The sequence below is a fragment of the Salinicoccus jeotgali genome (genome assembly GCF_039538805.1).
GTDB classification, from domain to species: domain Bacteria; phylum Bacillota; class Bacilli; order Staphylococcales; family Salinicoccaceae; genus Salinicoccus; species Salinicoccus jeotgali.
Genome location: NZ_BAABCK010000014.1, coordinates 1 through 44,879, shown reverse-complemented (window position 1 = coordinate 44,879; position 44,879 = coordinate 1). Strand labels below are relative to the sequence as shown.

Below are 44,879 nucleotides of genomic sequence, written 5' to 3'. Positions count from 1 at the left end.
TTACTTACATTATAAAGGGTGCCTTTTGTTTTGTCTTTCATTTATATACATAGGAATCCCCCGGGTTAAAATTTTCATTTTAACCCGGGGGATTCTGCTTGGATCGGGACTTATGTCCCAGCCCCTTTCTCTTGCTATGACAAATCCACTTGCTTCAGGTTATGGAACCCTTCAATCTGCCTGAGTTCATCCATAGCCTCTTGATTGACACTCTGGTCAAGTGAAAGGGAGAGGAGTGCAGACCCTCCGGCATCAGTCCGGCCAAGTTGCATTGAGGCGATATTTACGCTGTATCTGCCTAAAGTGATCCCCATTTCACCAATGATTCCCGGACGATCCAGATGGTTTATGAATAGGAGATGATTAGTGGGTTTTATATCAACTTGGAAATCATTTATTTTGACGATGCGCTCACCATAACCGTTGAGCACGCTGGCCCCAAGGATGAGCGACTCTTCTCCATTAAGGAGTTCTACTTCAAGGTAATTACTGTACCCATGTGCCTTGCCCCGCTTCTCGACCTTGTAGGTGACGTCTTGTTCTTGAAGGAGGTAGAGTGCATTGATGATGTTGACGGTCTCCCCCAAATGAGGTTTTAACATGTTCGCGACAAATGAACGCGTCAAGAGGCTGGTGTCATCCAATGCCAATTCCCCATGGTACTTCAGCTTCACTTCTGATGGAGGGCGGTTCATCAGTTGAATGGCAACGCCGCCCATATGGGTGGCAATATTGATGTAAGGTTTAAGCTCATCATTGATGGTATCTCCCATCCTCGGTGCGTTCACAGCATGAATGACTGTATTGTTCTCTAGAATATCAATTATTTCCCGGGAAACGCTTATTGCGACTTTTTCTTGGGCTTCTATAGTCGACGCACCCAAATGAGGGGTGACTACGATGCGTGGATGTCCAAGAAGTTTTTTATTAGAGGGTGGTTCTTCTTCGAAGACATCGAGAGCCGCCCCTTCGATTTTACCCTCATCCAAGGCAGCCATCAATGCCGTTTCATCGATGATGCCTCCACGTGCCACGTTTACGATTTTAAGACCTGGTTTTGCACGGGCAAAAAAAGATTCCCCAACTATACCGGTTGTTTGAGGAGTAAGGGGGGTGTGTACAGTCAAAAAGTCGGCGTTTGAAGCGATTTCTTCAACTTCCATTTTCTCTATCTCCGCTTCTTGCGCCTTCTCATCAGAAAGGTAAGGATCGAATGCAATGACCCGCATGCCAAAGCTCTGCGCTCTTTTAGCGACACCGAAACCAATTTTCCCTACGCCGATTATTCCGAGCACTTTACCATACATTTCGGTGCCCTTGTACTTCTTACGGTCCCACTTGCCTTCAGAAAGCGCTTTGTGCGCAGCTGGAATCTGGCGTGTCAGCGCAAGCATCATGGCCATCGTATGCTCTGTCGCAGATATCGTATTGCCATCAGGGGCGTTGATGACGATGACCCCATGTTTTGTGGCGGCATCGACATCAATATTATCAACGCCAGCCCCGGCACGGGCAATCACTTTCAGATTGCGTGCGTATTGAATGATTTTTTCAGTAACCTGCGTCTGGCTGCGGACAATCAGGGCTTGGTAATCGTGGATGATATTCAAAATTTCTTTTTCATCGAGACCAATCTGGATATCGACTTCATAGTTGGGGTGGTCGACGAGTTCTTTGATACCTTCTTCATTTACCGGGTCTAGTACAAGCACTTTAAATTTATTCATGGTAGGCCTCCTGTGCGGCAGTCAATGCTGTGCCGTAGTAGTTCTTATTGTGGTATCGACTCAATATAGATTCAAGGGCTGCAAGGACGGCGAGCATATCTTTAGGGAACATATAACCCATATGGCCGATTCTGAGGATTTTCCCTTTTAATTGCTTCTGGCCACCAGCTATAGTGATGCCAAATTCTTTTTGAAGGGTGTCCTTTATATGGGACAATTCTGCTTCTTCTCCTTTAAATGCTGTAACAGTTGGAGAAGCATATGCTTCTTCGACCAGAAGTTCGAGCCCAAGGGCTGTAAGTCCGGCGCGAATCATGTTCTTCATTTTCATATGACGGTCGAAGATATTATCGATGCCTTCTTCTTTATAGATGGACAGTACCTTGTCCAGCCCCTGTATAAGAGATACAGCCGGCGTGAAGGGGGTGGAGTGCTTTTCCAAGGCAGAGAAGTATTGATTGATATCCAGATAAAATTTTGGCAGCCTGTTTTGTGACGCTCGTACTCTCGCTGCTTCGTTCATGGTGACGAAGGCGATGCCCGGCGGAAGCATCAAAGCTTTCTGGCTGCCGGTCACTAGGCAGTCTATGGATTGTGCCTCGATATCGAAGGGTGTGCCGCCTACAGCGCTCACACCATCCACTATAAAGAGGGTGGATGGATCATAATTTTTAACTGCTCTGCCAATTTCCTTGACCGGATGCAGAACTGCAGTCGAAGTTTCACATGCCTGGCTGAACACGGCTCTTATATCAGACTTATCATTTAGAAAAGCTTCAAATTCTTGAACGTTGACACCCTCCCCCCAAGGCACTTCATAGACATATACGTGGAATGGGTGGGCTTTTGCGATATTTTTGAAGCGATCACCGAATGCACCGCTGGCTATAATAATAATCGATTCATCTTTTCCGACAAGGTTGATCATGGCAGTTTCAAGCGCACTGGTTCCGCTGGAAGTAAGTACTGCGACTGGATATTTGGAACCGAAGACTTCTCCAATATTGGATTGTACATGTTGCATAAGCTCTGTAAAATCCGAAGAGCGGTGTCCGATCATTCCTTGCGACATGGCTTGTGATACTTCAGGTGGAATAGGTGTAGGTCCAGGTGTGAGAAGCAGTTTTGGTTCCATGCATTATCAGCCTCCATGGCATATAGTGAATCTATAGTATCAAATTTTTCAGTATATTACATAAACTATGAAGATATTCTTGGTTCAAATAGGTTTTATCACTAAAAGATAATGTCTTCTCAATTATCTTTACCGTCCTGCAGTAATCCATCTACGAGAGAGTGTGCTTTTTGGTATTTATCCCTGTAGGAATCGCCATCCAAAACATGAGTGATTGAAGAGAGCTCATTTTCGTTGATTTCATCCCACAGCATTGAGTGAATGCGGTTTTTAGTCGTATCGTTTGGATCTTCTGGCGGCAACAACAAGATGAGCGACCAATGTTGGAGATGGATATAATAGTCGAACACGGATTTCAATCGATTGAATTCCTCGCCGTCGGCATGCATCTTCATATTCACTTTAGTGTACATTACATCGGTATCAGCAAAGAACACTTTTCTCGTTCCCGTTGAGTGAATATGCTGTTTATTGTTTTCAAATTGGCCGATGCCGATTGAATGAAAATCTTTAACATCGAGTTCATCTTTCTGAAGGCGTTGCTCCATCAGGTAACTTTTAGCATATTCCGTTGAATGGCTGGTGGAGTATCTGCGCGCCAGATCTTGGACGAGTGAGGTTTTGCCTGTGCCCGGTGCACCAAGTATCAATACATTCTGGACAAAGAACTTTCTGAAAGGCCGTGTCACATAATCCCAATTCAAAATAGGTTCCTCGCGTATACTGGTGCCGCTGATACCTAATATTTTACGGTCTACCATAGTGATATGGATGGCTGAGTTCGGGCGTTCGGCTTCAAAAAATGATTTCAATGGTTCAAGATACTCCTGTTCACCTGCGTAAAAGGTTAAACTATCGACTTTAAATGGAAGGGTGGCCTCTTCCTGAGTGATGATATCGGACAACCGATCGAGCCAAGAGCGCCATCCGTGGGGATATCTTGGTATGTCCGTCTCATCAAGCTTAAGGATGGTTACATTATCATCCGGAGTAAGGAGTTGACGCATTGCTTTAACACGATTGTCGAGCGTCATTTCATGTTCTTGGCCCCGATCCCCTTCATATCCGCTGACGATTACAAACGCATGCCTGTTTTCACGTTTTGCACGTATGACCTGTTCGAAGTGGCCAACGTGACACGGGGCGAAAGTACCAAAATAGATGCCTAAATCTCTCATTGCACAAGCTCCTAACTGTTTCAGTGTTAAAACAGTTATATCAGTATAAAATTTGTTTATCAAATCATCAGCCGGCCGTAATCCCATTTATGTAGAATATTTATGCTACAATCAGTATGTCAAAATGAAAAGGTAGAGGGATAATGAAATGATAAGATGGATGAATATATTTAAAGGTTTCCTGATGGGTACTTGTGAGCTCATACCCGGTGTCAGCAGTGGCACCATGGCCTTGCTCCTCGGCATATATGACCAGTTTCTAGGAGCCATCTCAAGGATAGTATCAAAGGACTATAAAAAAGCAATCTTGTTTCTGGTTCCGCTTGTGATCGGCATGGGTATAGCCATTGTAACGCTGTCTTCGCTAATTGATTACTTATTAAAAGAACATACTGTACCTACCCACTGGTTTTTCATCGGTCTAGTATTGGGTGTGGTGCCGATGCTGCTGAGGATTTCAAACTATAAAGTTGAATTCCGTGCGGTTCATTATCTCATCTTCCTAGCTGCGGTTGCAGTGCTGTTCATAACGGGTATGGCTAGGGGAGAGGGTGCTCATGTTACGGAAATTGTCATCACAGGCCCCTTGCTCCTGAAAATGTTCGCAAGCGGTATACTCGCGTCCACCACTATGTTGCTGCCTGGAATTTCAGGTTCATTAGTGTTATTGATACTCGGATCTTATTCGATCGTCATATTTTCAATCAGTGAACTTCTGGACCTGAACTTCAGCGTACTGCCGGTCGTCATTGCTGTGGGTATCGGCATCGTATTGGGTCTGCTTGCAGCAAGCAGGATCATACAGTATATGCTCAGACATTATACCTATCTGACTTATGCAATGATTTTAGGACTTGTAACGGGTTCTGTATTTGCAATATATCCAGGACTGCCTGACACTATTGGAACATGGATTGTAACGATCATAACAGCATTTATCGGATTCATCATCAGCCTGTACATGGGATCAAAAAATGAAGATGGCGTTTAGGAGGTGAATAGGCGTGGAGAAAGAACATCCTTTGCTGCAGTCCTATCATGAATATATCAAAAGCACTTTAGACTATCGTATTGCGATAATTGGCCAGGTTGATGCTGGAAAAAGCGCACTCGTCAATCGCCTGACAGGAATGGATTCAGCCGTCTCTACACAGACTGATGCCACACGTGAGGTAAGTGCCTACCCCTTTGGGGAAAAAGGTGAGATATTGGACTTTCCTGGTGTCGGTACTAGAGAGTATTCCCCAAAACAGTACAAAAAACTAATTTCGAAAACAGGGATAAAACATGTACTGTATGTCTTCTCCTCCAAGATAAGGGAGGCGGATGAAGCGGTAATCCGGTACTTGGCGAAAAAAGGAGTGCGCATCACCTTCGTCTACAATAAAAGCGACACCTTGATTGATGTAAGCGGCGAGCGGCTTCAAAAAACACTGATGAATGATAAAGATACCGAGCTGCATGTCACTTTCAAGAAGCATCTCGACCAGCCGCTTCATTACCAATTTGTCAGTGTTAAGGACGATGTCGGCATTGGTGAACTGGAACAGACGATTTCCTCCGTGTTCGAAGAGAAGGATGCACTTTTTGATAAGAGGGCTAAAAGTGCAGGGTATCTGGAGAAGTTTCTGACCCGTAAGATGAATACACTGGCGAAGAAACTCCTTTCGCCAAGCTTCAAAGACATCATACTGAACCGGTCATATAAGTCGATTGAAGAGATGACCGAAGATCATTATCAAATCAGCAAGGGTGATGCAGAAGTGATTGGCCACGAAATGCCAAGAGCTGTCGATTACATCAACCGCGCAAAAGCCGAAGACACTGAAAAGAAGAGCCCAGCAGACTACATCACTCACCTTACGTCATTATTCAGCGCAGTATTCAAAATGCGTAAATTAAACGTGGTGACGTTCATTGTATCTTCATTGGGTGAAATGGGGATCAAAAATATCTATCCGGTTCTAAAAGGGACTTTCGGATACGCGGGGGACATGAATGATTTTGCGCGTGAAGTCATAAAATACCACCGCTAGATACACCGGCAAATGCCGGTGTATTTTTTGTTACGACAATCGTTTGCATAGAAACTTGGTTACACCTCCATAAAAACTATCTGTGAACGCATAATTTTAATGCAATCGTTTGCAAAAAGTGTTGACTTATCACATGAAAGCGCTTTAATATTAAATTATGAAAAGATTTACATATTAGGAGGAGGATTATGATGAAGAGCAACAAATGGTTTCTACTGATGATGTTTGCGTTGGTGCTAGTGCTGACTGCCTGTGGGCCGGACAGGCCAGAGAGTGGGGAAAAGTCTAGTGGAGAAGGGTCTACCGGTTCAAGTGAAGAAGGATCTGAACCAGAAAAACCTGAAGTGTTGAATGTTTGGCTTGATGGAGAAAATCAGGTAGAAGTATACGGTGAAATTTTTGAAAAGTATGAAGAAGAAACAGGTATTGCTGTTGAATTCACTGAAGTAGGCATGACTGACCAATTGGAACAATTATCATTAGATGCTCCGGCAGGACAAGGTCCAGATCTCTATCAACAGCCACATGACATGATTGGGAGTGCTTATCTCCAAGGCCTTGGGATGGAACTCGACCAATCTGAATTCGAGTTGGATGCATTTAACGAAAATGCACTTGAAGCATTCACTTATGAAGGGTCGCTGATGGGAGTGCCGTTTGCTGTTGAAGCAGCTGCTCTTTATTATAATAAGGATCTTATTGATGAAGCCCCTCAAACAGTTGAAGAACTCGAATCAATCATGGAGGAGTATACAGATGAAAGTAATAATGAATATGGATTACTGATGGAAGCCACAAACTTCTATTTCTCATATCCATTGTTGTTCTCTGGAGATGAGCAGATATTTGGCCAAGAAGAGGATGGAAGTTACAATTCTGAAGACCTCCGAGTCGCTACAGATGGTGTAATTGATCAAGCAACGCGTATGCAAGAGTGGTTCCAGGCCGGATACCTTAGTGAGAACGTAACAGGCGACGTGCTTGATGGATTGTTTACAGATGGAAAGGCACCAATTGCAATGACAGGTCCATGGAAGCTCTCGGATTATTCAGAGGCACTTGGAGATTCGCTGGGTACAGCAACACTGCCCAAACTTCATGGGGAAACTATGACACCATTCATGGGAGTCAAAGGATGGATGATCTCAGAATACACTGAGAATGAATATTGGTCTAAAGACCTTTTGAAGTTTATGACCAATGCTGAGAGCAGTAAACTGGTTACTGAAGGGCTTATGGAGACTGTGCCACGCTCAGATGTGGAAAACTCGAATGAATTGTTAAGGGTGTTTAATGAGCAGGCTGAGAACGCAAACCCAATGCCTAATATTCCTGAAATGGCACAGGTTTGGGAGCCTATGGGAGATGCGCTGATTTTCATATCGAATGGGGATGATCCTCGCGAAGTATTGGAAGAAGCAAAATCCCAAATACAAACTGACATAGACTCAGCTTCAGGAGGGCAAGATTCTGAAGAGTAGTATCGAAGATTAGGAGGAAAAGACTATGAAGCAAAATCCGAAATTAGCCGCAGCCTTGTCTATCCTTCCTGGGCTGGGCCAATTATACAATAAGAGGTACGCCAAAGCAGGTGGCCTCTTTATCCTTTTTATATCATTCTTTGCGGTTTTCTATAATTTCTTGAATATTGGATTCTGGGGACTCTTTACTCTTGGTGAGATACCTCGTGTGGATGATTCGCGAATTTTACTGGCACAAGGAATTATATCTCTTCTTGTAGTAGTAATAGCAATTACTTTCTATATTGCAAATATAATAGATGCCTACAAGGATGCTAAACTAATCAATAACGGCGACTTTAGAACAATGCTACAGCAATTCAGGGATGCATGGGATAAGAGCTTCCCTTATGCAATTGTTGCCCCTGGGCTTTTTTTACTCATTTTTCTAGTCGTATTTCCATTGCTATATATGTTCTTCCTGGCATTCACCAACTATAATCTCTACAATGCACCTCCTAGGAACGTTCTAGACTATGTTGGTTTTGAGAACTTCAAAGCTTTGATTGAAGTGGACATCTGGAGAAACACTTTCTTTAGTGTCTTTACATGGACTATTGTATGGACACTAGTAGCAACAACATTACAGATTGCCCTAGCGCTCCTTCTTGCAATCATTGTTAACCATCCTTTGATAAAGTTCAAAAGGTTAATCCGTACCATGCTTATCTTGCCATGGGCAGTGCCAGCATTTGTTACGATTCTTATTTTTTCTGCATTATTCAATAATCAGTTTGGAGCGATTAACAATGATATTCTGCAGCCATTGTTCGGTCTTTCGATTCCATGGCTCTCAGATCCATTCTGGGCAAAAGTGGCTCTGATAATGATTCAGACATGGTCAGGGTTCCCATTTGTCTTTGCTTTGTTTACGGGTGTCTTACAAAGTATATCCGATGACTGGTATGAAGCAGCTGATATGGATGGTGCATCAGGATGGCAAAAGTTCACAGAAATAACATTCCCGCATATCATGTTTGCCACGGCACCGTTACTTATAATGCAATATGCAGGGAATTTTAACAACTTCAATATCATCTACCTATTCAACGCTGGTGGGCCTGCTATAAGGGGACAAAATGCTGGTGGCACAGACATTCTGATTTCATGGGTCTACAAACTAACTTTTGAGACCCAGAATTATAACATGGCCGCTGCAATTTCCATCATTATTGGTCTTATTGTAGCATCGGTTGCCGCATTCCAGTTCAGTCGTACTAGAGCAGTTCAAGAGGAGGGTGAGATATAATGACTAAAAAAAGAAAAAATCTTTTGAAACAGATTGTCATGTATACAATATTGTTTATTATGACGATAGTAATATTCTACCCTCTTCTTTGGACCTTTGGCATTTCATTAAATCCGGGGAACAACTTATATGGAGCCAATATGATTCCTGAAAATTGGTCATTTACCCATTATAAATGGCTGTTTACAGATTCTCAGAGTATGTATCTGACATGGTACAAGAACACATTGATTGTAGCGGCACTTTCTTCTTTCTTTTCAGTGGTTTTCGTGACTTTAACTGCATATGCGTTCTCAAGGTATCGGTTTATTGGACGAAAATACGGCTTATATGCTTTTCTTATCCTACAAATGTTTCCAGTATTAATGGCTATGGTCGCCATTTATATCTTGCTTAATACAATAGGATTGCTGGATTCTCTCTGGGGGCTTGTTCTAGTATATGTAGGTGGATCGATTCCGATGAACGCGTTCTTGGTAAAAGGTTATTTTGATACTATCCCAAGAGAATTGGATGAGTCTGCAAAAATGGACGGTGCCGGACATTTCCGTATATTCTTTACAATAATGATTCCATTGGCTAAACCGATTATTGCAGTAGTTGCATTATTCAATTTTATGGCGCCATTTATGGATTTTATATTGCCGCGTATTGTTTTGAGAAGTCCAGAAAACTTCACTTTAGCACTGGGGCTTTACAATATGGTCAACGATCAATTTGCGAATACTTTCACAAGATTTGCCGCGGGATCCATTTTGATTGCAGTACCTATAGCAATCGTGTTTCTTTTCCTACAAAGGTATTTGATTTCCGGCTTGATGTCCGGGTCAACTAAAGGCTAGATGAGGTGGTCTAATGGTTACAATTAAAGATGTGGCAAAAGCTGCTGGAGTATCTCCTTCGACAGTTTCAAGGGTTGTAAAAAATCATCCAGGAATTAGTTCAGATACCAAGAGGAAGATACGCAAAATAATGGAGCAGATGGGGTATACACCTCATGTTGCAGCAAGGAATCTTGTTACAAAAAGATCATATACTATTGGACTTGTAGTAAAAAGTGCAGTGCATGAAGCTGTATTAAATCCATTTTTTACAGAAGTTAATTTCGGAGTGTCAGAAGCGTGCAGAACTAAAGGCTTTTCGACTATTATGACTGCAGCAGAGGATGATGACAGCCTTTTTCTTGAAGTTAAAAATCTTATAAATTCAAAAAGAGTGGATGGTTTTATATTACTTTACTCAAAAGAAAATGACCCAGTGACAAAATATTTGACCAGTATGGCTTTCCCGTTCGTAGTCATCGGAAAAGATGTAATGAACAGCGGTGATGCCATCCATGTCGACAATGACAATGTGCAGGCTGCAAAAGAGATGACGGACCTGTTGATTGATGAAGGTTATGAAGATATCGTCATGGTGGTCGATAATGAGGTTTTCGCTGTTTCCCAAGATAGGATAGCCGGTTTTGAACAGGCGATGGCATCTAACGGGCTAAGCAGTAAATGCAAAGTCGTGCAATGCGACAAGGATGAGTCTTCCATTGAAAGGATGCTGGTTGATCTCTTTGACCACACACCACCGCAAGCACTTCTTACACTCGATGGGGTATTGAATGCACGGATCATATCCCGGCTGTATCAAATGCAAATTCGGATACCAGAGGATGTGGCGACAGCGACTTTCAGTGAATCACCTCTAACCAAGTTTGCAGCACCTCCCCAGACAGTCGTGGACATATATCCCAAGGAATTGGGGAAAGAGGCAAGTAATGAAGTGATCATGCTGATAAAGGATGACAACAGACTAAAGCGCAATATTACTGTACCGACACGTATCATAGAACGCCAATCGACGAAAAAGGAGGAAAGAGGATGAAGGTAACAGTTTGGAATGAATACCGTCATGAAAGGGAGTCGGAAGTTGTAGAACGTGTCTACCCGGAAGGGATCCATAACCAGATAGCCAGTTTTCTAGGAGACCACGAAGTGAAGACTGCTACACTGGACGAGCCTGAAAACGGATTGACCGATGAAGTGCTGGACAACACTGATGTCCTTATATGGTGGGGGCACAAAGCCCATGACGAAGTGTCCGACGAAGTGGCTGATAAAGTACGCCAGCGCGTCTGGGATGGCATGGGTCTGGTGGTGCTTCACTCTGCCCATTTCTCAAAACCCTTCAAGCTTTTAATGGGGACATCATGCGATTTGAAGTGGCGTGAAGCTGGAGAGAAGGAGCGTCTTTGGGTAGTGGATCCGGCCCATCCGATTGTGGAGGGTCTGGGGGAGTATTTCGAACTGCCCGAAGAAGAGATGTACGGTGAGCACTTCGATATTCCAACTCCCGAAGAATTGATAATGCTCAGCTGGTTCGAAGGTGGAGAAGTCTTTAGAAGCGCATGCACGTTTAAAAGAGGGAACGGCAAAATATTCTACTTCCGCCCAGGTCATGAAACACATCCGACGTACTACAATGAAAACGTTCAGACAGTCATCAAAAATGGTGTCGTTTGGGCAGGAAGCGGTCATGGCAGGAAACATCATTACGGAAACTCCGAACCACTGGAAGAGATAAAGGAGAATGAACATGATTAATGTTGGCATAATCGGTTGCGGCAGTATCGGTGTAAAGCGGCATATCGCTGAATATGAAGAGAACGATAACGTAAAGCTGACAGCCTTTTGCGACCGTGTAGTCTCGCGTGCGGAGGCGCAGCAAAAGATATATGGAGGAAAAGCCTACGAAAAGTATCAGGATCTTTTAGAAGATGAATCGGTCGATGCTGTAAGTGTCACGGTGCCTAATCATCTGCATGCCGAAATCTCCATTGCTGCCTTGAAAGCAGGTAAGCACGTCCTATGCGAAAAACCTATGGGACTATCTACTGGAGAGATGGACCGTATGATCGCAGCAGAAAAAGAGTCAGGCAGACAATTGATGATTGGCCATAACCAAAGGTTGATAAAAGAGCATCAGGTGGCACGGGATTATGTGACTTCAGGAAAACTTGGGAAAGTCTATGCCTTCCGTACAACGTTCGGTCATCCAGGACCTGAAGAGTGGAGTGTCGACGGAAAGGAAAGTTGGTTTTTCAAGGAGAACGAAGCAGGTATGGGTGCTATGGGGGACCTCGGGGTGCACAAGGCGGATCTGATCCGCTATATTCTAGACGAAGAGATCGTTGAAGTAGGCGGATTGATCTCCAAGGAAGCGAAAAGTTTTTCGGATGTCGATGATAATGCAGTATGTATCCTACGGACAGCGTCCAATGCCGTCGGCACGCTTCAAGCAAGCTGGTCCTTTTATGGGTCAGAGGATAACTCCACAACAATATATGGTGAAAAAGGGGTATTGCATCTCCTTGGCGACGAGAAACATTCTTTTGTATTCACAGGACGAGATGGCACAGTTGTACAAGAAAACTACGGAGGCATCCAGACGAATGATGAGGAAGGGCAAGCAAAGAAATCATTTGTGATGGATGCATTCATCAAAGCACTCGTAACGGACGAGAGGGTACCAGTGACTGCTGATGATGCAAAGAAATCCGTAGAAATCATTTTGTCGGCTTTTGAATCGGACCGGACCAAAAAGATTGTGATGGAGAAATAGGTGCTGAACATGAATAAAATCAGATTGGGTTTCATCGGGGTAGGTGGGATAGCGACAGGGCGCCATATACCAACCTTCAGGACATTTGATGAAGTGGAGATTGCCGCTGTTCATGATGTGGATATAAAGCGGGCGGAGAAGGTAGCAGAAGAACTGGGGATCCCCGGTGTCTTCGCCGACATTGAAGATATGTATCCCCACGTTGATGCCATAGTCATTTGCACCCCGAATAAATTTCACGCCGAGCTTAGCATAAACGCGATGGATAATGGTAAACATGTGCTGTGCGAAAAACCGATGGCCATGACGACTGAGGAATGCAATGCAATGATTGAAGCGGAAAAGCGCAATGGTGTAAGGCTTCACATTGCTTACCATTACCGCTACATGAAAGAAGCCATTGCATCCAAGAAAATAATTGAACGCGGCATGATCGGGGATCCACTGGTGGTGCGGGTGCGCGGTTTAAGACGTCGGAAGGTACCAGGATGGGGGGTCTTCACCAATTATGATCTGCAAGGTGGGGGCGCTCTAATCGACTATGGATGCCATCTGCTTGATATGGCCATGTATCTTATGGGGGACGTCAAGCCAGTGGAAGTATCGAGCACCACCTATAACCATCTAAGCCGTACAAACACTGTCAATGAATGGGGGCACTTCAATCGGGATACTTTCGAAGTGGAGGACCACGTCAGTGCATTCATCCGCTTCAACAATGGTGCCACTATGCTCTTTGAAACAAGTTGGGCAGCAAATATTCCTGAAGATGAGAATCACATAAGCATCTCCGGCACAAAAGCAGGACTTGATGTATTCAACATGCAGGTCAATCAGGCTGATGAAGATCTTATGACGACCATGAGGATTGATTATATCAAAGTCGACGAAACATTCAGCCGGCTTCAAGCTGAAGATTTCATTTCGGCCATAAAATATGAGACTCCTTTGACAGTGACTTCAGAAGAGGCGAAGGAAGTATCGAAAATCATCGAAGCAATCTACTTGAGCTCGAAAGAGCAGCGCAGTATCAGACTTTAGGAGGCTAACGGATGAAACTTGGAGTATTCAATCCTCTGTTCCAGAACATGGAGCTTGAGGAAATGTTGGACTACATCGAAGCATCAGGACTTGAAGCGGTTGAAATAGGAACAGGCGGCTACCCCGGAAATGCACATTGCGACGTTGACGCATTGCTTGGATCAGAAGATTTACGGGCCGAGTATATGGAGAAGTTCACTTCGCGCAATATAATCATCAGTGCATTCAGTTGCCACGGCAATCCAATATCGCCAGACGAAGCATTCCGCAAGCAATCTGATGAGAATCTGAGAAAAAGCATACAACTCGCAGAACTTATGGGTGTGCCTGTCGTGAACACTTTCAGCGGGACGCCTGCAGGCAATGAAACAGATACGGCAGTCAATTGGCCGGTGACGCCGTGGCCGGAGGAATACTCTGCAATAAAGGAGTGGCAATGGGAGAATAGATTGATTCCCTATTGGCAGGATATCGCAGAGTTGGCAAAGTCAAAAGGTGTCAAAATCGGGCTTGAGCTTCATGGTGGTTTCTTGGTGCACTCCCCCCACACCATGCTTGAACTGAGGCGCGCAACGAATGAATATATCGGTGCGAACCTTGATCCAAGTCATATGTGGTGGCAAGGCATCGACCCAGTAGCCGCCATCAAAATTCTGGGTCGTGAGAGTGCCATTCATCATTTCCATGCGAAAGATACCTATATCGATCAGGACAACCTGAATATGTACGGCTACCTGGACATGAATCCATACAGCAGCATCAAAGATAGGAGTTGGACATTCAGGAGTGTCGGCCTCGGCCACAGTATGGATGAATGGGCGGATATGATGAGCACCCTCAGAATGTATGATTATGATTACGTCGTCTCCATTGAACATGAAGATGGATTGATGTCTATAGAGGAAGGGTTCCGAACAGCTGTCAGGAACCTGCAGAATGTCATTATAAAAGAGAAGCCGACTGACATGTGGTGGGCTTAAAGGAGTGGGAATATGGCAGAACTAAAACTCAGCAATATACAAAAGACATATGACAAAGGCCCGACAGTCGTCCATGACTTCAACCTAGATATACACGATGAGGAATTTATCGTTCTAGTCGGCCCTTCAGGATGCGGTAAATCGACGACACTGCGCATGATTGCAGGGTTGGAGGAAATCTCCGGAGGAGATTTGTATATCAACGATAAACGAATGAATGATGTCGAGCCAAAGAACAGGGATATTGCGATGGTCTTCCAGAACTATGCCCTATATCCCCACATGAGCGTCTACGACAATATGGCGTTCGGCCTCAAATTGCGCAAAACCCCGAAGGCGGAAATTAAGAAGCGGGTGGAAGAAGCAGCGGCAATTCTAGGATTGACAGATTATCTTGACCGTAAGCCGAAAGCGCTATCCGGTGGGCAGCGTCAGCGTGTGGCGCTTGGCCGTGCGATAGTCAGGGAAGCCAGTGTGTTTCTGATGGATGAACCATTATCCAACCTTGATGCAAAACTGAGGGTGCAGATGCGCGCTGAAATCATCAAGTTACATAAACGACTCAAAACTACCACCGTCTATGTGACACATGATCAGACTGAAGCACTTACCATGGCTTCTAGAATCGTCATACTCAATGAAGGGGACATCATGCAGGTGGGCTCCCCGAAAGAGGTGTACGATTATCCTGAGAACGTCTTCGTAGCACAATTCATCGGATCTCCGGCAATGAATGTATTTGATGCAGAGATGAAGGATGGTGTGCTTATGATCGGAGACACCACAATAGAAATCCCTGAAGCAAAGCGTCGCATGCTCATTAATGGTGGATACGACAATCAACCGATTAAATTCGGCATCCGCCCTGAAGATGTAAGGGAAGAGGCCGTGTTTGTGGAATCTGGTCTATCGACTGCTTTTGATGCGGAAGTGAAGGTGAGTGAACTGCTCGGATCTGAAATCATGCTGTACTCAGAACTACAAGGTCAGGAGTTCATCTCTCGAGTAGATGCGCGGAACGACCTGGCCCCGGGCGATGTCGTCAAATTTGCTTTTGATATGAACAAGGGTCATTTTTTTGATTGGGAAACTAAGCAGCGCATCGTCACAAAAGACGATCGGGCGAAAGAAAAAAAGGCTTTGGCATCCAACAATCAGACCTCGAATGTAATGGAAGCGTAGAGTTATAAAAACAGTCCACCGAATATTCGGTGGACTGTTTTTTTGATCATTCGATCTGATGCCGTGGTATTATGATATAGTTGGAGTGAGGTGAAGAAGATGATTAAATTTGATCATATCATACACTATGTAGACGACTTGGATGCTGTAAAATCTGAAGGTGTGCTGCCCATCCATTCAGGTGGTGAGCATCCTGCATTCGGTACTGAAAATGCACTGTCTTACTTTGATTTGAGGTATATAGAATATTTGACTATAAGCGATGAAAAACAGTTCAATACCCATCTTGAGGACGGAACAGAGTCCTTTGCCAGAACCATTGCGGACAAGGGTTACAAAGAAGGGTTTATCAGGTATGCGATAAACACCGATAAAATTGAACAGCTTGCAGAACGATACCGTGCCAAAGGGTTCAACATATCCGGGCCGGTTGATATGGAGCGGGAGACCGCGGGAGAAACCATCCGTTGGAAATTACTTTATATAGAGGATGATGTTGAAACCTTTCCGTTATTTATAGAATGGGAAGAAAGTGATGACATGCGGCTGTCGCGTATAGAAGCGATGGAAAAAGAGATCATCTCCCCGGAAATCGTCATCCATAACAATGTGGTGGATTTGAAGAGATGGGAAGCATTCTATGATGTGGTTGGAGTGTGGGAGGGCGAGTTGGATTCTCGGACTACAGTCTCCCTTAAGGAAACTGGAGTACCTTCAATTGCTCTACAAATAGAAATGGAAGGCACCTCAGGCCACTACAGAGGAGCGGACTATAGATTTATATAAAGGATCATGAGCAGATGGCCCAAGGCTAAAAGCGCCGTAACCACGCTCAGGATAACCAGGGACTTCGAACCACGTACAAGGATATAGGCAATGCTCAGCATAACAGTGACAACGCCAAGTATTATCCTCATGCTCATTAGCGCGATGAGGTCGCCATGTCCATATTGATTCAATTGGAACATGCTGATTGCGTTGAGAACGATAAGCAAGATTAAAATGACTTGTCTCATTTATAAAGGACCACCTTTCTTGCAATTATTATATCAGATTTTAATTGAATGGAGATTATTATGCTTAAACTAATCAATCTGACTGAAGAAGAACACAACCAATTTATAGAACACCACCCGAATGGCGATTTACTTCAACTGACTGACTGGGCACAGTCAAAGCGGCTGACAGGATGGTACTCCAGAAGATTTGCGGTCAGTGATGGTGCTCAGACCGTAGGTGCTGTGGTACTGATGTTCAAAAGACTGCCGAAAATGAAGCAGACGCTGTGTTATGCCTCAAGAGGCTTCGTCTGTGATTATGACGATGAGAGACTTGTGGAATTCATGCTCGAAGAAGCTTTGAAAATAGCAAAGGAAGAACAAGCCTACGTATTGAAGATTGACCCGGATATACCGCTTGAAACCCATAAAGGGACTATAGATTTCTTAAAAAAGATCGGGTTCAGGCATCGTGGATTAAAGGACGGCATGAGTAAGGATAATATCCAGCCGAGACAGACGATGGTAACACGAATCGATAAATCGGATGAAGATCTGCTTGGAAGCTTCGAAAGGAATAACCGGACGAGAGTGCGCAATGCGATAAGAAAAGGGACGAAGGTATATAAGGCTACGAGAGAGGAACTTCCGATTTTTGTGGAACTGATGAAAGTCACAGGGAAAAGAGATGGCTTTTTGACTCGGGATATCACTTATTTCGAATCCTTATATGATAACTTGCATGAAAACGGCCATATGGAATTGTTCCTCGTTAAACTTGTGCCAGAAGACGTATCCGCATCACTTGAGTCCGATATCAGCAAGGTGGCCAAAGAATTAGAGAAGGCCCAAAAGAGGAAAAACAGCATCAAAAAGGAAAATCAGCTTAAAGACCTTGCCAATAGAGCCGAGAAATTGGAGAAACAGAAACAGGAAATTGAAGAGATGGCTCACGATTATCCAGAGGGCGTTACTTTATCCGGCGCGCTTTTAGCACAGTCGGGACATAAATCGTACTATCTCTACGGAGCCTCTTCTGACTTGTACAGAGAATACCTACCAAACCATCATATGCAGTACGAAATGATGAAGTACGCGCGTAATGCCGGAGCACTGACTTATGATTTTGGTGGTGTCAGTGTCGATCCACCTCAAGATTCAGGACACTTTGGTTTATGGCAGTTCAAGAAAGTATGGGGTACCGAGGTAAGTGAGAAAGTCGGCGAATTCGATTATGTGATCAATAAACCGCTCTATACGTTGGCTGAAGTAGGTGTTCCACTCTTCCAGAAAGGGAAGGTTAAACTGAATCAGCAGATTAAAGCATTCAAAGAAAGAAAATAAGCTGCCCTTGAAAGGGCAGCTTTTATATTCTATAAGAAATATGGCCGAGTCGCTGCAATAAGCGCAACGAATATCAGCGACATCAGGGACATTATGAGAAGTGTGAGAGACAACGAAAGATGTATGCTTCTGTTCTCATATAAGTTTGGTTCGGCAACGACGGCCCGCCAAGATGAAATAAATGAAATTATACTGAGCAGTGCCCAAATATAGATGCTGAAAAAGATGACACCGTTGTTGACGATATAATTTATGAAGAACATTGCCTGCATGAGAATGAGAAGAATGAGGATGACACGTCTCATCAAAACACCTCTTTCCTGTTACGCTGTCAGCAACATGAGTATAAGTACTGCAGAAATCATGAGTGTGAACGCGTGAATGAGAAATAATCGGTTACGATCTCCCTTGTATTCTTTGTAGCTTGTTATCTCCACAGAGATGAAGAGGCTGAGCGCAAGCGCAAAAATCAAGTAACCATCTGGGTTGGGTACTGCTAGGGCGAGAGTGGTGGTCAGTAGAAGGAACGCCACTCCTGCAATGATGCGGAAAACATCGAATAGCCTGCTTCTTTGATATAGGATGGTCATGGCACCGACCACAAGGTATATGAGGAGCATGAGGACTGCTAAAATCATACAACTTTCCTCCTCTTTCTAAAGTATTGGAATATAAAGTATGTCGATAATACAGTAGTTATGGCGCCGAACCAGAAGGGCAGTCCAGGAGTCATAAGGAACAATATATTAAAGGCCAGAGGACCAAAAATCCTTCCAAGACTATCCAACGAATATGTGGTCGCTGTAATGCGTCCCATTTCTGCTTGACGTGCCTCCTTGGTGATCTGAGAAGTCAGGAGTGTCTTGACTAAGGCATTTCCTGTCATGAGGAGCACAATGCAGAATCCGGCAAACAGCAGGCTCGACATGAACGGCAACAATACGAAAGCGATGATGGTCATGACTTGACCAAGTAACATCATCGGGTATTCCTGGCCATCTTTCAATCGGCTGATGACACCGCCTTGGATGCCTGCGTTGAATATCCCACCGATGACAAAAAGAAGGCCCATCTCAGAAGGTGTGATATTTATGCGGTCGATACCCAATAACTGGAAAGTGCTCTCCATCCCGCTCATGGTGAACATGATGAAGAATGTAGAGATCAGAAGAATGCCGACAGGTTTCAAAAAGTACTCACTGGCAACAGTAATTTCCTCTCTTGAGTATGACCCCGGCTGATAGGTCTCTTCGATTTTGAACATACTGAAGAGCAATGCACCTATAATTACAGCGGCAGTCATGTAATAGGCAAGACTCAGGCTAATTTCCGCCAAAAGACCACCTACACCAGGACCGAAGATGAATCCGAGTCCGATTGACATCCCTATCAAGCCCATGAAGCGGGTGCGTTCTTCCCTGGTCGTCAAGTCTGCAACCATACTGGTTGTTGCAGTGTAGAGCGCACCAGAAGCGGCCCCTCCTATTACCCGGCTTATGTATAGAATCCATAATACGTCGATGAACATACCGAAAAGAAGGAAGCTGAAACTGAAGGCTAGAAGGCCATATAGCAAGATGGCACGTCGGCCATGCCTATCGCTGAGCCTCCCAAAAAAAGGGGCGGATATAAAACTGGCTATTGAATACACAGCAAGCAGTCCGCCCATATGGAGAGTAGAGACTTCAAGCGTGTCCACCAACTCAGGTATGACGGGTATGACCATACTAAAACCAAAGTAGATCAGGAATTGTATGATCATAATGAACAGAATCATTTTTTTCATAGTCTGCACTTCCTATTTATTACTTTGTTCTCTGATTTCTTTTTTCGTCTCAGCAATTTCTGTTTCTATCTGAGCAAGCCTTTCGTCCATTTTGGATGTACTGTTTCCAGTAGATTCGAGTTTTTCCAAATCACCCTGGATACGCACATATTCATTTTTCAATTCTCTCAATTTATATTCTAGATCCATTGTGCTCACCCCCTTGAAATTATAGTTGTATCTTATCATAACATATCGCATATTAGGGGAAACACTGATGACATCTGAAGGATGATTGAAGTAAAATGGGAGGGAATGGAGGGACATTGATGCATACGTTTGAAATATACGAAGAATATTATGACTGGGAACAGCTAAAAGGCAATTCTGATGCAGAAGTGCACTTGTTGAGTTATGGAGGAGAAGATCCGCCCAATATGTATCAGCCCCAAGAGCCGTTGATAGCGAAATCATATGTAAATGATATAAGAAAAACAAGGCGTGAATACAAAAGACTCCTTTGGATGGATATCAACAATATTAATGGCGTGCCAAAACCGGTTACCTTATATGAGGAAGCAGGGGCTTATATGTTTTACCTGGCCCTACCGGGCATAGATGCTCAGGCATTTCTAAAACAGCAGGATGAGAAGACGACAGCTGAGACCCTTAAGCAGATTGGAAGATATTTGAGTTTTTTCCATAAGCAAAAGATTGAAGAGTGCCCATTTGACCATAGGAATGGACAATTGGATGATGACCCCGTTTTCAGCCATGGTGATTTTACATTATCCAATGTGATCGTCAATGAGAACTATATTACCGGAAGCGTTGATATGGTCGGTATTGGTATACGTGACCGTTATTATGACATTGTGTCGATGGCTCTGGATATAGAGGAAAAGCTAGGTGAGGGTTATGTAGAAAGTTTCTACGAGGGATACCGCATAAAGGATCAGGTTGAAAAGGACAAATTTGAACAGTTTGAAAAACTAATAGCCAAAAAATAAAGATGCCTGGTATAATCCAGACATCTTTATTTTGATTAATCATCGGTTTTCAGGACTTCTCCATTTTCTGCATTAATCTTAACATCATGGCTGTTGCTGTCTTGCTTCAGTTCTACCTCGTACTCCAGCTGACCATCATCTTTATCTAGGCTCCACCCTTCCAGCTTGCCATCTTTCTCGTCCATTGCGGTCTGGATGACGTCTTCTGCTGAAACAGCATCTTGATAATTGAAGTGTTCGTCCGTGTCGAAGTCATCGTTATTTTCTGTTTCTTCATTAATGATTGAAAGATCATCGGCAGAAATGTGCGCTTCGTATTCTTCACTTTCGTTCTCAAGTTCTACTTTGTAGACCCATGAATCATTTTCTTTTTCGAACTCTAAACTTTTCAGTTCCCCTTCAAAATTATCAGATGCTGTCTGTACCGCTTCATCTGCATTATGCTTAATTTCCTCAGGAGAAATCGTCTCGCTAGTTGTGCCGGAAGATTCGTCTGTAGTTCCGCCCCCCGAACTGCTTTCAGTAGTTGCTTTATTACTGCTGGAACTTTCCTCCGTCGCTTCTTCTGTCGTAGTATCTTCTGTCGTTTCGTTTGCTGTGCTTTCTTCGGTTGTGGTTTCTGCATTCTCACTTTCCGAGTCATCACTGCATGCACCGACTGTAAGTGAGGTCGCGAGAAGTAGACTTGCTAGCTTGTATCGTCTGCTCATAAGATCACTTCGCCTCCCAATAGAGTATTTTAATATCATATTCCCGGACCCGTCGGTGTCGAAACTATTAAAAGGCGGCTATAAAGCATATTGCAATTTTCTGTGGCCGGGCGTACACTAGTTTAGATAATAATAGGTATGGAGGTGCCCTGTGAAAACCAATATAATGAAACGCTGGATATTTTATATGATGGGTCTTGTCATTTTGGCCTTAGGTGTTACGCTGACAATCAAGGGTCATCTCTTGGGGCTTGGATCATGGGATGTTTTCCATTATGGGTTGTGGCAGACATTCGGCCTCACAATCGGAAGTTGGTCCATTATAGTCGGTGCAGTAATTGTCATATTCACTGCGGTGATGACGCGTGAATGGCCTCGTCTCGGAGTCTACGTCAATATGCTCTCCATCGGCATTTTCATCGACTTCTTCAATTGGCTGCTGCCGAATTTTGAAGGTTGGACGCAGCATACAATCGTCTTTTCCATCGGTCTTTTAGTAATGTCATTTGGTGTGGCATTCTACATCACTCCAAATCTCGGTGCCGGGCCGCGTGATTCACTGATGCTTCTAATGGTCGATAAATTTGGCTTAAAAATTTCTGTTGCCCGAAATATTATGGAATTCAGTGCAGCGGTAGGGGGTTATCTATTGGGTGGCCCGGTATTCATAGGCACTCTTGTGATTGTATTTGGGCTTGGTAAATTAATAGAAGCGTGGCTACCTTTAACGCGTCGTCTAATGGTGCTGTTTTTGGGCGCTGAAGATAAGAACATCATTAAAGTGATCTAGTTTTTATAATATGACAAATGAATGGAGTAGATTATGAAAAAGTTTTTTGACTTTGAAGGGCATGGTACGACTTACCGCAGCGAAATCATCGGAGGATTGACCACATTCCTTTCGATGGCATACATACTAGCCGTCAACCCATCTGTATTGTCACTTCAGGGGATAGAGGGGATACCTGATTCCATGGGCATGGACATGAATGCAGTATTTGTGGCCACTGCACTTGCAGCTTTCATAGGCTGTCTCATCATGGGATTATATGCAAGGTATCCGATTGCATTAGCACCCGGCATGGGGCTTAATGCATTCTTCGCATTTACGGTTGTTTTGACGATGGGGATACCATGGCAGACCGCACTGACAGGTGTCCTGTTCTCAGGTATGATTTTTGCCCTGCTGACGATCAGCGGACTGAGGGAATATGTCATCAACTCAATCCCTATGGAGATGAAGATGGCGGTCAGTGCAGGCATAGGCTTCTTCATTACCTTTGTGGGACTTCAAGGTGCGGGTATTATAGTAATGAATGAAGCGACACTTGTAGGATTGGGTGCATTGCATGACCCTAAAGTACTTTTGGCGGTAGGAGGCCTCCTACTTACAGCAGTGCTCATGGCAAAACGCGTACCGGGTGCAATATTCTTCGGCATGATACTGACTGCCGTGGCAGGACTGGTCCTTGGGCTTGTACCGAGACCTGAAAGTTTCTTTGGACCTGTGCCAAGTATGGCCCCGACATTCGGTGCGGCATTTGAAGCATTTTCGAACCCGGCGGATATTTTCAATGTACAGTTTCTGATTGTGGTTCTGACATTCCTATTTGTAGACTTTTTTGATACGGCAGGCACGTTGGTAGGTGTAGCAAGTCAAGCGAATATGATCAAGGACAATAAATTGCCGCGTGGAGGACGTGCACTGCTTTCCGATTCGATTGCTACAATAGCAGGTGCCATCTTCGGTACTTCTACTACGACTTCATACGTCGAGTCGACAGCTGGGGTGGCAGCAGGTGCAAGAACAGGCTTTGCGAGTGTCGTAACTGGTTTTCTTTTCTTATCTGCGATTTTCCTATCGCCCCTTATAGTGACATTCACTTCAGAAGTGACAGCTCCTGCCCTGATAATCGTAGGAGCACTCATGGTCTCCAACCTGTCGAAGGTGAGATGGGATCAGTTTGAAGTCGCGGTACCTGCTTTCCTGACTATGTTCATGATGCCATTGACCTATAGTATTGCAACAGGTATCGCAATCGGCTTTGTATTCTACCCGATCACGATGATTATGGCGGGACGAAGAAAAGAAATTCATCCTATAATGTATGGTTTGTTTGTGGTGTTCATTCTATACTTCATATTCATGACGGAATAGGCATTGAAAACCATGGGATAATGATGTAATATTATACATCTTGATCATAATCAAGTAAAAAAAGTGGAAGAATCTCGAGTTATCCCTTGATTTTTTCACTTTTTTCGTGTAATATATCTAGCGTTGGACTGAAATGGGTGACATTAACCCATGCTGAAAGACAAACGCCACAATTATGGTAGGCGCGCGTTTTTTGAATCGATGAAGCGAGAGGTTACTGACACGCCAGGCCGCATTGCCATGGCTGCGTGTAAGAGAATTTTCGTGGAGAAGTCTATCACACAATGATGACGACCAAAAGGAGGTTAAATAATGGCAAAGCAAAAAATTCGTATTCGTTTGAAAGCTTACGATCACAGAGTATTGGATCAGTCAGCAGAGAAGATTGTAGAAACAGCAAAACGTTCTGGTGCGGACGTATCGGGTCCTATCCCACTCCCTACAGAAAAGGCTGTTTACACGGTTATCCGTGCGGTGCACAAGTACAAGGATTCCCGTGAGCAATTCGAGCAGCGTACACATAAGCGTCTTATAGACATCGTCAACCCTACACCAAAAACAGTAGATGCCCTCATGGGACTGAATCTGCCATCAGGTGTAGACATCGAAATTAAATTATAAATTATAGTAGGAGGTGCGACTTTCGATGACCAAAGGAATCTTAGGTAAAAAAGTGGGAATGACTCAAGTTTTCGGAGAAAACGGAGAGTTGATCCCTGTAACAGTAGTTGAAGCAGCAGGAAACGTAGTACTGCAGAAGAAAACAGAAGAAACTGATGGGTACAACTCTGTACAAATCGGTTTTGACGACAAGCGTGAATATTTTGAAGGTGCAAGAACTAAAAAATATGCAAACAAAGCAGAAACCGGCCATGCTAAAGCATCCGGCAAAGCTCCTAAGCGCTTCGTACGCGAATTCAAAAATCTCGCAGCAGATGAATTCGAAGTAGGTCAAGAAGTCACTGTAGATACATTTGAAGCAGGAGACGTAGTGGACGTGACAGCAACATCCAAAGGTAAAGGTTTCCAAGGCTCAATCAAACGCCATAACCAAAGCCGCGGACCAATGTCACACGGTTCCCGTTTCCACAGAAGCTCTGGTTCAATGGGACAAGCCTCTGACCCATCCCGCGTATTTAAAGGTAAAGAATTGCCTGGACGCATGGGCGGCGAAACTGTCACCCTACAGAATCTTGAAATCGTGAAAGTGGACGCAGAACGTAATGTTCTATTGATAAAAGGTAATGTACCTGGTCCACGTAAAGGCTATGTAAAAGTCGTAACAGCAATCAAAAAAGGTGTTAAATAAATAGTAATTCAGGAAGGGAGGATTTAACACATGGCAAACATAGATGTATTGACTAAAGAAGGAACGAAAGTTAACTCTATAGAACTCAACCAGGACATCTTCGGCATAGAACCGAACCAGCATGTGCTGTTTGAAGCTGTAAACCTGCAACGTGCATCATTGAGACGTGGCACGCATTCCGTCAAGAACCGTGCAGCAGTACGTGGTGGCGGCAAGAAACCATTCAGGCAAAAAGGTACTGGTAACGCCAGGCAAGGTACGATACGTGCGCCGCACTATCGTGGAGGCGGAGTCGTCTTCGGACCGACGCCAAGAAGCTATTCCTACAAAATACCGAAGAAGATGCGTCGTCTTGCATTGCGCTCTGCCCTCTCGGCAAAAGCGAATGAAGAGGCAGTCACAGTAGTCGATAATTTGACTATTGATACACCTAAAACAAAAGATTTCCTTGCAATCCTCGGCAATCTTAAAGCGGATAGGAAAGCACTTCTCGTTCTTGAAGCAGAAGATGCCAACATCGAACTTTCAACCCGCAATCTGCAAGGCGTCACACTGTTGACACCGGAAGAACTCAATGTACTTGACATTCTTTCTGCAGATCGTGTCATCTTCACAGAAGGTGCTATCAAAAAAGCAGAGGAGGTGCTTCTGTAATGGATGCACGCGATATCATTAAACGCCCGGTCATCACTGAGCGTTCTGCTGACTTGATGTCATTTGACAAATACACTTTTGATGTAGATGTGAAAGCTAACAAGACACAAGTTAAACATGCAGTAGAAAACATTTTTGATGTAAAAGTCAGTAAAGTCAACATAATGAACTATAAGCCGAAGAAGAAACGCATGGGGCGTTACAGTGGCTATACTAAGAAAAGAAGAAAAGCGATCGTAACACTAAAAGAAGGCTCTATTGATATATTCTAAGAGCTGTTACCAATAAGGAGGTAAAACGAGATGGCGATTAAAAAATATAAGCCGACCACTAATGCTCGTCGTAATATGACTGGTTCCGACTTCGCAGAAATCACATCAACGACACCGGAACGGTCATTGTTACAGCCGCTTCCGAAAAAAGCGGGACGTAATAACCAAGGTAAGATCACAGTACGTCACAGAGGTGGCGGACACAAGCGTCAATATAGAGTGATCGACTTCAAACGCATCAAAGATGGCGTACCTGCCCGCATCACTCAAATAGAGTATGACCCGAACCGTTCAGCCAACATAGCGCTTGTCATCTATGCTGATGGCGTGAAAAGCTATATCCTGGCCCCTAAAGGTGTGCAAGTTGGCCAAGAAGTAATGAGCGGACCAGAAGCCGACATCAAAGTAGGCAACGCAATGGCGCTTACAGACATCCCAGTTGGTACTACAATCCATAACATTGAACTCAAACCAGGCAGAGGCGGCCAGTTGGTCAGATCTGCAGGCGCAAGAGCTCAAGTACTTGGTAAAGAAGGTAAGTATGTACTGGTTAAACTGCGTTCTGGTGAAGTACGTATGATTCTTTCAACTTGCCGTGCAACAATCGGTGCTGTCGGAAACGAGCAGCACGAATTGATCAATATCGGTAAAGCAGGTCGTTCCAGATGGAAGAAGAAACGCCCTACAGTTCGTGGTTCTGTTATGAACCCTAACGATCACCCACACGGTGGTGGTGAAGGACGTGCCCCAATCGGTATGCCGTCACCTATGTCTCCTTGGGGTAAACCTACCCTCGGCAAGAAGACGCGTAGAGGTAAAAACCGTTCTGACAAGCTAATCGTAAGAGGACGCAAGAAGAAATAAATGAAACCATAGTGTGCGGATAAAATATCCGCACGCATTATTGGAAGGAGGCGCCAAAATGGCACGTAGTCTTAAAAAAGGACCTTTTGTTGATGATCACCTCATGAAAAAGGTGGAAACACTCAACGAAAGCAACAAAAAAAGCGTAATTAAAACTTGGTCACGCCGTTCCACGGTATTCCCTAACTTCATCGGACATACTATTGCTGTATACGACGGCCGTAAGCATGTACCGGTTTATGTCACAGAGGATATGGTCGGTCACAAACTTGGAGAATTCGCTCCAACAAGAACTTTCAAAGGCCATGGAACTGACGATAAGAAAACAAGAAGATAAAAGTGATAAGACGGAATAAAGGAGGAACGAAAGATGCAAGCGAAAGCAGTTGCTAAAACTATAAGAATTGCTCCTCGTAAGGCGAGAATGGTCCTAGACCTGATTCGCGGCAAGGAAGTTGGAGAAGCCATCGCAATTCTTAAACTCACAAACAAAAGAACATCGCCGGTAGTTGAAAAACTGGTTCATTCAGCTGTAGCCAATGCTGAGCACAACTATGACATGGACGTCGAAAATCTGTTCATCTCAGAAGCTTATGCCGATGAGGGGCCGACATTGAAACGATTCCGTCCACGTGCACAAGGCCGTGCGACTAAAATCAACAAGCACACGAGCCACATCACTATAGTTGTTTCAGAAGTTGCAGAAGAAGCAGTACAGGAAACGACTGAAGAAGCTGAAACAGAAGAAAACGCATAAAACCACAAGGAGGGAATTAATTTGGGTCAGAAGATAAATCCTATTGGACTTCGTACAGGAGTCATCCGTGATTGGGAAGCGAAGTGGTACGCAGAGAAAGATTTCGCAGACCTTTTGCATGAAGATCTTAAAATTCGTGAATATATCGAAAAAAACCTTAAAGACGCAGCCATTTCCAAAGTGGAAATCGAACGAGCGGCTAACCGTGTGAACATCGCACTGCATACCGGCAAGCCAGGTATGGTCATCGGTAAAGGCGGTAGTGAAATAGATAAGCTCCGTACAGCGTTGACAAACCTCACAGGCAAGAAAATCCACATCAATGTTGTAGAAATCAAGAAAATTGATATGGATGCAAAACTTGTTGCAGAAAACATCGCACGTCAGCTTGAAAACCGTGTATCTTTCCGTAGAGCACAAAAACAAGTGCTTCAAAGAGCGATAAGAGCTGGAGCTAAAGGTATTAAAACGCAAGTTTCAGGGCGTCTTGGTGGCGCTGATATTGCACGTTCGGAAGGCTACAGCGAAGGAACAGTTCCACTTCACACTCTCCGTGCAGATATAGATTATGCACATGAAGAGGCTGATACAACATACGGTAAACTCGGTGTTAAAGTATGGATCTACCGTGGAGAAGTTCTTCCTGTCAAGAATGACAAAAAGTAAGGGAGGAAAATAACAATGCTATTACCTAAAAAAGTGAAATACCGTCGTCAACATCGTCCGGACACAAAAGGACGTGCTAAAGGCGGAACAGAAGTAAGTTTTGGTGAATATGGCCTACAGGCAACAACAACAGCATGGGTAACTTCCAGACAGATTGAAGCTTCCCGTATCGCCATGACACGCTATATGAAACGTGGCGGTAAAGTATGGATCAATATTTTCCCGCATACACCATATACAAAGAAGCCATTGGAAGTACGTATGGGTTCAGGTAAAGGTGCTGTCGAAGGATGGATGGCAGTCGTTAAACCTGGCCGTGTAATGTTTGAAGTTTCAGGTGTGCCAGAAGAAGTAGCGAGAGAAGCACTTCGCCTTGCAAGCCACAAACTTCCTGTAAAGACTAAAATCGTTAAACGTGAAGAATTAGGTGGTGATACGAATGAAAGCTAATGAAATCCGCGAACTGACAACTTCAGAAATTGAAAATAACGTCAAAGACCTTAAGGAAGAACTCTTCAACCTACGCTTTCAACTAGCTACTGGTCAGCTAGAGAACACTGCTCGTATCAAAGAGGTTAGAAAAGCTATCGCAAGAATGAAAACAACTATCCGCGAGAGAGAGCTCAGCGAAGCTAAAGCGAACCAATAATAATAGAGGGAGGCTCACATAGTGGAAAGTAAAACAGAACGTAAAGTTTACCAGGGCCGCGTCGTATCCGACAAAATGGATAAGACCATCACTGTAGTCGTAGAAACTCAGAAAAGACACCCGATCATTGGTAAACGTGTCAAATATTCCAAAAAACATAAAGCTCATGATGAAAATAATACTGCTAAGACTGGCGATATCGTAAGAATCGAAGAAACTCGCCCATTGTCTGCGACTAAGCGTTTCCGTCTAGTGGAAATCGTAGAAGAAGCAGTTATCGTCTAAACAATCGAAGATAAAGGAGGTCTATTCGCATGATCCAACAGGAATCCCGCTTGAAAGTGGCAGATAACTCAGGCGCACGTGAAGTGCTGACTATCAAAGTCTTAGGTGGAACAGGCCGTAAGACAGCAAACATTGGCGATGTCATCGTTGCAACTGTAAAAAATGCAACACCTGGTGGCGTTGTTAAAAAAGGTGAAGTAGTAAGGGCTGTAATCGTTAGAACCAAATCCGGTGTACGTCGTGAAGATGGTTCCTATATCAAATTTGATGAGAACGCATGCGTAATCATCCGTGATGATAAAGGTCCAAGAGGTACGCGTATCTTCGGTCCCGTTGCTCGTGAACTGCGTGAAGGCAACTTCATGAAGATAATCTCACTGGCACCAGAAGTACTTTAATCTACATTTAAATTAAGGAGGTGCGATCCCCATGCACGTAAGATCTGGAGATAAAGTCGTTGTAATCAGCGGTAAAGATAAAGGTAAAGAAGGCACGGTCCTAAAAGCGATCCCTGCAAAAAACCGTGTAATCGTCGAAGGTGTCAATATGATGAAGAAACATCAGAAGCCTTCCCAAATGAACCCTGAAGGCGGCATCCTTGAAACTGAGGCGGCCATCCATGTTTCCAACGTCATGCACGTTGACCCTGAATCAGGAGAACGCACTCGTGTCCGTCAAGAAGTAAAAGAGGACGGTTCTAAAGTCAGAGTAGCAATCAAATCAGGTAAAGAAATCCCTAAAGTAGCATACGAAAAAAATAACTAAGTAGTGGAAGGAGGTCCATATTAATGATACGCCTTAAAGAAAGATACAATGATCAAATCAAAAACGAACTAGTGAATAAATTCAACTACACATCTGTTATGCAAGCTCCGAGAATTGAAAAGATCGTAGTCAACATGGGAGTTGGTGATGCTGTTCAAAACGCTAAAGTACTCGATACGGCAGTAGAAGAATTGACGGCGATTACAGGACAGAAGCCAGTAATTACAAAAGCTAAAAAATCCATCGCAACATTTAGGCTTCGTGAAGGTATGCCTATCGGTGCCAAAGTCACTCTCCGTGGCGAAAGGATGTACGACTTCCTGGACAAGCTGATTTCAGTATCTCTACCACGTGTCAGGGACTTCAGAGGTATTTCCAAGAAAGCATTCGATGGCCGTGGCAACTATACGCTCGGTATAAAAGAACAGTTGATCTTCCCTGAAATCGACTATGACAAAGTCTCCAAAGTAAGAGGTATGGATATTGTTGTTGTTACGACAGCGAACACAGACGAAGAAGCCCGTGAGCTGCTCACTCAGTTCGGAATGCCATTTCAAAAGTAAGCTATAAGGAGGCAAAATTGTGGCTAAAAAATCAATGATAGCTAAACAGAAAAAAGAACAGAAATTTAAAGTACGCGAATATACACGCTGCGAGCGTTGCGGACGTCCACACTCAGTCTACCGCAAGTTCAAGCTCTGCCGTATATGTTTCCGTGAACTTGCTTACAAAGGTCAGATCCCTGGCGTTAAAAAAGCAAGTTGGTAAGCGTTATAAATTGAAAGGAGGCAACTAGTAATGACACTCTCAGATCCAATTGCAGACATGCTAACTCGCATCAGAAATGCGAACATGGTGAGACACGATTCACTAGAAATCCCTGCATCCAACATCAAAAAGGAAATTGCAGAGATTCTGAAAACAGAAGGTTTTGTTAAAAATGTTGAATACATTGAAGATGACAAACAAGGCGTCATCCGTGTATTCCTCAAGTACGGCAGCAAAAATGAAAAAGTCATCACTGGTTTGAAACGTATTTCCAAACCAGGACTCAGAGTATATGCAAGAAGAGAAGAGCTTCCGAAAGTTCTTAATGGACTTGGAATCGCGCTTATCTCTACTTCAGAAGGCGTACTTACTGATAAAGAAGCACGCAAAAGAAATATCGGCGGGGAAGTACTCGCATACGTTTGGTAATGAATTAACAGGAGGTGCAAAGAAATGAGCCGTGTAGGTAAACGTATTATTGAAATTCCTAGCGACGTAACAGTCGAAATCAATGACAATACAGTCAGTGTAAAGGGCCCTAAAGGGGAACTTGTCAATACTTTCAATGAAAAAATGACTTATGAACTTGAAGATAATACACTTCAGGTCGTCAGACCAAATGATTCTAAAGAAAACCGTACGAATCATGGTACAACGCGTGCGCTTATCAACAATATGATTGTTGGCGTATCGCAAGGATTTGCTAAGGAACTCGAACTTGTAGGTGTTGGTTACCGTGCGCAGATGCAAGGTAGCAAACTCGTACTGAGTGTTGGGCTTTCTCACCCGGTTGAATTCGAACCTTCTGAGGACCTTACCATTATAGTGGAAGGCAACACGAATGTTAAAGTTGAAGGCATCAACAAAGAATCTGTTGGGGCACTTGCTTCTAAAATCCGTGCTGTACGTCCACCGGAGCCGTATAAAGGCAAAGGTATCCGTTATAAAGGCGAACTGGTTCGTCAAAAAGAAGGAAAAACTGGTAAATAATTAAGTGGGGAGTGAACATTAATGATCGCAAGGATCGATAAAAATAAAGTCCGTCAAAAAAGACACGAACGCGTGCGTAGCAGACTTTCCGGCACTGCGGAAAGACCGCGTCTGAACGTCTACCGCTCAAACAAGCATATCTATGCTCAGTTGATTGACGACAATCAGCAGACTACTCTTGCAAGTGCTTCCACACAAGATCCAGATTTCAAAGGTGAAGTTGGATCCAACAAGGATGCCGCAGCAGAAGTGGGCGCATTGATTGCGAACCGTGCTAAAGACAAAGATATTAAAAGCGTAGTATTTGACCGTGGAGGCTATCTGTATCACGGACGTGTGCAAGCACTAGCAGAAGCAGCCCGCGAAAATGGTCTACAATTCTAATCGAAGGAGGGAATCACACTTATGGCTCGTAGAGAAGAAAAAGTACAAGAGTTCGAAGAACGTGTTGTTACAATCAACCGTATCGCTAAAGTCGTAAAAGGTGGACGTCGTTTCCGTTTCTCTGCACTTGTTGTTGTAGGGGACAAAAAGGGACGTGTTGGCTTTGGTACAGGCAAAGCACAAGAGGTGCCTGAAGCTATCAAAAAAGCGATCGAAGCAGCGAAGAAAGATCTCATCGAAGTACCACTCGTAGATGGTACGTTGCCTCATGAAGTGATCGGCAGGTTCAGTTCAGGTAATGTATTGATGAAGCCAGCTGCGCCAGGTACAGGAGTTATCGCCGGTGGTCCGGTTCGTGCCGTATTGGAACTTGCAGGTGTAACTGATATACTAAGTAAATCGCTTGGTGCGAATACTCCAATTAACGTCGTCCGCGCGACTATGACTGGGCTTTCTGAACTTAAGAGTGCAGAAGAAGTTGCTAAATTGCGTGGTAAATCTGTAGAAGAGTTACAAAATTAAGGAGGGATTTACAGACATGGCAAAAATTAAAATCACCCTCAAAAAAAGCTTGATCGGAAAGACTGAAACACAAAGGCAGACAGTTGCTTCACTAGGACTTAAAAAGCTGCATCATTCCGTCGAGTTGGAAGATACACCTCAACTCAGGGGCCAAGTCGCAAAGGTTAATCATTTGGTCTCAGTTGAAGAGAAATAATTATATTATATAGGAGGTGCGGAGATGAAACTACATGAAATGAAGCCGGTTGAAGGCGCACGCAAAAGTCGTCATCGCGTCGGTCGCGGTATGTCTTCAGGTAATGGACAAACAGCTGGACGTGGTCATGATGGTCAGAACTCCCGTTCAGGCGGTGGAGTGAATCCGACGTTTGAAGGTGGACAGCTACCACTTTTCCGTCGTATACCTAAACGTGGATTTACGAATATCAACCGTAAGGAATATGCAGTGCTTAATTTGAGCGACTTGAATCGCTTTGATGATGGTACTGAAGTAACACCTGAAATGCTGAAAGAAAATGGTATTGTTAAGGATGCTAAATCTGGTATCAAAGTGCTTGGCAATGGCACTCTTGAGAAAAAGTTAACAATTAAAGCTCATAAGTTTTCTGGTTCAGCTGCTAAAGCAATAGAGGAACAGGGCGGAAGCTACGAGGTGATCTAATGATCAGCACGATCTCCAATTTCTTTAGGATTAAAGAAATCCGAAGTAAGATCCTCTTTACTTTGGCAATGCTCGTAATCTTCAAAATCGGCACTTATATACCGGTTCCAGGTGTGGATCCGAGTGTATTTGATGCCGGAGCAGGACAACAGGGCGTGCTTGATCTAATGAACACCTTCGGTGGGGGCGCGCTTATGAACTTCTCGATCTTGGCAATGGGGATCATGCCTTATATTACGGCATCGATCGTCGTCCAGCTTCTACAGATGGATGTAGTCCCAAAATTTGCCGAGTGGGCCAGTCAAGGTGAAGTAGGAAGACGTAAACTGAGTCAGTTTACTCGTTATTTCACAATAATACTTGCGTTCATTCAATCACTGGGAATGTCCTTTGCCTTTAATCGGATGTTTGAAGGTATGCTTCTTGATAACAACAACGTTGCATCGTATCTTCTGATTGCGCTCGTCCTTACTACGGGAACTGCGTTCCTCATGTGGTTAGGGGAACAGATTACGACCCATGGGGTCGGCAATGGCATCTCAATCATCATATTTGCAGGTATTCTCGGAATACTGCCAAGTTCAATCATACAGCTGTACCAACAGAAGTTTGTAGGTGCAGATGACACCACAGTGGCTGTACTACAGATGGTCGGTCTGTTCATACTGTTGGTTCTTATTACAGCATTCGCAGTCTTTATACTGCAGGCTGTGCGTAAAATCCCAGTACAATATGCCAAGCGTCAGAGGACTTCGACCCAACTTGGGCCGCAATCAACGTTCCTGCCGCTCAAAGTCAACCCTGCAGGGGTTATACCAGTTATCTTTGCTATGGCGTTCTTCATGATGCCACAGACTTTGACACTGTTCTTCCCTGATGCAGGTTGGGCACAGACTGTGGCAAGACTCGCCGATCCCACTGATTGGATAGGCATGATATTCTATGTCGCACTGATTATCGCATTCACTTACTTCTATTCATTCGTTCAGGTCAACCCTGAAAAAATGGCCGATAATCTCAAGAAGCAAGGGAGCTATGTCCCAGGTATACGCCCAGGTAAAAACACTCAGGAGTACATCACTTCGGTTCTTTACAGGCTCGTATTCGTAGGTTCTCTCTTCCTTGCAGGAATTTCGATCCTTCCACTGCTCATCACCAAATTCATGGACCTGCCTCAGGCAATCCAGATTGGCGGAACGAGCTTGCTGATCGTGATTGGTGTGGCACTTGAGACTATGAAGCAACTGGAAGCACAGGCGAACCAAAGAGAATATCGTGGCTTCAGAAAGCGCAGGTAGGAGGAAATCGTATGAATATCATTTTGATGGGATTACCTGGTGCCGGAAAAGGCACTCAGGCTTCCAAAATTATAAAAAAATACCCGATCCCTCACATCTCGACTGGGGATATGTTCCGTCTTGCTATCAAAAATGGAACAGAACTCGGTAAAAAAGCAAAGTCATTTATGGATGCGGGTGAACTGGTGCCTGATGAAGTTACAATAGGCATTGTAAAAGAACGTCTGGCCCAAAGCGATGCGAAGGAAGGTTTCCTACTGGATGGCTTCCCCCGTACCGTTGAACAGGCTGAAGCGTTGAACAGCATCATGGAGGAGCTTGGAACAAAGATCGATAGGACGATTTTTGTGGAAGTGACCGAAGAAGAATTGATGAATCGTTTGACTGGGCGCCGCATCTGCGAGATTTGCGGCACGACTTATCACCTGGTGTTCAATCCACCTAAGCAAGAAGGCGTATGCGATCTTGACGGTGGTAAGTTGTATCAGAGAGAAGACGATAATCCTGAAACAGTTGCGAATCGTCTGGAAGTGAACATCAACCAAACAACACCGATGCTTGATTTCTATGAAAATCAAGGTGTTCTTGTTAAAGTGGATGGATCACAAGATATCGATGAAGTCTTTGATGATGTCGATGAGATTCTGCAGAGTATATAGGGATATTCACCTCTACAGACGCTTTGGGTGAATATTACTTGTATGATAACGGAAAATATCCTAGTTCATATTTTGGCGTTAAGTGTAGATCAATCTTCACCTGAAGTGAATTTCTAAAAGAGTTTAGGAAGCTGTAAAGGGGGAATTTGCAATGAGTAAACAAGATGTTATCGAACTGGAAGGAACAGTGTTGGATACACTGCCGAACGCCATGTTCAAAGTGGAACTGGAAAATGGGCATGAGATTCTCGCACATGTTTCCGGCAAAATCCGCATGAACTATATACGTATCCTTCCTGGCGATAAAGTAACAGTAGAAATGTCACCGTACGACTTGACACGTGGCAGGATCACTTATCGTTTTAAATAATGGACTCCACATTCTAAGGAGGTAAAACACATGAAAGTAAGACCATCAGTCAAACCTATCTGTGAGAAATGCAAAGTCATTCGCAGAAATGGCAAAGTTATGGTAATCTGTGAGAACCCTAAGCATAAACAGAAGCAAGGCTAATATATAATAACGGAGGTGTAACATATGGCTCGTATTGCAGGAGTAGACGTACCGCGTGAAAAACGCATCGTAATCTCACTCACTTATATTTACGGTATCGGTAAATCAACAGCGCAGGAAATCCTTGGTAAAGCAGGTGTGTCCGAAGACACGCGTGTAAGGGATTTGACTGATGACGAACTGAATAAAGTCCGTGAAGTCATCGACACGTACAAAATTGAAGGTGACCTTCGCCGTGAGCAAAGCCTCAACATAAAACGTTTGATGGAAATTGCCTCATACAGGGGAATCAGACACCGTCGCGGACTGCCAGTGCGCGGACAGCATACAAAAAACAATGCCCGTACACGTAAAGGTCCAGTTAAAACAGTAGCTAACAAGAAGAAATAATTAGGGAAAAGGAGGAGAAAAAATGGCTCGTAGACAACAAACACGTAAACGTAGAGTGAAAAAGAATATTGAATCAGGCGTAGCGCATATCCGTTCAACATTCAACAATACGATTGTGACGATTACTGATGATTTCGGTAACGCACTGTCATGGTCTTCAGCTGGTGCACTTGGCTTCAAAGGATCCAAGAAATCTACACCATTTGCTGCACAAATGGCTTCTGAAACAGCTTCTAAAGCTGCTATGGAGCATGGCCTCAAAACTGTTGAAGTTACAGTAAAAGGTCCTGGTGCAGGCCGTGAATCTGCAATCCGTGCACTGCAATCAGCAGGGCTTGAAATCACAGCAATCAGAGATGTCACTCCTGTACCACACAATGGCTGCCGTCCACCTAAACGTCGCCGTGTATAATTACTGGTCACAGGAAAAATCCGAGTGTAATGTAATATACGTGGCTGCATAATATTTTCGACGTTTAAAGGGAGGATAAGTAGACAAATGATAGAAATCGAAAAACCTAGAATTGAAACAGTTGAAATGTCGGATGATTCTAAGTTTGGTAAGTTTGTTGTCGAACCTCTGGAAAGAGGCTATGGGACAACACTTGGAAACTCCTTACGTCGCATTCTGTTATCTTCATTACCTGGTGCGGCAGTCAAAACGATAGAAATCGAAAATGTGCTGCATGAATTCTCGACTGTAGATAACGTCGTAGAAGATGTTACAACCATCGTCACAAACATCAAGAAGCTTGCACTTAAAATCTATTCTGATGAAGAAAAAACACTTGAGATTGATTTTAGTGGTGAAGGCATTGTTACAGCAGGTGACATCACACATGATAGTGACGTTGAGATTTTGAACCGCGATATGAAAATCGCGACAGTCTCAAACGGAGGCCAGTTGAAGATCCGCATGATAGCGAATCGTGGAAGAGGCTATACTCTTGCTGAAGTCAATAACAAGAGCGAAATGTCCATCGGCGTCATCCCTATCGACTCAATCTATACACCTGTCGAACGTGTCAACTACACTGTTGAAAATACACGCGTAGGCCAAATGACGAACTTCGACAAACTGACTCTCGATATCTGGACTGATGGATCAATAACACCTCAGGAGGCTGTGTCCCTTGCAGCTAAAATCATGACGGAACATCTGAACATCTTCGTCGGACTTACTGATGAAGCTCAGAATGCAGAAATCATGATTGAAAAAGAAGAAGATCAGAAAGAGAAAGTTCTGGAAATGTCAATTGAAGAACTGGATCTGTCAGTACGTTCCTACAACTGTTTGAAACGTGCAGGCATCAACTCTGTCCAAGAACTGACCGACAAGAGTGAAGCTGATATGATGAAAGTAAGAAACTTGGGACGAAAGTCTCTTGAAGAAGTCAAGTTCAAACTCGAGGATCTCGGTTTAGGGCTCCGCGACGAAGACTGATAAAAGACTGATAAAGGAGGTAAATTTCAATGGGCTACAGAAAATTAGGACGTACGTCTGACCAGAGAAAAGCAATGCTTCGTGACTTGGCGACATCTCTTATCGTCAACGAGCGCATCACTACTACTGAGCAGAGAGCCAAAGAACTCCGCAGAATCGTGGACAAACTTGTTACTCTCGGTAAACGTGGGGACTTGGCGGCAAAACGCCGTGCAGGCCAAACAGTGCGTAATGTAGAGATTGCAAAAGAAGATGGCACAAGCCAGCATGCGCTTCAAAAACTTTTTGAAGATATCGCACCACGTTTTGAAGACCGTCAAGGCGGATACACAAGCATCAAGAAACTTGGTGAACGTCGTGGTGACGGTGCAGAACTGGTAGTTATCGAGTTCGTACAAGGCGCGGTTGAAGCTGAAGAAGCATAAACTATAAAAGCAGAATGAGTGTTACGATAATGTGATTTGCATCATATTGTCTAGCTCAACGTACCCTGCAGGCAATACACAAGATATGCGCGACTCCTATGCAGGGTACGCGCTTTTTTATTACATAAATATGGCGGTGGAGATATGATCAGGCTGGAAAATGTAGCTTACGGCTACAAGACAAGTGAACATAAGGCATTGGATTATGTCTCCATATCCTTTCGTCAAGGAGATTGGGTATCCGTCATAGGGCACAACGGTTCAGGGAAGAGCACGCTCGTTAAAATCCTCATGGGCATTATAAATGAATATGAGGGGACCATTACAGTTGACGGCACAGTGCTTGACGATACGAATGCATCGGTACTCCGTAAGCGTTTTGCCATAGTCTTTCAAAACCCAGACAACCAATTTGTGGGGGCGACCGTTGAGGACGATGTGGCCTTTGGTCTCGAGAATGATGGGGTGCCGCGTGAAGAAATGATCACCCGGACTGAGGCAGCTTTGAAAGCAGTCAATATGCTTGATTTCAGGAACCATGAACCCAGTCGTCTATCAGGGGGCCAAAAACAGCGGGTCGCCATAGCAAGTGCGCTTGCCATGGCCCCGGATGTCCTTATCCTGGATGAAGCAACTTCGATGATCGACCCTGAAGGGCGCCGGGAAGTGATGAAGATCTTGAGGACTATCCATGAGGAGCGCCAGACGACCCTTATCTTCATCACTCATGATCTGGCAGAAATCGAGCACAGTGATCATGCCATAGTTATGGGTGACGGCAAAGTAGTCAGTGAGGGGACCGTAGAAGAAATATATCGAGACATTGATACATTGGTGGCAAGTCGACTTGAACTCCCTTTTAATATGAAGTTATCCCATGCTCTTTTGGATGGCTCATTCATGTCATATGAAGAGTTGGTGGCACGCCTATGAAGCTTCATATAGAAGATTTGACAGTCGTCTACCATCAGAATACTCCGTTTGAACATTTGGCGTTGAACAATATTACAACGACATTTGAAGAAGGCATATATTATGGAGTTGTTGGGCATACCGGGAGTGGCAAGTCGACCCTTATCCAAACTTTAAACGGTCTGTTGTTGCCGAGTAGCGGCACGGTATATGCAGGTGACCTTGCGTTAAGGAAAAAAACGAAATATAAATATGTGCATGAAGTAAAAAAACACGTAGGGATGGTCTTCCAGTTTCCCGAACACCAGCTGTTTGAAGAGACTGTTTTGAAAGACGTGATGTTCGGGCCTAAGAATATGGGGCTGGACGAAGAAGATGCAAGATCAAAGGCGCAATATTATTTGGAATTGATGAACGTAGACAATTCACTTTTTAAGGAGTCGCCTTTTGAACTCTCCGGCGGTCAGATGAGGAAGGTCGCGATAGCCGGTATACTGGCAATGGAGCCTGAAATCCTTATCCTGGATGAGCCGACGGCGGGGCTCGATCCAAAGAGCCATAGTGAGACGATGCGCCTTTTTCAGCAGATCCATAGGGATATGGGTATTACCATCATTCTCGTCACACATGATATGAATGACGTCTTCGAGTATACCGACCAAGTTAAATTGTTAAGCGGTGGCAACCTTGTCCGCGAGGGACGCACAGAGGATCTGCTGATGGACCCTAGGATGCTTGAGAATAATGCACTTGAACCACCTGATATTGTCAGACTGATGAAAGATCTGGAAAGGAAGGGTCGTGCTTTCAGAAGTATTCCACGTAATATAGAAGAATTCATTGCACTCTACAAAGAACGGAGGAGTGCGGATGCTGAGTAAAATGCTGCTGGGAAGATATATCCCTGGCTCCAGTATGATACACAAAATGGACCCCCGGGCAAAAATATTGGCAGTAGTACTGTTCATGATCATTGTGTTCTTCGCCAACCATTGGACAGGCTATGCATTGCTAATCACTTTTGTAGCGTTCACAACCAAACTTGCCGGGCTTTCTTTCCGCTTTCTCTTCAACGGATTGAAACTCATATTCCTGATACTTCTATTTACCTTCTCGATGCACCTTTTCCTGACTAAAGGCGGTGTGGTACTGATAGATGGCGGCTTCTTTACAGTAGAGTCAGAAGGCGTCATCAGAGGTATATATATCACCATCCGTCTAGCACTTCTTGTGCTGATCACGACGATACTGACCCTCACCACACGTCCTTTGGAGCTTACAGATGCTATAGAGCGGTTGTGCAAGCCCTTAAAAAAGATTAGGGTGCCTGTACATGAAATTGCATTGATGATGTCAATCAGCCTCCGATTCATTCCGACACTAATGGATGAAACGGAGAAGATAATCAAAGCCCAGAGTGCCCGGGGGTCTACATTTATGACAGGCGGGCTGAGGTCAAGACTAGAAGCTCTGCTCCCGATTTTCATACCCTTGTTCATCTCTGCCTTCAAACGTGCAGAAGAGATGGCCATAGCGATGGAAGTAAGGGGGTACCAGGGGGAAGAAGGACGCACCCACTACCGTATCCTCGATTGGCAGTTCAAAGACACAGCAGCACTCATATGCATCGTTCTGTTCGGCATCGTACTATGGCTGGTCAGACAGTAAGGAGTAAAGAATGCGATATTTGGTAAAAATCAGTTATAATGGCTCACAGTTCAATGGTTTCCAATACCAGTTGGAAGGACGTACGGTACAAGGAGAAGTGGAGAAGATTCTTGGACGCATGCATAAAAAGCCTGTCAGGATTCATGCAGCCGGCCGTACAGATAGCGGTGTACATGCACGAGAACAGTTCTTCCACTTCGACTCAGATCTGAAAATCCCTGAAACAAAGTGGCAGCATGCATTGAATAGCGCCATGCCTGATGATATTGCGATTCACGAAGTGCAAGGGATCAATTCCGCTTATCATGTAAGATACCACTCACACGGCAAGATTTATCGCTACCGCATCTACCAGGGTGCAGTACGTGACCCTTTCGAAAAAGGATTGAAGACGTATTATCCTTATGCGGTGTCGGAAAGTAAGATGAGACAAGCGATGTCGCATTTCGTCGGTACACATGATTTCACAAGCTTCTCAAGCGCCAAGTCACCCATAGAAAACAAAGTCAGACATATCTACGGTTTTGAATTGATAAAGACCGATAATGGCTACGATTTTCTTATAATCGGCTCCGGATTCCTCTATAACATGGTTCGCATCCTTGTCGCCTATGTGCTTGAAGTCGGCCAGGGGAGATGGGAAGCTGAAAAAACTCCAGCCATAATTGCGGCAAAAGACCGCACGCTGGTGCCGAAGACTGCTCCAGCAGAAGGATTGTATCTGGAAAGGGTATTTTTAGATGAAAAAACACGTAATGAAGCATTGGAAAATTTAAAAATACCCCGGTGATACATTGACAAAATGAGCTATTAGGGTTATCATAGACAACGGTATAATTTTATATCACCCACGATAAGCCCCGGAAACTTATTGTGCATGCAGATATAAAGCAAACGAAGCTTTTTTAAAATTTTAAGAGCAAATAACGCGCACTACTGATATATTTAGGAGGACTGGAAATGCGTCAAACATTCATGGCTAATGAAGCTAACATTGAACGTAAATGGTATGTTGTCGATGCAGAAGGACAGACGCTCGGCCGTCTCTCTTCTGAAGTGGCAGCAATACTACGCGGCAAGAACAAAGCCACATATACACCACACGTTGATACAGGTGACAACGTCATCATCATCAATGCAGAAAAAATCGAAATGACGGGTAATAAAGCCCAGGATAAAATGTACTACAGACACACAGGTCACCCAGGTGGAATCAGATCCATCTCTGCAGGAGAACTTAGGGAAAAGAACCCGGTACGCCTTTTGGAAAATTCCATCAAAGGTATGCTGCCTAAGAACAGACTTGGACGTGCACAAGGCAAGAAACTTCATGTATACGCTGGAAGCGAGCACAAGCATGAAGCACAAAAACCAGAAAACTACGAACTTCGCGGTTAAGGATAGGAGGTTAATTCATTGGCTAAAGTAGAATATACAGGAACAGGTCGTCGTAAAAATGCAGTAGCGCGTGTACGTCTCGTACCAGGTGAAGGCAATGTCACAGTTAACGGTCGTGACATGAGGGATTATCTCCCGTTCGAAAGTCTCATCTTGGACTTGAACCAGCCATTCGCGGTTACTGAAACACAAGGTAACTACGATGTATTGGTAAACGTTAAAGGTGGCGGCTTCACAGGACAAGCACAGGCAATCCGTCACGGTATCGCCAGAGCACTTCTAGAAGCAGACCCGGAAAACCGCGGTCCACTTAAGAGGGCAGGTCTCCTTACACGTGACCCACGTATGAAAGAGCGTTACAAATACGGCTTCAAGAAAGCCCGTCGCTCACCACAGTTCTCAAAACGTTAATAAATCAACACTTGCAAATCCCTCAACCACCTATGGTTGGGGGATTTTACTGTATATGCGGTGCTTTAAAAACAGGGGGAAATTCACACGTAGCATACACGTAACATACAAGTAGCAGACAAATAATTTAGAGAAAAAGAAACTGTGGTTTTGAAATTAGGTTTGATACAATTACATTGATAAGATGGATTGGGATAGTGCAACAAACGGAGCCAGTTTGTTTAGCAACGCTCGTAAAGCAAATGGATTTTTTATGTTAGGATAAATGGTGATTGTGAAGAAATGTACTTAAAGTAACGGGCAGGTTAGTTCAGATTCTGTTTTATTTAAATAAAAGACGGTGAAAAAAGCACCGTCTATAATTCGCTATTTATTTTGTGTTAATTCTTTGTAATAAAGGTAATTGACTTTATGCTTGGTAGCCATTAACTGCGAAGCCAAAACCGCCGTATAAACAGTGGTTAGTACAATTGCTCCAATACCAAGACCTGAAAGGTTTATCTTATTAGATGTACTCATTCCATTATTACTTGTGCTCATAGCATTATTACTTGTGGGTGCTTCTGCCATTTTATTAACCCCCTAATTTGTTATAGGGGTATTATTTGTAAAGGCATTTAAACTTATACTCTAAAAAATAACTGAGAGAAAGAAAAGAGGCAGGTCTTAAAACCTTTAAGTTTGTGAACAAATATACTTAAACAAACGGGCGCCATTCTTGAATAAGGATTAGCGTGAGCATCATATATAAGGGTCATTTTATTGAATAAAATAATCCATATACGATGAAAATAAAAAGAGATTCAGATGAGGGGGAATTCTTCTTATGAATATTTGTACGGTTAAATAAAAGTTCACTGAATAAACTGGATAAGTAAAAAGGTAAATATCGAGGAATGGTAAAATTATATGAACAAAGACCCGAGAATAAACCATGCAACCGAATTAAAATAAACAATCGCAAAACTGTTAATGAGATATGTGTATTTGGTTAGAAATTAAAGTCTATTTAATAGAAAGTTGGAAAAATCAATAGTATAATAAAATCATAGGAATTAATATTGATTATTCCTTCAATATAGTATTCTTATAACTATTTTCTACTAATTAAGCAGGAGGTAATATCCAATGAAAGCTGCAGTCTGGTATGGAAAAAAAGACTTACGGGTAGAGGAAATAGAACTAAAACAAACGAAAGATACCGATGTTAAAGTAAGGGTAGCTTGGGCAGGTATTTGTGGCAGTGATTTACATGAGTATGAAGAGGGACCGGTGTTTGTACCAAATGAAAAAGAGGATCCGTTAACTGGAGAAATCGCTCCGCTAACCATGGGGCATGAATTTGCGGGTGTTATTGAAGAAGTAGGTCCAAAGGTGACAAAATATAAAGTTGGCGATAGAGTAGTAATTAATCCAACAATCACTTATGGAAATAAGTCGGAAGACCTTGATCCTTATGATGGTTTCAGCTTTATCGGCCTTCACGGTGACGGTGGTTTTACTAAATATGCAAATGTACCAGAAGATAACGTTTATCTACTTCCAGAATCTTTAACACTACAGGATGGAGCTTTAGTAGAACCAACTGCGGTTGCCGTACAAGCTGTAAAAGAAGGGAAACTGCAGTTTGGTGATACGGTAGCTGTATTTGGTGCAGGTCCAATTGGTTTAGTGACAATTATTGCAGCTAAAGCTGCTGGTGCCAGCAAGATTATTGCTTTAGATTTGTCGGAAACTAGAATTGAAAAAGCAAAAGAATTAGGAGCAACCCATGTCGTTAACTCTAGCGAACAAGATGCTGTTACAGCAATCAAGGAAATTGTTCCAGATGGAGTAGATGTTTCCTTTGAAGTTGCCGGAGTAGCACCAACATTTAAACAAGCAATTGATGCAACAAGGGCACGTGGAACAATGGTTATTGTTTCTATATTTGCTAGGGAGATTGAATGGAATCCAATACAGCTTACAAATACAGGTGTAAAAGTTACATCAACAATCGCATATACACCTACTACATTCCAACAAACTGTAGATTTAATGGGAACAGGACAATTAAAACCACAGGGAATTATTACAGACCAAATTCAATTGGATGATATTGTTGAAAATGGATTCGAAGCATTGACAAACGATAAATCACAAGCAAAAATATTAGTGGAATTAAGTGGTGAGAAATAAAATGTATTATTTAACCCTGAGTAGCAGCTGTTACTTGGGGTTTTGTTATGACTGTCAGCTAGGTCCAGGTAGATAAATTAGCGAAGTGATATTGAACTCTTCTTTAAGAAGAATATTGACGATATTCTGCAATACCAGCTAATAGTAGAAGTGGATAATTCCATTAACGGGCGCGTTTGTTTAACACCAAAAGGAGGAAAATGGTCAAACCTTTTTATAAAAAATGTATATCATTTCACAAAGAGAGAATCCATTTTGAACAATTGTAAATGGCAGTATTAAAATGTAGGAAATCGGCAATTGAAAATTGTTGGTTTACCTACATTTTTTTGTATGCTTTTCTTATGACATCGAAGGAGGATATTCATGAGAAAAGACGTACGCGAAGGAG

Annotated in this window: 62 protein-coding genes; 52 read left to right on the top strand and 10 right to left on the bottom strand. The window is 43.6% G+C overall.

The window, feature by feature from the left end; translation table 11 throughout:
• Window positions 1–134: 134 nt before the first annotated feature.
• The 3 genes from serA to ABD734_RS03940 form a co-directional block, all read right to left on the bottom strand.
• A complete protein-coding gene (serA, locus tag ABD734_RS03950; protein ID WP_344701645.1) occupies window positions 135–1,727 on the bottom strand; it encodes a phosphoglycerate dehydrogenase in 1,593 nt (530 codons plus the stop codon).
• Entirely contained in the window at window positions 1,720–2,862 is a 1,143-nt protein-coding gene (locus tag ABD734_RS03945; RefSeq protein WP_344701643.1) for a pyridoxal-phosphate-dependent aminotransferase family protein, read from the bottom strand. Before ABD734_RS03945 ends, serA begins: the two co-directional genes overlap by 8 nt.
• Before the next feature lie 119 nt (window positions 2,863–2,981).
• Entirely contained in the window at window positions 2,982–4,040 is a 1,059-nt protein-coding gene (locus ABD734_RS03940; RefSeq protein ID WP_344701641.1) for an AAA family ATPase, read from the bottom strand.
• A gap of 148 nt (window positions 4,041–4,188) precedes the next feature.
• Between ABD734_RS03940 and ABD734_RS03935 the strand changes: the two genes are divergently transcribed.
• The 12 genes from ABD734_RS03935 to ABD734_RS03880 all read left to right on the top strand — a co-directional run bounded on the left by ABD734_RS03935 (window position 4,189) and on the right by ABD734_RS03880 (window position 16,446).
• Complete coding sequence (locus tag ABD734_RS03935; protein WP_344701639.1) at window positions 4,189–5,031, top strand: DUF368 domain-containing protein; 843 nt, start codon at window positions 4,189–4,191, stop codon at window positions 5,029–5,031.
• Window positions 5,032–5,044: 13 nt separating this feature from the next.
• A complete protein-coding gene (locus tag ABD734_RS03930; RefSeq protein ID WP_344701637.1) occupies window positions 5,045–6,076 on the top strand; it encodes a GTPase domain-containing protein in 1,032 nt (343 codons plus the stop codon).
• Between the two features lie 188 nt (window positions 6,077–6,264).
• Window positions 6,265–7,557, top strand: a complete 1,293-nt coding sequence (locus ABD734_RS03925; protein WP_344701635.1) for an extracellular solute-binding protein — start codon at window positions 6,265–6,267, stop codon at window positions 7,555–7,557.
• 25 nt (window positions 7,558–7,582) lie between these two features.
• Window positions 7,583–8,845, top strand: coding sequence for a sugar ABC transporter permease (locus tag ABD734_RS03920; protein WP_344701634.1), 1,263 nt, complete (start codon window positions 7,583–7,585; stop codon window positions 8,843–8,845).
• Window positions 8,845–9,687, top strand: coding sequence for a sugar ABC transporter permease (locus ABD734_RS03915; RefSeq protein ID WP_344701632.1), 843 nt, complete (start codon window positions 8,845–8,847; stop codon window positions 9,685–9,687). Before ABD734_RS03920 ends, ABD734_RS03915 begins: the two co-directional genes overlap by 1 nt.
• A gap of 13 nt (window positions 9,688–9,700) precedes the next feature.
• The gene (locus tag ABD734_RS03910) at window positions 9,701–10,720 is read left to right on the top strand and encodes a LacI family DNA-binding transcriptional regulator (RefSeq protein WP_344701630.1); all 1,020 of its coding nucleotides are present in this window, start codon (window positions 9,701–9,703) and stop codon (window positions 10,718–10,720) included.
• Window positions 10,717–11,439 carry a ThuA domain-containing protein gene (locus tag ABD734_RS03905; RefSeq protein ID WP_344701628.1) on the top strand — a complete coding sequence of 241 codons (723 nt, stop codon included), beginning with the start codon at window positions 10,717–10,719 and terminating at the stop codon, window positions 11,437–11,439. Before ABD734_RS03910 ends, ABD734_RS03905 begins: the two co-directional genes overlap by 4 nt.
• Window positions 11,432–12,457: a Gfo/Idh/MocA family protein gene (locus ABD734_RS03900; protein ID WP_344701626.1), complete on the top strand. Its 1,026-nt coding sequence runs from the start codon at window positions 11,432–11,434 to the stop codon at window positions 12,455–12,457. Before ABD734_RS03905 ends, ABD734_RS03900 begins: the two co-directional genes overlap by 8 nt.
• A gap of 9 nt (window positions 12,458–12,466) precedes the next feature.
• Entirely contained in the window at window positions 12,467–13,498 is a 1,032-nt protein-coding gene (locus tag ABD734_RS03895; protein WP_344701624.1) for a Gfo/Idh/MocA family protein, read from the top strand.
• A gap of 11 nt (window positions 13,499–13,509) precedes the next feature.
• Window positions 13,510–14,478 carry a sugar phosphate isomerase/epimerase family protein gene (locus ABD734_RS03890; RefSeq protein ID WP_344701622.1) on the top strand — a complete coding sequence of 323 codons (969 nt, stop codon included), beginning with the start codon at window positions 13,510–13,512 and terminating at the stop codon, window positions 14,476–14,478.
• A 12-nt stretch (window positions 14,479–14,490) separates the two neighbouring features.
• Entirely contained in the window at window positions 14,491–15,660 is a 1,170-nt protein-coding gene (locus tag ABD734_RS03885) for an ABC transporter ATP-binding protein (RefSeq protein WP_344701620.1), read from the top strand.
• A 99-nt stretch (window positions 15,661–15,759) separates the two neighbouring features.
• Window positions 15,760–16,446, top strand: coding sequence for a VOC family protein (locus ABD734_RS03880; RefSeq protein ID WP_344701618.1), 687 nt, complete (start codon window positions 15,760–15,762; stop codon window positions 16,444–16,446).
• Here the strand turns inward: ABD734_RS03880 and ABD734_RS03875 are convergent.
• Window positions 16,431–16,676, bottom strand: a complete 246-nt coding sequence (locus ABD734_RS03875; RefSeq protein WP_344701616.1) for a hypothetical protein — start codon at window positions 16,674–16,676, stop codon at window positions 16,431–16,433. The two genes, ABD734_RS03880 and ABD734_RS03875, sit on opposite strands and share 16 nt — an antisense overlap.
• Window positions 16,677–16,736: 60 nt before the next feature.
• Between ABD734_RS03875 and ABD734_RS03870 the strand changes: the two genes are divergently transcribed.
• Entirely contained in the window at window positions 16,737–18,002 is a 1,266-nt protein-coding gene (locus tag ABD734_RS03870; RefSeq protein ID WP_344701614.1) for a peptidoglycan bridge formation glycyltransferase FemA/FemB family protein, read from the top strand.
• 29 nt (window positions 18,003–18,031) lie between these two features.
• Here the strand turns inward: ABD734_RS03870 and ABD734_RS03865 are convergent, their stop codons facing one another.
• The 4 genes from ABD734_RS03865 to ABD734_RS03850 are packed head-to-tail and all read right to left on the bottom strand — an operon-like array spanning window position 18,032 to window position 19,977.
• Window positions 18,032–18,307: a hypothetical protein gene (locus tag ABD734_RS03865; protein WP_344701612.1), complete on the bottom strand. Its 276-nt coding sequence runs from the start codon at window positions 18,305–18,307 to the stop codon at window positions 18,032–18,034.
• 18 nt (window positions 18,308–18,325) lie between these two features.
• On the bottom strand, window positions 18,326–18,640 hold the full coding sequence (mspA, locus tag ABD734_RS03860) for a membrane stabilizing protein MspA (protein WP_344701610.1): 315 nt from the start codon (window positions 18,638–18,640) through the stop codon (window positions 18,326–18,328).
• Window positions 18,637–19,788 (bottom strand): MFS transporter, encoded by a 1,152-nt coding sequence (locus tag ABD734_RS03855; protein WP_344701608.1) that lies wholly within the window; start codon window positions 19,786–19,788, stop codon window positions 18,637–18,639. The genes mspA and ABD734_RS03855 overlap by 4 nt, the downstream gene beginning before the upstream one ends.
• 12 nt (window positions 19,789–19,800) lie before the next feature.
• The gene (locus ABD734_RS03850; protein ID WP_344701607.1) at window positions 19,801–19,977 is read right to left on the bottom strand and encodes an SE1832 family protein; all 177 of its coding nucleotides are present in this window, start codon (window positions 19,975–19,977) and stop codon (window positions 19,801–19,803) included.
• Window positions 19,978–20,096: 119 nt separating this feature from the next.
• Here ABD734_RS03850 and ABD734_RS03845 point away from each other — a divergent pair, with 119 nt between their 5' ends.
• A complete protein-coding gene (locus tag ABD734_RS03845) occupies window positions 20,097–20,777 on the top strand; it encodes a phosphotransferase (RefSeq protein WP_344701605.1) in 681 nt (226 codons plus the stop codon).
• Between the two features lie 35 nt (window positions 20,778–20,812).
• Here the strand turns inward: ABD734_RS03845 and ABD734_RS03840 are convergent, their stop codons facing one another.
• Complete coding sequence (locus ABD734_RS03840; RefSeq protein ID WP_344701603.1) at window positions 20,813–21,487, bottom strand: PepSY domain-containing protein; 675 nt, start codon at window positions 21,485–21,487, stop codon at window positions 20,813–20,815.
• Between the two features lie 151 nt (window positions 21,488–21,638).
• Here ABD734_RS03840 and ABD734_RS03835 point away from each other — a divergent pair, with 151 nt between their 5' ends.
• The 37 genes from ABD734_RS03835 (at window position 21,639) to rpsI (ending at window position 42,310) form a co-directional block, all read left to right on the top strand.
• Window positions 21,639–22,277, top strand: a complete 639-nt coding sequence (locus ABD734_RS03835; protein ID WP_344701601.1) for a YczE/YyaS/YitT family protein — start codon at window positions 21,639–21,641, stop codon at window positions 22,275–22,277.
• A gap of 33 nt (window positions 22,278–22,310) precedes the next feature.
• Window positions 22,311–23,645, top strand: a complete 1,335-nt coding sequence (locus tag ABD734_RS03830; RefSeq protein WP_344701599.1) for an NCS2 family permease — start codon at window positions 22,311–22,313, stop codon at window positions 23,643–23,645.
• Between the two features lie 312 nt (window positions 23,646–23,957).
• Complete coding sequence (rpsJ, locus tag ABD734_RS03825; RefSeq protein WP_344701597.1) at window positions 23,958–24,266, top strand: 30S ribosomal protein S10; 309 nt, start codon at window positions 23,958–23,960, stop codon at window positions 24,264–24,266.
• Window positions 24,267–24,291: 25 nt separating this feature from the next.
• Complete coding sequence (gene rplC, locus ABD734_RS03820; protein WP_344701595.1) at window positions 24,292–24,954, top strand: 50S ribosomal protein L3; 663 nt, start codon at window positions 24,292–24,294, stop codon at window positions 24,952–24,954.
• A 30-nt stretch (window positions 24,955–24,984) separates the two neighbouring features.
• The gene (gene rplD, locus ABD734_RS03815) at window positions 24,985–25,608 is read left to right on the top strand and encodes a 50S ribosomal protein L4 (protein ID WP_344701593.1); all 624 of its coding nucleotides are present in this window, start codon (window positions 24,985–24,987) and stop codon (window positions 25,606–25,608) included.
• Window positions 25,608–25,880, top strand: coding sequence for a 50S ribosomal protein L23 (rplW, locus tag ABD734_RS03810; protein ID WP_344701591.1), 273 nt, complete (start codon window positions 25,608–25,610; stop codon window positions 25,878–25,880). Before rplD ends, rplW begins: the two co-directional genes overlap by 1 nt.
• Before the next feature lie 30 nt (window positions 25,881–25,910).
• Entirely contained in the window at window positions 25,911–26,744 is an 834-nt protein-coding gene (gene rplB, locus ABD734_RS03805; protein WP_344701589.1) for a 50S ribosomal protein L2, read from the top strand.
• A 58-nt stretch (window positions 26,745–26,802) separates the two neighbouring features.
• Window positions 26,803–27,081: a 30S ribosomal protein S19 gene (gene rpsS / locus ABD734_RS03800; protein ID WP_344701587.1), complete on the top strand. Its 279-nt coding sequence runs from the start codon at window positions 26,803–26,805 to the stop codon at window positions 27,079–27,081.
• A 33-nt stretch (window positions 27,082–27,114) separates the two neighbouring features.
• Window positions 27,115–27,501 (top strand): 50S ribosomal protein L22, encoded by a 387-nt coding sequence (gene rplV, locus ABD734_RS03795; protein ID WP_344701585.1) that lies wholly within the window; start codon window positions 27,115–27,117, stop codon window positions 27,499–27,501.
• A gap of 21 nt (window positions 27,502–27,522) precedes the next feature.
• Window positions 27,523–28,167 carry a 30S ribosomal protein S3 gene (gene rpsC, locus ABD734_RS03790; RefSeq protein WP_344701583.1) on the top strand — a complete coding sequence of 215 codons (645 nt, stop codon included), beginning with the start codon at window positions 27,523–27,525 and terminating at the stop codon, window positions 28,165–28,167.
• Between the two features lie 15 nt (window positions 28,168–28,182).
• On the top strand, window positions 28,183–28,617 hold the full coding sequence (gene rplP / locus ABD734_RS03785) for a 50S ribosomal protein L16 (protein WP_344701581.1): 435 nt from the start codon (window positions 28,183–28,185) through the stop codon (window positions 28,615–28,617).
• On the top strand, window positions 28,607–28,816 hold the full coding sequence (rpmC, locus tag ABD734_RS03780) for a 50S ribosomal protein L29 (protein WP_344701579.1): 210 nt from the start codon (window positions 28,607–28,609) through the stop codon (window positions 28,814–28,816). Before rplP ends, rpmC begins: the two co-directional genes overlap by 11 nt.
• Window positions 28,817–28,837: 21 nt before the next feature.
• A complete protein-coding gene (rpsQ, locus tag ABD734_RS03775) occupies window positions 28,838–29,101 on the top strand; it encodes a 30S ribosomal protein S17 (RefSeq protein WP_344701577.1) in 264 nt (87 codons plus the stop codon).
• Window positions 29,102–29,130: 29 nt separating this feature from the next.
• Window positions 29,131–29,499 carry a 50S ribosomal protein L14 gene (rplN, locus tag ABD734_RS03770; protein ID WP_344701575.1) on the top strand — a complete coding sequence of 123 codons (369 nt, stop codon included), beginning with the start codon at window positions 29,131–29,133 and terminating at the stop codon, window positions 29,497–29,499.
• A gap of 31 nt (window positions 29,500–29,530) precedes the next feature.
• Complete coding sequence (gene rplX, locus ABD734_RS03765) at window positions 29,531–29,866, top strand: 50S ribosomal protein L24 (protein WP_344701573.1); 336 nt, start codon at window positions 29,531–29,533, stop codon at window positions 29,864–29,866.
• A 23-nt stretch (window positions 29,867–29,889) separates the two neighbouring features.
• The gene (gene rplE, locus ABD734_RS03760) at window positions 29,890–30,429 is read left to right on the top strand and encodes a 50S ribosomal protein L5 (protein WP_344701571.1); all 540 of its coding nucleotides are present in this window, start codon (window positions 29,890–29,892) and stop codon (window positions 30,427–30,429) included.
• Window positions 30,430–30,448: 19 nt separating this feature from the next.
• Complete coding sequence (locus ABD734_RS03755; RefSeq protein ID WP_344701569.1) at window positions 30,449–30,634, top strand: type Z 30S ribosomal protein S14; 186 nt, start codon at window positions 30,449–30,451, stop codon at window positions 30,632–30,634.
• 30 nt (window positions 30,635–30,664) lie between these two features.
• Window positions 30,665–31,063, top strand: a complete 399-nt coding sequence (rpsH, locus tag ABD734_RS03750) for a 30S ribosomal protein S8 (RefSeq protein WP_344701567.1) — start codon at window positions 30,665–30,667, stop codon at window positions 31,061–31,063.
• A gap of 24 nt (window positions 31,064–31,087) precedes the next feature.
• Window positions 31,088–31,624, top strand: coding sequence for a 50S ribosomal protein L6 (gene rplF, locus ABD734_RS03745; RefSeq protein ID WP_344701565.1), 537 nt, complete (start codon window positions 31,088–31,090; stop codon window positions 31,622–31,624).
• Window positions 31,625–31,645: 21 nt separating this feature from the next.
• Complete coding sequence (gene rplR, locus ABD734_RS03740; protein WP_344701564.1) at window positions 31,646–32,008, top strand: 50S ribosomal protein L18; 363 nt, start codon at window positions 31,646–31,648, stop codon at window positions 32,006–32,008.
• A 21-nt stretch (window positions 32,009–32,029) separates the two neighbouring features.
• Window positions 32,030–32,530 carry a 30S ribosomal protein S5 gene (rpsE, locus tag ABD734_RS03735; protein WP_344701562.1) on the top strand — a complete coding sequence of 167 codons (501 nt, stop codon included), beginning with the start codon at window positions 32,030–32,032 and terminating at the stop codon, window positions 32,528–32,530.
• Window positions 32,531–32,546: 16 nt separating this feature from the next.
• Entirely contained in the window at window positions 32,547–32,726 is a 180-nt protein-coding gene (rpmD, locus tag ABD734_RS03730; protein WP_344701560.1) for a 50S ribosomal protein L30, read from the top strand.
• Between the two features lie 24 nt (window positions 32,727–32,750).
• Window positions 32,751–33,191: a 50S ribosomal protein L15 gene (rplO, locus tag ABD734_RS03725; RefSeq protein ID WP_344701558.1), complete on the top strand. Its 441-nt coding sequence runs from the start codon at window positions 32,751–32,753 to the stop codon at window positions 33,189–33,191.
• A complete protein-coding gene (gene secY, locus ABD734_RS03720; RefSeq protein ID WP_344701556.1) occupies window positions 33,191–34,489 on the top strand; it encodes a preprotein translocase subunit SecY in 1,299 nt (432 codons plus the stop codon). Before rplO ends, secY begins: the two co-directional genes overlap by 1 nt.
• 11 nt (window positions 34,490–34,500) lie before the next feature.
• Window positions 34,501–35,148, top strand: coding sequence for an adenylate kinase (locus ABD734_RS03715; protein WP_344701554.1), 648 nt, complete (start codon window positions 34,501–34,503; stop codon window positions 35,146–35,148).
• Window positions 35,149–35,299: 151 nt separating this feature from the next.
• Complete coding sequence (infA, locus tag ABD734_RS03710; protein ID WP_017547668.1) at window positions 35,300–35,518, top strand: translation initiation factor IF-1; 219 nt, start codon at window positions 35,300–35,302, stop codon at window positions 35,516–35,518.
• Between the two features lie 30 nt (window positions 35,519–35,548).
• The gene (gene rpmJ / locus ABD734_RS03705) at window positions 35,549–35,662 is read left to right on the top strand and encodes a 50S ribosomal protein L36 (RefSeq protein WP_017473641.1); all 114 of its coding nucleotides are present in this window, start codon (window positions 35,549–35,551) and stop codon (window positions 35,660–35,662) included.
• A gap of 24 nt (window positions 35,663–35,686) precedes the next feature.
• The gene (gene rpsM / locus ABD734_RS03700; protein WP_344701551.1) at window positions 35,687–36,052 is read left to right on the top strand and encodes a 30S ribosomal protein S13; all 366 of its coding nucleotides are present in this window, start codon (window positions 35,687–35,689) and stop codon (window positions 36,050–36,052) included.
• 22 nt (window positions 36,053–36,074) lie between these two features.
• Window positions 36,075–36,464: a 30S ribosomal protein S11 gene (gene rpsK / locus ABD734_RS03695; RefSeq protein ID WP_344701549.1), complete on the top strand. Its 390-nt coding sequence runs from the start codon at window positions 36,075–36,077 to the stop codon at window positions 36,462–36,464.
• Between the two features lie 87 nt (window positions 36,465–36,551).
• Window positions 36,552–37,496 carry a DNA-directed RNA polymerase subunit alpha gene (locus tag ABD734_RS03690; protein ID WP_344701547.1) on the top strand — a complete coding sequence of 315 codons (945 nt, stop codon included), beginning with the start codon at window positions 36,552–36,554 and terminating at the stop codon, window positions 37,494–37,496.
• Between the two features lie 29 nt (window positions 37,497–37,525).
• Complete coding sequence (rplQ, locus tag ABD734_RS03685; RefSeq protein WP_344701545.1) at window positions 37,526–37,921, top strand: 50S ribosomal protein L17; 396 nt, start codon at window positions 37,526–37,528, stop codon at window positions 37,919–37,921.
• A 144-nt stretch (window positions 37,922–38,065) separates the two neighbouring features.
• A complete protein-coding gene (locus ABD734_RS03680; protein WP_344701542.1) occupies window positions 38,066–38,854 on the top strand; it encodes an energy-coupling factor transporter ATPase in 789 nt (262 codons plus the stop codon).
• Window positions 38,851–39,714, top strand: a complete 864-nt coding sequence (locus ABD734_RS03675) for an energy-coupling factor transporter ATPase (RefSeq protein ID WP_344701540.1) — start codon at window positions 38,851–38,853, stop codon at window positions 39,712–39,714. Before ABD734_RS03680 ends, ABD734_RS03675 begins: the two co-directional genes overlap by 4 nt.
• Entirely contained in the window at window positions 39,704–40,501 is a 798-nt protein-coding gene (locus ABD734_RS03670; protein WP_344701538.1) for an energy-coupling factor transporter transmembrane component T family protein, read from the top strand. Before ABD734_RS03675 ends, ABD734_RS03670 begins: the two co-directional genes overlap by 11 nt.
• 10 nt (window positions 40,502–40,511) lie before the next feature.
• The gene (truA, locus tag ABD734_RS03665; protein ID WP_344701536.1) at window positions 40,512–41,291 is read left to right on the top strand and encodes a tRNA pseudouridine(38-40) synthase TruA; all 780 of its coding nucleotides are present in this window, start codon (window positions 40,512–40,514) and stop codon (window positions 41,289–41,291) included.
• A gap of 170 nt (window positions 41,292–41,461) precedes the next feature.
• On the top strand, window positions 41,462–41,899 hold the full coding sequence (gene rplM, locus ABD734_RS03660) for a 50S ribosomal protein L13 (RefSeq protein WP_344701534.1): 438 nt from the start codon (window positions 41,462–41,464) through the stop codon (window positions 41,897–41,899).
• Between the two features lie 18 nt (window positions 41,900–41,917).
• Window positions 41,918–42,310, top strand: coding sequence for a 30S ribosomal protein S9 (rpsI, locus tag ABD734_RS03655; protein ID WP_344701532.1), 393 nt, complete (start codon window positions 41,918–41,920; stop codon window positions 42,308–42,310).
• A 366-nt stretch (window positions 42,311–42,676) separates the two neighbouring features.
• On the opposite strand, the gene ABD734_RS03650 is transcribed toward rpsI, so the two are convergent.
• A complete protein-coding gene (locus tag ABD734_RS03650) occupies window positions 42,677–42,880 on the bottom strand; it encodes a hypothetical protein (RefSeq protein ID WP_085520978.1) in 204 nt (67 codons plus the stop codon).
• Window positions 42,881–43,438: 558 nt separating this feature from the next.
• On the opposite strand from ABD734_RS03650, the gene ABD734_RS03645 reads away from it, so the two are divergent.
• The gene (locus ABD734_RS03645; protein ID WP_076572473.1) at window positions 43,439–44,488 is read left to right on the top strand and encodes a 2,3-butanediol dehydrogenase; all 1,050 of its coding nucleotides are present in this window, start codon (window positions 43,439–43,441) and stop codon (window positions 44,486–44,488) included.
• The last annotated feature ends 391 nt before the right edge of the window (window positions 44,489–44,879 follow it).

What these genes read in the sequence shown, in the direction of transcription:
- serA (WP_344701645.1), bottom strand. Translation starts at nt 1,727, where the DNA reads ATGAATAAATTTAAAGTGCTTGTACTAGACCCGGTAAATGAAGAAGGT.
- ABD734_RS03945 (WP_344701643.1), bottom strand. Translation starts at nt 2,862, where the DNA reads ATGGAACCAAAACTGCTTCTCACACCTGGACCTACACCTATTCCACCT.
- ABD734_RS03940 (WP_344701641.1), bottom strand. Translation starts at nt 4,040, where the DNA reads ATGAGAGATTTAGGCATCTATTTTGGTACTTTCGCCCCGTGTCACGTT.
- ABD734_RS03935 (WP_344701639.1), top strand. Translation starts at nt 4,189, where the DNA reads ATGATAAGATGGATGAATATATTTAAAGGTTTCCTGATGGGTACTTGT.
- ABD734_RS03925 (WP_344701635.1), top strand. Translation starts at nt 6,265, where the DNA reads ATGATGAAGAGCAACAAATGGTTTCTACTGATGATGTTTGCGTTGGTG.
- ABD734_RS03920 (WP_344701634.1), top strand. Translation starts at nt 7,583, where the DNA reads ATGAAGCAAAATCCGAAATTAGCCGCAGCCTTGTCTATCCTTCCTGGG.
- ABD734_RS03915 (WP_344701632.1), top strand. Translation starts at nt 8,845, where the DNA reads ATGACTAAAAAAAGAAAAAATCTTTTGAAACAGATTGTCATGTATACA.
- ABD734_RS03910 (WP_344701630.1), top strand. Translation starts at nt 9,701, where the DNA reads ATGGTTACAATTAAAGATGTGGCAAAAGCTGCTGGAGTATCTCCTTCG.
- ABD734_RS03905 (WP_344701628.1), top strand. Translation starts at nt 10,717, where the DNA reads ATGAAGGTAACAGTTTGGAATGAATACCGTCATGAAAGGGAGTCGGAA.
- ABD734_RS03900 (WP_344701626.1), top strand. Translation starts at nt 11,432, where the DNA reads ATGATTAATGTTGGCATAATCGGTTGCGGCAGTATCGGTGTAAAGCGG.
- ABD734_RS03895 (WP_344701624.1), top strand. Translation starts at nt 12,467, where the DNA reads ATGAATAAAATCAGATTGGGTTTCATCGGGGTAGGTGGGATAGCGACA.
- ABD734_RS03890 (WP_344701622.1), top strand. Translation starts at nt 13,510, where the DNA reads ATGAAACTTGGAGTATTCAATCCTCTGTTCCAGAACATGGAGCTTGAG.
- ABD734_RS03885 (WP_344701620.1), top strand. Translation starts at nt 14,491, where the DNA reads ATGGCAGAACTAAAACTCAGCAATATACAAAAGACATATGACAAAGGC.
- ABD734_RS03880 (WP_344701618.1), top strand. Translation starts at nt 15,760, where the DNA reads ATGATTAAATTTGATCATATCATACACTATGTAGACGACTTGGATGCT.
- ABD734_RS03875 (WP_344701616.1), bottom strand. Translation starts at nt 16,676, where the DNA reads ATGAGACAAGTCATTTTAATCTTGCTTATCGTTCTCAACGCAATCAGC.
- ABD734_RS03870 (WP_344701614.1), top strand. Translation starts at nt 16,737, where the DNA reads ATGCTTAAACTAATCAATCTGACTGAAGAAGAACACAACCAATTTATA.
- ABD734_RS03865 (WP_344701612.1), bottom strand. Translation starts at nt 18,307, where the DNA reads ATGAGACGTGTCATCCTCATTCTTCTCATTCTCATGCAGGCAATGTTC.
- mspA (WP_344701610.1), bottom strand. Translation starts at nt 18,640, where the DNA reads ATGATTTTAGCAGTCCTCATGCTCCTCATATACCTTGTGGTCGGTGCC.
- ABD734_RS03855 (WP_344701608.1), bottom strand. Translation starts at nt 19,788, where the DNA reads ATGAAAAAAATGATTCTGTTCATTATGATCATACAATTCCTGATCTAC.
- ABD734_RS03850 (WP_344701607.1), bottom strand. Translation starts at nt 19,977, where the DNA reads ATGGATCTAGAATATAAATTGAGAGAATTGAAAAATGAATATGTGCGT.
- ABD734_RS03845 (WP_344701605.1), top strand. Translation starts at nt 20,097, where the DNA reads ATGCATACGTTTGAAATATACGAAGAATATTATGACTGGGAACAGCTA.
- ABD734_RS03840 (WP_344701603.1), bottom strand. Translation starts at nt 21,487, where the DNA reads ATGAGCAGACGATACAAGCTAGCAAGTCTACTTCTCGCGACCTCACTT.
- ABD734_RS03830 (WP_344701599.1), top strand. Translation starts at nt 22,311, where the DNA reads ATGAAAAAGTTTTTTGACTTTGAAGGGCATGGTACGACTTACCGCAGC.
- rpsJ (WP_344701597.1), top strand. Translation starts at nt 23,958, where the DNA reads ATGGCAAAGCAAAAAATTCGTATTCGTTTGAAAGCTTACGATCACAGA.
- rplC (WP_344701595.1), top strand. Translation starts at nt 24,292, where the DNA reads ATGACCAAAGGAATCTTAGGTAAAAAAGTGGGAATGACTCAAGTTTTC.
- rplD (WP_344701593.1), top strand. Translation starts at nt 24,985, where the DNA reads ATGGCAAACATAGATGTATTGACTAAAGAAGGAACGAAAGTTAACTCT.
- rplW (WP_344701591.1), top strand. Translation starts at nt 25,608, where the DNA reads ATGGATGCACGCGATATCATTAAACGCCCGGTCATCACTGAGCGTTCT.
- rplB (WP_344701589.1), top strand. Translation starts at nt 25,911, where the DNA reads ATGGCGATTAAAAAATATAAGCCGACCACTAATGCTCGTCGTAATATG.
- rpsS (WP_344701587.1), top strand. Translation starts at nt 26,803, where the DNA reads ATGGCACGTAGTCTTAAAAAAGGACCTTTTGTTGATGATCACCTCATG.
- rplV (WP_344701585.1), top strand. Translation starts at nt 27,115, where the DNA reads ATGCAAGCGAAAGCAGTTGCTAAAACTATAAGAATTGCTCCTCGTAAG.
- rplP (WP_344701581.1), top strand. Translation starts at nt 28,183, where the DNA reads ATGCTATTACCTAAAAAAGTGAAATACCGTCGTCAACATCGTCCGGAC.
- rpmC (WP_344701579.1), top strand. Translation starts at nt 28,607, where the DNA reads ATGAAAGCTAATGAAATCCGCGAACTGACAACTTCAGAAATTGAAAAT.
- rplN (WP_344701575.1), top strand. Translation starts at nt 29,131, where the DNA reads ATGATCCAACAGGAATCCCGCTTGAAAGTGGCAGATAACTCAGGCGCA.
- rplX (WP_344701573.1), top strand. Translation starts at nt 29,531, where the DNA reads ATGCACGTAAGATCTGGAGATAAAGTCGTTGTAATCAGCGGTAAAGAT.
- rplE (WP_344701571.1), top strand. Translation starts at nt 29,890, where the DNA reads ATGATACGCCTTAAAGAAAGATACAATGATCAAATCAAAAACGAACTA.
- rpsH (WP_344701567.1), top strand. Translation starts at nt 30,665, where the DNA reads ATGACACTCTCAGATCCAATTGCAGACATGCTAACTCGCATCAGAAAT.
- rplF (WP_344701565.1), top strand. Translation starts at nt 31,088, where the DNA reads ATGAGCCGTGTAGGTAAACGTATTATTGAAATTCCTAGCGACGTAACA.
- rplR (WP_344701564.1), top strand. Translation starts at nt 31,646, where the DNA reads ATGATCGCAAGGATCGATAAAAATAAAGTCCGTCAAAAAAGACACGAA.
- rpsE (WP_344701562.1), top strand. Translation starts at nt 32,030, where the DNA reads ATGGCTCGTAGAGAAGAAAAAGTACAAGAGTTCGAAGAACGTGTTGTT.
- rpmD (WP_344701560.1), top strand. Translation starts at nt 32,547, where the DNA reads ATGGCAAAAATTAAAATCACCCTCAAAAAAAGCTTGATCGGAAAGACT.
- rplO (WP_344701558.1), top strand. Translation starts at nt 32,751, where the DNA reads ATGAAACTACATGAAATGAAGCCGGTTGAAGGCGCACGCAAAAGTCGT.
- secY (WP_344701556.1), top strand. Translation starts at nt 33,191, where the DNA reads ATGATCAGCACGATCTCCAATTTCTTTAGGATTAAAGAAATCCGAAGT.
- ABD734_RS03715 (WP_344701554.1), top strand. Translation starts at nt 34,501, where the DNA reads ATGAATATCATTTTGATGGGATTACCTGGTGCCGGAAAAGGCACTCAG.
- infA (WP_017547668.1), top strand. Translation starts at nt 35,300, where the DNA reads ATGAGTAAACAAGATGTTATCGAACTGGAAGGAACAGTGTTGGATACA.
- rpmJ (WP_017473641.1), top strand. Translation starts at nt 35,549, where the DNA reads ATGAAAGTAAGACCATCAGTCAAACCTATCTGTGAGAAATGCAAAGTC.
- rpsM (WP_344701551.1), top strand. Translation starts at nt 35,687, where the DNA reads ATGGCTCGTATTGCAGGAGTAGACGTACCGCGTGAAAAACGCATCGTA.
- rpsK (WP_344701549.1), top strand. Translation starts at nt 36,075, where the DNA reads ATGGCTCGTAGACAACAAACACGTAAACGTAGAGTGAAAAAGAATATT.
- ABD734_RS03690 (WP_344701547.1), top strand. Translation starts at nt 36,552, where the DNA reads ATGATAGAAATCGAAAAACCTAGAATTGAAACAGTTGAAATGTCGGAT.
- rplQ (WP_344701545.1), top strand. Translation starts at nt 37,526, where the DNA reads ATGGGCTACAGAAAATTAGGACGTACGTCTGACCAGAGAAAAGCAATG.
- ABD734_RS03680 (WP_344701542.1), top strand. Translation starts at nt 38,066, where the DNA reads ATGATCAGGCTGGAAAATGTAGCTTACGGCTACAAGACAAGTGAACAT.
- ABD734_RS03675 (WP_344701540.1), top strand. Translation starts at nt 38,851, where the DNA reads ATGAAGCTTCATATAGAAGATTTGACAGTCGTCTACCATCAGAATACT.
- ABD734_RS03670 (WP_344701538.1), top strand. Translation starts at nt 39,704, where the DNA reads ATGCTGAGTAAAATGCTGCTGGGAAGATATATCCCTGGCTCCAGTATG.
- truA (WP_344701536.1), top strand. Translation starts at nt 40,512, where the DNA reads ATGCGATATTTGGTAAAAATCAGTTATAATGGCTCACAGTTCAATGGT.
- rplM (WP_344701534.1), top strand. Translation starts at nt 41,462, where the DNA reads ATGCGTCAAACATTCATGGCTAATGAAGCTAACATTGAACGTAAATGG.
- ABD734_RS03650 (WP_085520978.1), bottom strand. Translation starts at nt 42,880, where the DNA reads ATGGCAGAAGCACCCACAAGTAATAATGCTATGAGCACAAGTAATAAT.
- ABD734_RS03645 (WP_076572473.1), top strand. Translation starts at nt 43,439, where the DNA reads ATGAAAGCTGCAGTCTGGTATGGAAAAAAAGACTTACGGGTAGAGGAA.